This window comes from Flavobacterium sp. IMCC34518, assembly GCF_027111095.2.
Classification (GTDB): Bacteria; Bacteroidota; Bacteroidia; order Flavobacteriales; family Flavobacteriaceae; genus Flavobacterium; species Flavobacterium praedii.
Genome location: NZ_CP114284.2, coordinates 3419817 through 3477487, shown reverse-complemented (window position 1 = coordinate 3477487; position 57671 = coordinate 3419817). Strand labels below are relative to the sequence as shown.

Here is a 57671-nt window from a genome sequence, read left to right as displayed (position 1 = left end):
TAATATGATTCAATTTGAAATCAAAAATGGTTACACCAAAACTTCTGCCCCGAAAGATTTAGGTAAAGTAAATGAAAATGATCAAAAAGAAGATGCAAAATTAGCTTATGCAAATGCTCTTGCTTGGTACTTTACTGACAATGCAGCTTATGCAGAGCAAGCAATTAAAGTTTTCAAGACATGGTCATCTACTTTTGAAGGTTATCGTTATGCTTACCCACTGAATGAAGCAACCAATCAAAGCCAACTAGATTGTGCTTGGATTGGATCTATTTTGGGTCCAGCTGCAGAAATATTGAGAATATATCCAGGATGGTCTTCCGAAGATATTGAGAATGTTAAAACTATGTTCAGGACAAAATTTTATCCTAATTTAAATCTGTTAAATACTTGGAACGGAAATGAAGATTTAACACAGATTTATGCAATGATAAGTATTGCTGTTTTCTTAGAAGATGAAAAAGAATTTAATATCGCACTTGATAGACTAGAGAAAAGAAACCCATCTTACTTTTACCTTACCTCAGATCCCGTTTCCTCAAGAAACTATGCAACTCGAACTTTTCCAAACGATTGGTATAAACCCCAAATTATTAAAGATGGCTTAACTCAAGAAACCTGTCGTGACAACAATCATCACGCACAATTTGCGATGGCTGCTGCATTAGCAACTGCCGAAGTTGCTTGGCATCAAAGGATAGATATTTACAAGAAAAATGAAAAACGTTACATTGCAACTATGGAACTAATGGCGAAACAAGTTCTAACTGGTTCAATGCAAGAAATGTGTACTAATAATGCTACAACTACAGAATTATTTGATACATGGGAGATTGGATATAATCATTATCATAACCGTATGGGTATTGAGTTGCCCTATACCAAGCAATTACTCGAAACCCAAATTCGAAACCCAAATACTAAGTCAGATTGGAATATATTTTATGAGACACTAACCCACGCAAATATTCAAGAAAATTAACAATTGAAACACTAACACGCCTTAATGTATTAAGGATTTCAATGGTAAGCTAAAGATTGTAGAGCGTTTTGGCTTTTTGTGCAACTTTATATGAAAATCATACAAAATTCCATACGAATCAAACTTCAATCCATAAATGTTTAAAGATGGTAATATTTGATTTGTTTTTTTTTTGGGAGTATATCGGTAAGATTAAAAACACATTATTGATTTTAAAAGCAAAAAGAGTCCCTAATAAAGTATTTCGTCAACTTTTATATAAAGTTTTAAACACAAAATACAACAAACTGATTAACTATAACTTAATGATAAAATGAAATCATGGCAAAAAACAGCAATGTGGAGCAATTAAAATTATTGCCACAATTTAAAGATCTTTTTATATCTAGGATGATTTGGCAAATCCAAAAAATTGACTTAAATTAGTACCAAACGTACCCTTTGAAAGGATTATTCAACAGCAATTTACTCTGTCAAAACCAAAAATAGAAAGATTTAATAATTAACTATAGATCTAAAATGCAAACAAAAACAATTATTATTTATTCATCTGTAGATGGTATGACCAAAAGAATTTGTGATTACATAGAGAATATTTTAATTTTAAAAAATCAAATTGTCGAAAAAATTTCGATTAATAATTTTAACCATAAAATCACAGAATTTGACAAAATCATTATTGCATCAAGTATAAGATATGGAAAACATAACCAGCAAATAGTAAATCTTATAAATGAAAATTTTAAACTTTTAAATTCTAAAAAAGCAGCATTTATTTCTGTAAATTTAGTCGCCAGAAAAGTTGAAAAAAGCAAAGCAGACACAAATCCTTATGTAAAAAAATTTTTAAATTCAATAGAATGGAAACCTACAATTGTCGCTGTTTTTCCAGGAAAATTAGATTATAAACTTTATAGTTTTACGGATAGAATTTTAATACAATTAATAATGCTAATTACAAAAGGACCTACCAATTCAAACACAGTTATAGAATATACAAATTGGGACAAAGTAGAGGAATTTGCAAAAGAGTTTGCAGAAATTTAAAATTCGAATAGCAAATAGATAAATTAATCTACCATAAATAACAAAAAGTAAGATCCGATCAATTATATCATATTTCACTTTGCCTTCCTAAATTTTTTAAATATAAAGCAAAAAAAAACGCATCTTGTTATAAAGGACATAGTACACTTTTCATAAATAAGAATACTAAAAAGAATTCGTTTTTTTTGTTCCATTTTAGAAATAAATAAAAAGAACATAAATTATTTAGGCTTTAAAGTTACTCGTTTTTACAAAACTAAACTCTTTTCAAAATACCCAAATAAGGTCTTTAGATATAATTAAATTTCAATGTTTATTGACTTTGTCACACAAAATAAAAACTATAAATTAGCACTTTAATAATTATTATAAAAAAGACAATGAAAAATACTGCTTTAACGCACATACATGAGGGTTTAGGAGCGAAAATGCTACCGTTTGCGGGTTACAATATGCCTATTCTTTATGAAGGTGTAAATGCTGAACATGAAACGGTTCGTAATTCTGTAGGTGTTTTTGATGTGTCTCACATGGGCGAATTTTTACTTTCGGGTCCAAATGCTTTGGCTCTTATACAAAAAGTAACTTCAAATGATGCAAATACATTGACAATTGGAAGAGCGCAATATTCTTGTTTACCAAATAATGAAGGTGGAATTGTAGATGACTTAATTGTTTATAAAATAAAAGAAGAACAATATTTACTAGTCGTAAACGCTTCCAATATTGAAAAAGACTGGAATTGGATTTCATCTCATAATGATTTAGGTGTAGAAATGAGAAACCTTTCAGATGAATATTCATTATTGGCCATTCAAGGACCAAAAGCGGTCGAAGCAATGCAAACATTATCATCTATTGATTTATCTACAATTGCTTATTATCACTTTGAAGTAGCAGATTTTGCAGGTTTTGAAAATGTCATTATTTCAGCAACTGGTTATACAGGTTCAGGCGGATTTGAAATTTATTGCAAAAATTCAGAAGTAGAAACAATTTGGAACAAAGTTTTCGAAGCAGGATCTGCATACGGAATAAAACCAATTGGATTAGCTGCACGTGATACTTTGCGTTTAGAGATGGGATTTTGTTTGTATGGCAATGATATAAATGATTCGACTTCACCACTTGAAGCTGGATTAGGATGGATTACAAAATTCAATAAAGATTTCACCAATTCTGATAATTTAAAAAAACAAAAAGAAAAAGGCATTTCTAAAAAATTAGTAGCTTTCGAAATGCAAGAACGAGCTGTTCCTAGACATGACTATGAAATTGTAAATGCTTCTGGAGAAGTGATTGGTATTGTAACCTCTGGAACAATGTCACCATCAATGAATAAAGGAATTGGATTAGGTTATGTTACAACAGCAAACAGTACTATTGATAGTGACATTTATATCCGAATTAGAAAAAATGATGTTCCTGCAAAAGTAGTAAAACTACCTTTTTATAAAAAATAACCAATCAATGAAGAAATTCACACTAGTATTTCTGTTTTTAACATTTTCTCTATTAGCTCAAAATAGCGATACTGATTGTGAAATTTTATTCAAAATAAATAATTTGCTACAAAAAGAGCATTTTAATCCAAAGCCGGTAGACGACAGTTTATCGGCTTATGTTTTTGATGAACTCTTGCGTAATTTAGATTCTTCCAGAAACATTTTTTTAAAATCTCAAGCGGATTCTCTTTCAAAAAAATACCGCCTACAAATTGACAATCTTTTATTGAATAAAGATTGTTCATTTATAGATGCTATAAAAAAAGAATATAGAAAAGGGCTTTTAAGAAATCAGATTGTATTGGAAAAACTTAAAATCCGAACTATTAATTTTGACACATTAGATACCATTAGATTCAAGCAAAAAAGTTTTAGTTTTTACCTAAAAGAAAAAGATGTAGAAAAAGCTTGGAATAAAAAAATTAGATATGAAATATTCAATGATATTTCAAGTAAAAGTAAAAATTTAGATTCACTTAAACTCAATTTTAATTCGATGAGTTTAAAATCAAAAAAAACAATCATAGACAATAACCTATGCAAAACCAACGCTTTACTATCTAATGATAAATCTTTTGAAGACAATCTTTTTAATATCTTTTGTGAATATTTTGACCCACATACTAATTTCTTTAGTAATGATACCAAATCTAGTTTTGTATCCACTCTTTCCAAAGAAAAACTTTCATTAGGATTAAATGTAACACTAAACGACAAAAATGAAATAATAATTGAGGAAATTGACCCTAATGGTCCTGCTTTTAAAACTGGAAAAATAAAAAAAGGAGATCAAATTATTGCTATTTCCAATCAAAAAGAGACATTGGAAGTATCTTGTTATTCTATTGAAGCTATTGCGGCTTTAATGGCATCAGAATCAAATACTCTTATAACACTAACTATAAAAAGAAATTCAGGTAAGAGTTTTAAAGTGAGTATTCAAAAACAAATTTTAAAAGATGAGGAAAATACCGTTTATAGTTTTATTATCGAAAATGAAAATAAAATAGGATATATAAAAATACCAAGTTTCTATTCTGATTTTGAAGGCGAAAGTTCCAAAGGTTGTGCTCAAGATGTCGCCAAAGAAACCATCAAGTTAATGAAAGACAATATCAAGGGAATGGTACTTGATTTAACAGATAACGGTGGCGGATCGATGGAAGAGGCCGTAAAGTTAGCAGGACTTTTTATAGATTATGGTCCAATATCAATAGTTGTTGATAACAAAAAAAGACTCTCCGTTATTAATGACCCCTACAAAGGTGTTATTTACAAAGGTCCAATTGTGATAATTATCAATGGAAATTCAGCTTCTGCAAGCGAGTTTTTTGCTTCAATAATGCAAGATTACAACAGAGCACTTTTGATTGGAAGTACTTCACTTGGTAAAGCAACAATGCAAACTATTGAACCACTTGAAAAAGGCGATTTCGATCATTATATAAAACTAACAATTAGTAAATTCTATAGAATTACAGGAAAAAGTCATCAAGCAGTTGGAGTTATTCCTGATGTACAAATTCCCACTATTTATCAGGATGTTTTACAGAAAGAAAGTGAATTTCCAACGGCTTTAAAAAATGACAGTTTAAACACACGTGTTCGTTTTACACCTTATGTAAGCGACCAATTAATAGAATCACTCGCTCAAAAAAGTAGGGATAGAATTGCTCAAAACTCGTATTTTAACTCGATTAAAACTTTTAATTCAAAAATTGATTCTGTGTTAAAAAAATCAAAAATTGAAATTCCAATGACCTTGGATGCTATTTTTGATAACCAAAACAATTTATCAAATTTATCAGAAGAAATAAACAACTTTAAAACGGATGAATTGAATTTGAATGTTACCAATTCTGAATACAACAAATCATTATTACTCATTTATCCATCATTAATAGTATACAATAAAATTCAACTCGATAACTTAAGATCCAATCACTATCTTAATGAAGCGATATCCATAATTGCCGATTACAAAACTGTAAAACAAAATAAAACAAAATAATTATACACTATTTCACAAAAGATTATCCATAGCCTTTTGGAAAAATAAGGAATAGCTGTATTTTTGCAATTCAAAATAACAATAAGAAATGGGAAGAGCATTTGAATTCCGAAAAGGTAGAAAAATGAAAAGATGGTCAGCAATGGCCAAAGCCTTTACTAGAATTGGTAAAGATATTGTAATGGCGGTTAAAGAAGGTGGTCCAAATCCTGAGGCAAATTCAAGATTAAGAGCTGTCATTCAAAATGCCAAGGCTGCAAATATGCCGAAAGATAATGTCGAACGTGCCATAAAAAAAGCTACTGATAAAGATACAGCTAATTATAAAGAAGTATTATTTGAAGGCTATGCTCCACACGGAATAGCCCTTTTGATTGAAACTGCTACTGACAACAACAACAGAACAGTTGCCAATGTTAGAAGTTATTTCAACAAATGTAATGGAACTATGGGAACTCAGGGTTCAGTAGAATTTATGTTTGACCATACCTGTAATTTCAGAATACCTAAAGAAGGTATTGATCCAGAAGAATTAGAATTAGAACTCATTGATTTCGGTGCTGAAGAAGTTTTCGAAGACGAAGATGGCATTCTAATCTATGCTCCTTTTGGAAGCTTTGGAACTATTCAAAAAGAACTAGAAAGCAGAAAATTAGAAATATTATCCTCTGGTTTTGAAAGAATCCCACAAATCACTAAAAAATTAACCGAAGCTGAAATGGCTGACGTAGAAAAGTTGATAGAAAAAATGGAAGAAGATGAAGATGTCATGAACGTTTATCATACCATGGAAGAATAAAAACCAAATTTAAAACAAAAAAAGCTCTAGAATTCTAGAGCTTTTTTTGTTTTATATCGAAATACAAAATGACACTTTATAAATATATTTAAAACTTATTTGACTGTTAATTTTTTAGCATTTTCATTCTGGTTCAAATTCGTCACTTTTAGCAAATATGTCCCTTCAGGAAGTGCACTAATATCAATATCATTTTTATTACTTGAAATTACTTTTTGACCTTGAGTAGAAAAAATTTCTGATGATTTTACGACTACTGTTTCTACTGGTGTAGCTAAAATTATTTCTTGTTTTGTTGCTGTAGTCTTTGTAGAACTACCTGTTTTCACATCAGCTATCTTATTAACCGTAGTTATTGAAGCAATCTTTTCTACAACGTCATTTGGAGCTAGAACAGAACTATATTCATAAACATTTAATACTTCTTCTGGCGACAATGCTACATCATAAATTTTCAAATCATCTATATCAGCATTAATACTAACTGATGTACCCATTTTACCAATTGTAAAAACATTCCCTGAAGTTAATTTCCTAGGGGTAATCGAAGATCGAATCAAGGTACCATTTCTATAAATTTTAGAAGTCAAACCATCAAAAGTAACCGTATAATTATACCAAGTATTTATTGCGATAGTAGTAGTAACAATAGCATCATTTGCTGGCCCCCAACTCGCAAGATTCAGATCCGATTTTGCTGTTAAAGTACTTTGCTGAACTAAACCAAAATATTGCGCATTAAAAGAAGATCCATAGCCCCAAATATAATTTGGTATAGAAATATCATTATATTTTACCCAAACAGAAACCGATCTGGCTTTATTTGAAACAGGCAAATTAGGAATAGTAATCTCCATAGGACTATTTACAATTCGAATAGCATTATTAGCATTACCAACCCTATCAGCTACAAATTTAGAAATACCTAGAAATGAATTACTATTTTCCGTATTACTTCGGTTACCATTAAAATTAAATTCTTCAATAGGTTTTGTTTGTGCATTTATCTGAAAAGTTATTATAAATGCAATTAAAAGTATATTTTTTATCATATGAATTGGGATTAAATTTGAAATAAACAATGTGGCTTTATTTACTTTTATCAAATTTAACACTACTTGAATACTAAAACCTAAACTTCTCGATAAACAACACAGATAATCGATTAATTTACAAAAAATATATTTTTTATTCAATATTATATGCAGTTCAACAGATAGCAACATTAAATACACATTGATTTAACAAAATAATCAATAATATTTTAACCTCAATATTTTAATTTAATTCAAACTTTAATAAAAAAATACAATTTTAAATATAAACCTAACAGTCAAAACATTAGATTCATTCTTATTAAAAGTCAATTATAGTAGCCATGGTTAGGTTGCTCTTTATAATAATTATGAAAGCAAAAAAAACTCCAGATTTCTCTGGAGTTTTTTTTATTATATATATAAATTGAGTGTTATCTATTTTATAAACTCAATTTTTTGTTCTTCTTCTTCGTTTATACTATCAAAAAAACCTTGATCATTCATCCATTCATCACTAAACACTTTACTCATATAACGAGATCCATGATCAGGAAAAATGGCAACCACATTACTTTTATCATCAAATTCACCCTCTTCAGCATATTGTTTAATTGCTTGCATTACAGCTCCAGAAGTATACCCCACAAATAACCCTTCTTTTCTAGTCACCTCTCTTGCAGAGTGGGCACTTTCCTCATCAGAAACTTTCATGAATTTATCTATGATATCAAAATCAGTCGCAGATGGAATCAAATTTTTTCCTAAACCTTCAATTCTGTAAGGATAAATTTCATCATTATCAAATTCTCTGGTCTCATGGTATTTTTTCAAAACCGAACCAAAAGCATCAACACCTAATATTCTAATGTTTGGATTTTGTTCTTTTAAATATTTTGCCGTCCCAGAAATTGTTCCTCCAGTTCCGCTACAAGCAACAAGATGAGTGATTTTACCATTGGTTTGTTTCCAAATTTCTGGTCCAGTCGACTTATAATGAGCATCAACATTTAATTGATTAAAATATTGATTGATGTAAATCGAGCCTTTGGTCTCTTCGTGCAAACGTTTTGCAACATTATAATAAGAACGATCATCATCTGCAGACACATGAGCAGGGCAAACATAAACTTTGGCCCCCAAGCTCCTCAGCATATCAATCTTATCTTTTGAAGATTTTGAACTCACTGCAAGAATACAATTGTATCCTTTAATGATGCTAACCATTGCCAAACTAAAACCTGTATTACCAGAAGTTGTTTCGATTATGGTATCACCTGGAGATAAAATTCCACGCTTTTCTGCTTCTTCAATAATGTATAAAGCAATTCTATCTTTGGAAGAATGTCCTGGATTGAAGGATTCTACCTTTGCGTAGAAGTTTCCCTTTAAATTCTCAGTTACACTATTTAGTTTAATAAGTGGAGTATTACCTATTAATTCTAAAATATTATTATAAGCATTTATTTCTTCTTTCATAAAAAAATAGTTTATCTAAGAGCTTTTTTTTAATTAACCCCGATATCATGCAAATCTAACAAAAAAAATCTAATTAGTTTTCAATTTTCTCTAAATCTAATAAAAAACTATACTCTTTTGCCAATTCCTTGATAGCTTCAAAGCGACCAGATGCTCCACCATGTCCTGCATCCATATTGGTATCCAAAAACAAGAGATTATTATCGGTTTTTAAAGCACGTAATTTAGCTACCCATTTAGCTGGTTCCCAGTACTGTACCTGAGAATCATGAAGACCTGTTGACACATACATATTTGGATATTTTTGAGACAAAATATTATCGTAAGGAGAATAGGACAACATATAATCATAGTATTTTCGAATATTAGGATTCCCCCATTCATCATATTCTCCGGTCGTAAGCGGAATACTATCATCAAGCATTGTGGTTATAACATCCACAAAAGCGACTTGTGCAATAATTCCATTATATAATTCAGGCGCCATATTTACAACAACTCCCATTAATAAACCACCGGCAGAACCGCCTTCGGCATATAAATGCTTAGGTGAAGTGTATTTTTCAGCAATTAAAAACTTCGAACAATCTATAAAATCAGTAAATGTATTTATCTTTTTCAACAACTTTCCATCCTCATACCATTGCCTTCCCAAATCTTCACCTCCGCGTATGTGTGCAATGGCAAAAATAAACCCTCTATCCAACAAAGTCAATCGTGTCGATGAAAACGTAGCATCCATAGAATGTCCATAAGAGCCATAAGCATATTGAAGCAAAGGATTAGTACCATCATTCTTCAAACCCTTCTTATACACCATCGAAATAGGTATTTTAACACCATCCGCAGCTGTAGCCCAAACCCTTTCTTCGGTATAATTATTTTTATCAAATTTTCCACCCAAAACTTGTTGTTCCTTCTTTACCTCTTTGACTTTTGTCTTCATATTAAAATCAATAATCGATGAAGGTGTAGTCATAGATTGGTATCCATAACGCAAAATATCGGTGTCAAAATCAACATTTGAACTTGTATATGCCGTATACGTTTCACTTTCAAAAGGAAGGTAATACTCCCCTTCTCCACTCCAAGGCATAATTCGTATTTTATTCAAACCATTTTCTCTTTCTTCTACAACCAAAAAGTCCTTAAAAATCTCAATATCTTCCAATAAAACATCTTTTCTGTGCGCAATAACTTCAACCCAATTGGCTTTTGAAGTTTTGTTTACCGAAGTTTTCATCAATTTAAAATTCTCGGCCTTATCTTTATTGGTCATAATATAAAAACTATCCCCATAATGATTGATGCTGTATTCCAATCCTCGAACGCGTTTTTGGAAAATCTTAAACTCTCCATCAGGATCATCCGCATCCAGAATTTGGTATTCTGTAGTAAGGGTACTCCCCGATTCTATAGCCAAGTATTTTCTAGATTTGGACTTCGCAATTTCCACATTAAACGTTTCGTCTTTTTCAAAATAAACTAACACATCATCTGCTTGTTTTAAACCTAATTTATGTTTAAAAATTTTATCCGAACGCAAAGTCTTTTCATCCTGATCCGAGTAAAAAATAGTTTTATTATCATTTGCCCAAACCGCACTTCCAGTAACATTTTCTATTTTATCCTCTAAAATTTCGTTGGTTTCTATGTTTTTTACTTGAATAGTATAAATGCGTCTCCCAACAATATCATAACTAAACAAAGCCAACTTATTATCTGGACTAATACTCAAAGCTCCTAATTGAAAATAAGGCATACCCTTAGCCATTTCATTGCAATTGAATAGTATTTCTTCATTTGCCGAAAGGCTTTCTTTTTTTCGGGAATAAATAGGGTAATCTTGCCCTTTTTCAAAACGGGTAATGTAATAATACCCATTATACAAATAAGGAACCGACTGGTCATCTTCCTTTATTCGGCTTTTCATCTCTTCAAAAAGGGCAGCTTGAAAATCTTTGGTATGAGCCGTTTGTTCTTGGTAATAAGCATTTTCTTGATTCAAATAATCAATAACCTCAGGGTTTTCTCGGTCGTTTAACCAAAAATAATTATCGATTCTTACTTCACCAAACTTCTTTAATTTCTTAGGGATTATTTTAGCGACTGGAGTTGAACTATTTTCTGGCATTGTTTGCGAGTGGTTTTAATATTTAAAATGCAAAAATAACACAAAGCGATTTTAAAACGAATTCGTTTTTTATCTTATTTAACGTAAATAAGCTTCAAATTCAGTAATTTTGCTTTTCAATAATTTAAAAATCATCAAAATGGATTTAATGGGAATGATGGGTAAACTTAGAGAAACCCAACAGAAAATCGAAGATACTAAAAAACGTTTAGACAACGTACTAATTGACGAACAAAGTACTGACAATTTATTAAAAGTGACTTTGACTGCCAATACCAAAATAAAATCAATCACAATCGATGATTCATTATTGGAAGACAAAGAACAACTGGAAGATTACTTGATTTTAGTTTTGAACAAAGCCATTGAAAAAGCAGCAAAAATCAATCAATCTGAATTGGACGCCGTTACCAAAATGGACATGCCAATGATTCCGGGAATGGAAGATATGTTTAAGTAAAAAGGGGTTTAGTTTGTTTAAAATAGTTTAAAGTTTAAATCCGTTTTATAGCAAAAAATGAATGCTCTTTAAGTAAACAAAGCCCAGATCCTGTATCAGAATCTGGGCTTTGAATTTTATAATAAACAATTATTCGTATTTTATGAAAACGTCTAAAACAACTTTAAACTTTCTAGAAAACAATCTTCTGCAAGGTTTCCAAAACATAAGTGTGCATCACTTCCTTATAATCCAGATGTGTCACTATTCGGAGTTTTCCATGCCCTAATGCGCTAATTAGTATGTTTTTCTCTTTTAATTTTTCTATAAAAACTTTTTCATTCAAGCCTTCGCGAAGTGAAAAAATTAAGATATTCGTTTCTACTGGCTCGATTTTTCCTATCCAAAGTTGGCGCGACAAAACTTCGGCAATTTCTCTCGCCCTTCTGTGATCATCAACCAACTTGGCAATATTATTATCCAAAGCAAAATTTCCTGCCGCAGCAAGATACCCAACCTGACGCATACCGCCACCCAATATTTTTCGGATACGCAAGGCTCTATGAATAGTCTTTTTATCCGACAAAAGAACTGACCCAATAGGCGCTCCCAATCCTTTGGACAAACAAACCGAAATCGTATCAAACAAGGCTCCAAATTCCCTCGGATGTTGTTTTTTGGCCACAATTGCATTCCAAATTCGGGCACCATCCAAATGGTATTTTAAATTATTGGCAACACAAACCGCTTTTATTTTCTTTAATTCTTCCAGATCATAACAAGCTCCACCGCCTTTATTCGTGGTATTTTCTACACACACCAAACTCGTCAAGGGACTGTGATAAAACTCAGGATCATTTATCGCCCCAGCCACTTGCTCGGCTGTAATCATTCCTCGATTTCCGTCTAGCAAACAACATGAAACGCCACTGTTAAACGAAACACCGCCTCCTTCATAATGATACACATGCGCATATTTGTCAGCAATTAACTGCTCTCCTGGCTGCGTATGCAACTTAATCGCCGTTTGATTCGCCATAGTTCCAGATGGAAAAAAAAGCCCCGCTTCCATACCAAACATCGCCGCCAATCGTGCTTCAAGAGCTATTACCGTAGGATCTTGCTTGTACACATCGTCCCCCACTTCGGCATTAAACATGTATTGCAACATTTCAACCGATGGCTTAGTAATCGTATCGCTAATCAAATTTATTTCCATAATCTAAAAACTAAATCCTATTTTTGCATTCAAAACTAATGAAATTATTAGAAGCTAATCCTGCTATTCGTTACAATCTTTTCTATTTTTTAAAGAAAAAAATAGAAAAGGATTTTCACTACTATCAGGGCTAAAAAAGTGCTAACCCAATAATTTTCGAAACAAAATTACTATAAATTTATGACAACTACCGAACAAATTAAAGGTATTGTGGAGCGCCTTGGTGCGTTGAGGAGGTATCTTTGACGTTGATGCCAAACTTATCGAAATAGCCAACGAAGAAGAGAAGACTTTTGCTCCCGACTTTTGGAACAATGCAAAAGAAGCCGAAAACATTGTAAAAAACCTAAGAGGTAAAAAGAAATGGATCGAAGATTACAACAAAGCTGTCGATATGACAGACGAGTTGCAACTTGCTTATGACTTTTACAAAGAAGGAGAGCTAACTACCGAAGAACTAGATAATCAGTACGATTTAACTCAAGCTCATATTGAAGCAATAGAATTCAAAAATATGCTTTCGGAAGAAGGTGATTCTTTGAGTGCTGTCCTTCAAATTACAGCTGGAGCCGGTGGTACCGAAAGTTGCGATTGGGCCGAAATGCTCATGCGCATGTACATGATGTGGGCCGAAAAAGAAGGATACAAAATCAGGGAACTGAATTTTCAAAAAGGAGAAGCAGCCGGAATAAAAACCGTCACCCTAGAAATAGAAGGCGATTATTCTTTTGGATATCTCAAAGGCGAAAATGGAGTTCACCGATTAGTTCGTATTTCCCCTTTTGACAGTAATGCCAAAAGACATACTTCTTTCGCCTCGGTTTATGTATATCCATTGGTTGATGATACCATTGAAATAGAAATCAACCCCGCCGATATCGAAATCATTACGGCTCGTTCCAGTGGTGCTGGTGGTCAAAATGTAAACAAGGTAGAAACCAAAGTACAACTGACACACAAACCAACCGGAATTCAGATTCAGTGCTCCGAAACGCGTTCGCAACACGATAACAGAAATCGAGCGATGCAAATGTTACGTTCGCAATTGTATGAAATTGAGTTAAAAAAGCAGCAAGAGCAACGTTCTGATATCGAAGCTGGAAAGATGAAAATCGAATGGGGTTCACAAATACGCAATTATGTAATGCAACCTTATAAACTAGTCAAAGACGTTCGTACTGGACAAGAAACTAGCGATGTTGATAGCGTAATGAACGGAAACATAGACGGATTCCTAAAAGCATACCTCATGATGATGGGACAGCGCGAAGAGGAATAAATCACTTCTATGTATAACAAAATAACATTAAAAATGCCTTTCAAAACTTCTGAAAGGCATTTTTTTATCAATACAATTTAACAATCGTACTACTAACCAATAATTTTTAAATAAATATTTATGTAATACACTCCTGTAATTATAAAAGTAAATCCAGCAATTAACCGCATAACTTTCTCCACTTTTCGGATAGCATGAAAGTACTTTCCTAATTTCTCCAAACTAAAGGCAATCACAAAAGCAAAAAACAACACTGGCAACCCAGTTCCCAAAGCAAATACAATTGGCAAAGCCAAACCTTCGTTTGCCGAAAGTGTCATCGGAATAAGCATTCCAAAAAACAAAGCACCACTGTAAGGACAAAAAGCCAAAGCAAACAAAGCACCTAAAAGAAAAGAGCCAAAAACACCTTGGTCCCTAAATTTTTCAGATAATTTTTCGGTCAGATTTGTATTAGATAAAAAATTCAATTTAATAACATCCAGCAATACAAGACCAATTACAATCATTATTGGGCCTATGAATTTTTCTCCATTTCCTTGAAGTAATTTGGCAACTTGAAATTTACTTAGCCCAAAATAAACAAGAGCTCCAATTGAAGTATAGGTAAAAACCCTTCCAAAAGTATACAGCAATCCGCTCAAAATCACCTTATATTTACTGTTTACAGTTTTGGCAATGTAGGCTGTAGCAGTAATATTTGTTGCCAATGGGCAAGGACTGGCCGCCGTAAGTAAACCCAATGCAAAAGCAGCCAAGAGCGGTACATCATTGTTTTGCGCCAACTCATTCAGCCATTCCATGTTATTTGAAGGATTCTATTTTTTTCTTCAACTCTTTGACAAATTTATCCTTATCGCCTGCATTCATAAAAGCCAAATCTGAGACATCTTGTTTCTTTAGGGTTTTAGGATTATACAGAAATAGCGCCGTACCTGAAGCTTCAAATTGAGTAGCTATTTTTTCATTCTTCTTATCATCAACATTCACTAATAAAAAAGGAACATTTGGAAAACTTTTTAACGTTTCAAGGGTTAATTCCTCAATTTTAATACAAGTAACGCAACGATGTTCCGAATGAAATTGAATAATTTCAATTGTTGCAGGAGCTTTGCTTTTTGTTGTAACTGCTATTTTACCTTGAGCAACTATATTTACAGTTACAAACAAAAGTATTAAAGTTAAAAAAACAGGCAGTAAGATATTCTTTTTCATTTTTATTAGTTTTTATATGTTGCTGAATTAATTATCGTCATTGTTATTCTCATTGCTCTTAGACTCATCGTTTGACTTCTTTTTCTGAAATTGAAGTTTATAAACAACCCAACCAAAGCCTACTATAATATGGAGCAGTACGATTCCGAAAATTATTTTTTCCATAGTACTATTATAAAATTATATTGAATAAATAACCTGACAAAATCATAAAGAAGGCAATAGTTCCAAAATAAATAGCTATCATTTTTAAATTCATTACTTTTTTAAGCAGCATTGCTTCTGGTAATGATAAGCCAATTACCCCCATCATAAAGGCAATAGCCGTTCCAAGAGGAACTCCCTTTGCAACCAAAACTTGAACAACCGGAATAACACCTGCAGCATTACTATACATCGGAACACCAATGATTACGGCCAAAGGCACAGCATACCATTGTCCTTTATTAATGTATTGCTCAAAAAAACCTGTTGGCAAAAATCCATGCATTAATCCGCCAATGGCAATACCGATAATAATATAAAGAGAAACTCCTTTTACAATAGCAAAAGCTTCTTTTAAAATAGCAGGAAATCGTTGTACTAATGTTAACCTATCTTCTTCTAATTCGTCTTCTGTTTGAGCGTTTGCTATTATATTTTGAACCCAAGGCGATAATTCTTTTTCCAATTTTAATTTACCTAAAGTAAAACCGCCTATTATCCCTAAAACGATACCTGAAATAACATAGATTGCCGTTATCTTAAATCCAAAAGCGCCTAAGAAAATAGCAATTGCCACTTCATTTACTAGTGGAGCAGTAATCAAATAGGTAAAAGTAATCCCAAGTGGAATGCCTCCTTTTACAAAACCAATAAATAATGGAACGGATGAACACGAGCAAAAAGGAGTGATAACCCCAAAAGCAGAAGCAAACAGATATTCTAATCCGTACAATTTATTTCGACTTAAAAAATTCCGAACTTTATCGACTGGAAAATAAGAATTCACAATACCCATTACCGTTGTGATTACATAAAGCAATAAAGCAATTTTTAAGGTATCAAAAACAAAGAAATTTAGAGCATCTCCAAATTTGGTATGTTGTTCAACTGAGAACAGTGAATAAATAAGCCAATCTGCGAAATTTTGTAACCAGTCAAACATAACAAGTTATTTAAATTAACAACCAGAGCACGAACAAGAATGAGAATTACCATTAATCAACACAGAGGAGGCATCACCTATAGTTGGAAATCCTTTTTGTACCCAGCGAATGATACCATGTTTCATATTAACTACTTGGTCATAACCGTTATTTATCAAAAAGGCCGCAGCTCTTAAACTACGCACACCACTTTTACAAACAACCACTACTTCCCTATCCCTTGGAATTTCAGCAAATCGTTCTTCGAATTCGGTTAGTGGGATATTCACAATATTAGGCACATTGTATGCCAATTGAGCAACTTCTTCTCGTTCTCGAACATCTACCAACAATGCTCCGTTTTTAATCCACAACAGTGTTTTGGTTGGGCAAATTTCTTTTATTAAAGTTTGATTTTCCATTGTATTCTTATTTTAAAAATTCTTTAATCTCATCAATCTGCGCAATCCTTCCTTTCACTTTGACAACTTCGTCAATCATTAAAACAGGAGTTGTCAAGATATTATACCGCATCATTTCTTCAATATCTTCAATTTTGATTACTTCAGCTTCAATACCTAATTGTTTAACCGCTTCTTGTGCATTATTAAATGTTATTTTACATTTAGGACAACCAGGCCCTAAAACCTTAATAGTTTTCATTGTTTTTACTTTTACAAATCATTCGTAAAATTACGAACAATTATTTTACTATTCGTTCTTTTGCGAATAATATTTTAGCAATTTATTTTAAGAAAGAGATAAAGAGTTTTTTAGCCAAAAGCCAATTTTCTTTGTTTATACAATATTTAACCGTAGGAGGTGTAATATCTCCCTGAATAAGACCAGCGTCTTTCAATTCATTCAAATGTTGGGACAAAGTAGATTTTGCAATAGGCAATTCTTCGGCCATATCACCATGATAACAGCAAGACTGAGTATCCAATAACTCTAAAATAGCAATACGAACGGGATGTCCCAAAGCTTTGGCAAAACGAGCCATTTGTTTCTGATCTATTGTAAAATAATCTTCTTTTATATTTTTTTCCATCAATTAATTTATCAATTCGCAAATATACGAACAAAATAAAAAAAATCATTTATATCTTACTAGATTATCAATGCTCTTTATTGCCATTCAATTAATGAAACTCCAACACCAACTGTCGTTTGATCGTGATTATAATCAATCAATGAATTTCCATATCCGTGTGAAACCTGCAAATAACCTCTCAGATTTCCTTTTATAGGATAAGCCCAAGAAAAAGTGGAACTTCCTCTCATTTTACCATTAAAACTAAAATTATGACTTCCAATAAATGTATAAACACTTCGGTTTTTAGAATAAATAATATTTACGTCAGCGTTCCCTATGTAGTTTGAAATATCCGGATTATCACCTTTGGATTCAGGAATTACATACCAAGGTCTTACATAAATATTCCAATTTTTCCGTTCAAATCCCGTCATCAATATAACTCGGTTCCAACTTCTTGTATACGGAAAACCTTTACCATTAGATTCATGATCAAACGAGACGCCAATCATTCTGGTTTTAAAACCAAAAACATTAAACTTAACTGGAAAATTTAATATAATTTCCGGCTCATAATTTATTTCACGGAATGGACGAGATAATTTTTCATTATAAATTTGCCAATGTGATATTTGAGTGTAAGCTACCCATAAATCGGCTTTTCCCCATAAAAAACCTTGTAGAATTTTGGTTTTGAAACTCAATTGAAATTTCATTTCTACTACATCATAATCGACTTTTGTTGGCGGAATATATTCTGGCGAGGTATTTCCTGAATGTGGTTGCTCATTTGGATTACTTGTCCACACAAATGGCAAAACATAAATTGCTTTGTATGGTGTTACCAAAAAAGTTCCTCTTGCAGCAGTAGAATCTAATTCCCAACGCGCAACCATCGTTTTTAGTTCAACTTTATCATTAAACAATGCTTGAACTTGAGCATTTGATGCAGAATAGAAAAGTAGAAAAAGGAATATAAACAAATATAGTTTTATAGGTGTTTGCACAGTTTTAAATTTTAAATAAAAATAGTGCCATTACAAACCAAACTGTTATATATTTAGTTTAATATATTGCATAATTCACATATTTTACTCTTCGATCCCCTTTATAAAATAAGAATAATTTATAAATCACAATTACAAAAAACTCTTTTCGTATAAATATCCAATTCTTTTATATATTATGTCATAACTAAAACGATATCGATTAAAAAACTGATAAATAACACATTACAATCTAAATATATATCCTTAAAAAAACGGTATTACATTCAAATTCTTTAAATTTGTTAGGTATCAAATTTTAAACACTACTACTATTATGAGCAAGAATTTACCAGAAAAATACAGACACCCCTATGCATTTGACAAAAAATACAAAAAATCGGCAGTATACTTCTCTATGGAATTTGCTATCGATCAATCCCTTAAAATTTATTCTGGAGGGCTAGGTTTTCTCGCAGGGTCACACATGCGCTCTGCATATGATTTAAAACAAAACTTAATCGGAATTGGGATTTTATGGAAAAAAGGATACTATGACCAATATCGAAAAGAAGATCTCTCAATGGGATCTCTTTTTAGAGATAAAAGTTATAGTTTTCTAGAAGACACCAACATAAAATTCACAATAAAAATAAACAATCACGATGTTTGGATCAAAGCTTTTTTCTTGAAACCAGAAACTTTCGGGACTGTTCCAATGTTTTTTCTTTCCACCGATCTACCGGAAAATGATTATTTGGCAAAATCAACCACTTTTAGATTATACGATTCTGATCCAAGTGCGAAAATTGCACAAACCATGGTTTTGGGATTGGGTGGTGCCAAATTACTCGATGCATTGGATTACGAACCCGATATTTATCATTTAAATGAAGCACATGCCGTTTCCTGTGTTTTTCATCTATACAACAAATTCAAAAGTGTTGAAAAAATTAGAGAGAAAATGGTTTTCACCACGCACACTCCGGAAGAAGCTGGTAACGAAAAACATGATATCAATTTATTGAACAGCTTGAGCTTTTTTGATGGAATTCCACTTGAAAAAGTACGAGAAATAACTGGAATAAAAGACAATACTTTCAATCATACTATGGTTGGATTGAGATTAAGTCACAAAGCAAATGGAGTCTCCAAATTACATGGAGAAGTCTCTCGGGATATGTGGAAAGAAGTACCTGGTGTTTGTTCAATTGACCATATTACCAATGCCCAAAACAAGAAATATTGGGTAGACCCTTGGCTTGACAATGCTCACGCTACCAAAGACAGAGAAGCATTAATCGACAGAAAAAAGAGATTGAAAACCAAACTTTTTGAATTGGTAGCCGATCAAACTGGTAAAATGTTTGATCCTGATATTCTCACCATAGTTTGGGCGAGACGATTTGCAGATTACAAAAGACCTGATTTGATTACTCGAGATTATGAAAAATTCAAAAGGCTAATGAATAACAAAGAAAGACCGGTCCAAATTATTTTTGCAGGAAAACCATACCCAATGGATTATGGTGCTATTCATAATTTTGACAATCTTTCGCACATGAGCAAAGACATCAAAAATATGGCCGTACTTACGGGATACGAATTAAAATTATCCCGTCAATTAAAAAAAGGATCAGATGTTTGGCTGAACAATCCAAGAGTAACAAGAGAAGCTTCTGGAACTTCCGGTATGACAGCAGCAATGAATGGATCCATAAATTTCTCTACCAATGATGGATGGATTCGCGAATTCAAAGAGATGAACAAGACTCAAAATTCTTTTGTATTACCAATTGTCGATCACAATTTACCAATTTACCAACAAGACCAAATGGACTTGGATAATTTATATCAAATGCTAGAAAACGAAATTCTACCCTTATATTATGATACTCCAGAAAAATGGTGGACTTTAGTAGAAACCAGCATGAAACAAATTGTACCCTATTTTGATTCGGCTAGAATGGTTGATGAATATTACACTAAAATGTACAATTAAAATTCAATGCCAAAATTAAATCAAACATTGACTTAATAAAAAAAACAAAACCTCGTTATTTACAAAAATACGAGGTTTTTATTTTTATATAATTTTAAAGAACATTAAATTGCTAAAAATTTAAAAATGACGATTAAAATGCAATAATTTCAATCGTTTTCGTAAATTAGCATTTATTACAAAAAAAAACATCTCTAAATAAGCATGGATTTAAACTTCAACAAAAACGAAGATCATAATAAACTTTTACTATCTGAATTGAAACAAAAATTCGCCAAAGTCAAACTTGGGGGTGGTGAAAAAAGAATCGAAAAACTTCATGCCGAAGGCAAAATGACAGCCAGAGAACGCATTGATTATTTACTGGATGCAAACGCAAAATGTATTGAAATCGGAGCTTTTGTAGGTAAAAAAATGTATGCAGAACATGGGGGATGTCCATCGGGAGGTGTAATTGTAAAAATTGGTTACATCAAAGGAAAGCAATGCATTGTTGTAGCCAATGATGCTACTGTAAAAGCAGGTGCTTGGTTTCCTATCACAGCAAAGAAAAATCTAAGAGCTCAGGAGATTGCAATGGAAAATCGACTGCCTATCATTTATTTAGTCGATAGTGCTGGAGTTTATCTGCCTCTACAAGATGAAATTTTCCCAGACAAAGAACATTTTGGACGTATTTTTAGAAACAATGCCATAATGAGTAGCATGGGAATTACCCAAATCGCCGCTGTTATGGGTAGCTGCGTCGCAGGAGGTGCATACCTTCCAATTATGAGCGATGAAGCATTAATCGTAGACAAAACTGGAAGTATTTTTCTAGCAGGAAGTTATTTAGTCAAAGCAGCCATTGGAGAAAGTATCGACAATGAAACTTTGGGTGGGGCAACAACACATTGTGAAATTTCGGGAGTGACAGACTACAAAGCCAAAGACGATAAAGATGCTTTGGACAAAATAAAAAATATTGTTGATAAAATCGGTGATTTTGACAAAGCAGGATACAATCGCATAAAATCTGAGAAACCAGCTTTGGACGAAAAAGAAATCTACGGAATTTTGCCAAAAGCCAGAAACGAACAATACGACATGATGGAAATCATCAATCGATTGGTCGATAATTCCGAGTTTGAAGCGTACAAAGAAGGATATGGTCAATCATTGATTACCGGTTATGCCAGAATTGACGGTTGGGCAGTAGGAATTGTGGCGAATCAAAGGAAAGTAGTAAAGACTACCAAAGGCGAAATGCAGTTTGGAGGAGTTATCTATTCGGATTCTGCAGACAAAGCAACTCGTTTTATAGCTAATTGTAACCAAAAGAAAATACCATTGGTCTTTGTACAAGATGTCACTGGTTTTATGGTAGGTTCCAAATCCGAACATGGTGGCATAATAAAAGACGGCGCCAAGATGGTAAATGCCGTATCCAATTCGGTTGTACCAAAATTCACAGTAGTTGTTGGTAATTCTTATGGCGCAGGAAACTATGCTATGTGCGGAAAAGCATTTGACCCACGATTGATATTTGCATGGCCAAGTGCTGAATTGGCAGTCATGGGTGGTACGCAAGCCGCAAAAGTATTGGCACAAATTGAAGCTTCATCCTTAAAAGGAAAAGGGGAAATTGTCGATGAAGCCAAAGAAGCCGAATTGTTTGCCAAAATTAAAGCCCGCTATGACGAGCAAGTTTCGCCTTACTATGCAGCAGCTCGCTTGTGGACAGATGCCATAATTGATCCATTAGAAACTAGAACTTGGATTTCTATGGGTATAGAGGCGGCTAACCACTCTCCTATCGAAAAGAAATTTAATTTGGGTGTGATTCAAGTATAAATCACCTTACATTAAACCAAAAAATACATTTTACTTTTTCCTAATTTTTAATGAGTTGAATAGGAATTTTCAATTAAGTAATACTATTGCATTTTGGTTTTAAAAAATGTATTTAAGCCCCATTTTAAACAAAAAAAATCAATTGAATTCAGATACAATAGATTTAAAATATCAATTCTAGTTTAGCAATGAATTCGTAAAATCATATCTATTATCTTTTAGATTTTTTCGCATTAGAAATTAAAATATATTTTCTGTTAAATGCAACAAATTAGACAGTTTAAAAGATCGCTAGGCAGTTTAAAATTAAACCAATAATCCTGTGTTTATATAAAAAAAATGACTAAATTGTAATAGATCCCCAAAGTGCTTTTTTTCGGTTTTTAATGAACAGAACTTCAAAAAGACCCAGTAAAGATGGAAGCAAAAAGAAATCTATTCTATCTTATATATGTAATGTTTTTTATTACTCATTTGATGTTGGCACAAAATGAAGCCAAAAAATATTTTTCATCAAAAGACTACCAAAAAATATATTTTCAGACCGGAATTAATCTATCAATTCCGGCTCATGACGATTTAATGCGTACCCATTTATTTGCTATTGGAATTAATATAAGAATAGCAAAAATAATTTCAGATAAATTAGAAGTTGGTGTTCGAATGGATTACGACTACAGATTTTCTAGAAAAAATATTCCTGATTCAATACCACTATTTAAAGCTGCTCACCGTAATTTTAGTATTGCCAGTTTTAAACCAAACTTACAATTAAATTTGAAAAAAAATTGGTATTGGGGTTTAGAAACAGGAATAGGATTTGTGTTTTCAGATGAAGATAACAAAACAGGTTTTGGATTTGTTGAAGAATACGATGGAAATACCCGAATTGGATCTTGTTCTGCACTATATATTGGTAAACATATTTCATTAGACACAAAAATCAACAAACTTGATTTGTCTCTAAATTGGTCTAATTTTTTTACTGAAAAACATGCTGAAAATTTTGCCTGCATAAAATTAAATTACAGTTTTGATAAAATAAATAATCATTAAAATTCAATTATGCTAAAACAAAAAAAGATAGTAGAAATTTATAAAATCTCATTTATTATTACAAAAAAATAACAATCATTTCATAGGAAAATCTTATTATAAAATATAATTATTACTTGTTTTAAAAACATATATCATTAATTATTAATAACTTAGTACTTAAATTTCAAACTTATATATTATGAACAGCGTAAAACATTTAAATAAATGGGCCAATGCGCACACTTATTTACCAGTTGATTTATTTCGGATGGCTTTGGGTGTTTTCTTATTTATTAAAGGAATTATTTTCATCACAAACATCCAGTATTTAGTTGAATTAATATCGCCAATTGACAATATTAACAAAGGAGTCTTTGGATGGTTTATCATTCATTATATTGCTTCAGCACATTTTCTTGGAGGAATCTTAATTTTCTTTGGATTGCTTACACGATGGGCTATAATAGTACAATTGCCAATTCTTATTGGCGCAGTAGTGATAAATTTTATGGGGGACATGCACCATCAAAACTTACTTTTAGCCATTCTTACTCTTTGTGTATGTATTCTTTTCTTAATTTATGGTAGTGGTAAAAATTCGGCAGATTATTTTTTTAAAATGGAACAGTAGATCCTACTGAAAACTATTAAATAAAAAAACTTCAAATGGTTGAAACCAAAAAAAAAGAGAGGACAAATCCTCTCTTTTTTATATCATAGAACATTAAAATACTATTTTTATGCTACCAATTCTTTGCTTTCGGTTCTCATTATTTTCCCAGTTGCAGTTTCTTTAAACTTAGGAATAAATACAATATCCTTTGGTTTTTCATATCTGTCTAAAACATCAAAAATAGAATTATCAATATTTATAGGTTCTCCCTCTACAAATAGCACAACTTTTTCACCTAAATTTTCATCTTGCAATCCATCAACAAAATAGCGTCTTGGAATCAATGTAGACAATTTACTTTCTACTTGTTCGGGCATGATTTTTATACCTCCACTATTGATTACATTATCATAACGTCCTAACCAAATAAATTGAGTATCAGAAATAAGTTTAACAATATCATTAGTAACGATTTTTTCATTTCCAATATTTTTAGCCAAAATTTCTAAACATTGATTTTCATTTTTAGAGACCGTAACATTAGGCAATGTTGTAAAAGCCTCTTGACCCACTTTTTTTGCAGCAATATGAGTTATTGTTTCTGTCATACCATAAGTTTCATAAATCTCTATTGGTAATTTCACCAATTCTTGTTCTAATGACTTATGAATTTTAACTCCACCAATAATTACTTTTTTGATATTCGTTAATTTATTTATTGAATTTTTTGCTTGAAGTGGCACCATAGCTGCAAAATCATACTTTTCATCATTATTTTCTAATGGATAAGAACTTGGTGCTACAAAATCCATATCCAACCCTAAAATAAAAGAGCGCACAAACATCATTTTTCCAGCTATAAAATTTACAGGTAAGCAATGTAATACCCTGTCTCCTGGCTGTAAACCAAAAAAATCACCTGTAGAAATAGCTGATTGCACCATGGCATTTTTTTCTATTCTTATTGTTTTTGCATCTCCAGTTGTCCCAGAAGTATACATATCGATATATGACTTGTCATCAAACCAATCTAAAAGAAAATCTCCAACAGCTTGTTCAAAATCTTCACCTTCTTTAATAAAACTATAAGCAACTCTGCATAAATCTTCTTTTGTCAAATGATACCCATTTAATTTAAATTGGTTGTGTACATTTTTGTATGTTACTGTATTCATGATAATTATATTAATTGTTTTTAGATTATTATTTTCTTAACTATACTATGGATCCCGTTAATTTTCCTTTCCAATCCGACCATCTGTATTTTAACCCAAATATAATTAAAAGTAAAGGATAAACAACAATTACAGGAAAGATAATATCAAATCCTGCTTCAGGTTTTGACACATCTTTTAGAATAGAATAAGTTTGAAAAGCTGACCAGTCCGATGTAACTAACAATGCGCCGATTAAATTATTAGCTGCATGAAACCCCAATGCTAATTCCATTCCTTCATCCATCAAAGTAAGAATTCCAAGAAAAAAACCAGTACCTATATAGTATATCATAATAACATTTCCCATTTTTAAAACTTCAGGATTGGATAGATGCATTAATCCAAAAATAATGGAAGTCATCAATAAAGGAAACCATTTATTCATGGATAAATTTGCAAAACCCTGCATTAAATATCCTCTAAAAACTAATTCTTCAACACTAGTTTGTATGGGAATTAATAATGTAGCCACAACAACCAAAATCAAAAAGGGAAAGAGTTGAAAATTAATCTTAAAATCTACTGGAAACAAATAATAAGAAACGATTGTAGAAATTAAAGTAATTAATGTCCAAACCCCAAAAGAGAAAAATACTCTTTTCCAATCGATTTTATATCTAGAGGTAACTATCGAAAGGAGTGATTGATGATGTAAAAAACGAACAACAAAATAAATTCCGATTAAAGCAAAAACAAACGAAATAAGCAATAAGAATAAATTCAAATTAGGTTCGAAAAAATGAAATAGTTCTTCATCATTTTTAGGATATACTTTCCCTTTAAACATCGTTTGGTATAATAACGCTAAAAACATGGGGATTTGCCCTATTAAAGAAGCAATAATTATAATAATGGATCCTAATAGATACTTCCCAAATTTGTTGTTTTTATCAATCCCCTGTTCTATAAACATTTAATATTTTTTCAATAATTATTCTTGCTTTCTTTTTGCAAATGGTATTTTTGTTGGCGCTAAAATAGTGTAATATTTCAGTTCAAACTAATTCCAATATTAAAATGATACAAGTTTACCATAATCAACGTTGCGGAAAATCAAGAAATTGCTTGCTTTTTTTAAAAGATTCAAACACTCCATTTGAAATCATCAACTATCTAGGAACCCCACCTAATGCTGAAAAATTAAAAGAAATACTTCAAAAATTGAATTTTTCTGCTATTGAATTAGTCCGTCAAATAGAAAAAATTTGGATCGAAAAGTACAAAGGAAAAATTTTAACTGAAGATGAAATCATTCAAGCCATGATAGAAAACCCAATTCTTATCGAAAGACCTATTTTAATCAAAGAAGACAAAGCAATCATAGGTCGTGATTTGGAAAAAGTTAATTCGTTTTTATAAACATTAACAAAAGATTAAGATTCTAACTTTAAACTATTTTTCTTTTCCATCATCTTATTTGGAAATCTTACTCAATACTAATGAAAAAAATTAAACTTACTGCACTGCTTTTATTTCTATTTATTGGACTTTCAAACTTTGCTCAACAAGGCCCACCAATAAGCAACAAAATTAAAGTAACTGGAAAAATTGTTGACAAAAAAAGCAATCAACCACTTGAATACGCTACCATTACATTAAAAAACATCAAAAATATAAAGGCCTTAACTGGAGGAATAACAAACAGCAAAGGTGAATTTGAAGCTGATGTTATCCCTGGAATTTACGACATTACAATTGAATTCATTTCATTTAAGCATGTCGATATAAAAGGGAAAAATATTACCGAAAAAACTTCATTAGGAACCATAGCACTTGAAGATGATGCTTCACAATTAAACGAAGTTGTTGTTCGTGCCGAAAAATCATCAGTAGAAATTAAGCTGGACAAGAAAGTCTATAACGTTGGTCAAGATATGATGGTAAGAGGCGGAACTGTGAGTGATGTTTTAGACAATGTTCCTTCTGTTTCAGTTGATACCGAAGGAAACGTTAGTTTAAGAGGAAGTGATAATATCCGAATTTTAATTGATGGAAGACCCTCGTATGCAGTCAACATTGCTGAAGCGTTAAAACAACTTCCTGCAGATGCCATTGATAAAGTAGAAGTTATCACCAATCCATCTGCACGATATGATGCAGAAGGTGGTTCAGGAATAATCAATATCATCCTTAAAAAAGGTAAAAATCAAGGCTTCAACGGAACTATCATAGCTTCAACTGGTATTCCAGAAACGTATGGTTTAAGTGCCAATGTGAATTACAAAACAGAAAAATTAAACTACTTCACTACTGCAGGTTATAATCATAGAACAAACGAAGGTGGAGGTAAAACCAATTCAGAATATTTTAATAATGACGGTACCATTAAAAACTTCTTAAATGAAGATCGCAACACAAAGAGAACCAGAGATGGTTTTAATGGAAGAGCTGGTATTGAATGGACAATTGCGCCAAATATGTATTGGACAAATGCCATCAATTATGAAAAAAATACTGGTCAAGACAATGATTTAATTAACTATAACAATTATGATGCGGCTCATAATTTTACAGGTACAACTTACCGTTTAAATAATGGAGATACCGGTAGCGAAAACACCTCATTTACTTCAAACTTAATTAAAAATTTCAACGACAAAGGGCACAAACTTACCATTGATGCTTCTATTTCAAGAAATACGGATGATAGCCAAAGTATTATTACAGATTCTAACAATTATAATAATACTTTAAATAATCAAATTCAAAAACAAGCACAGTTACAGGCAGATTACGTTCTTCCATTAGGTGAAGGAAGTCAGTTTGAGGCTGGATACAAAGGAAGTTTTGGAGATTTAAACAACGAATATTATGTTCTTGACGATCAAGGAATCAGAATCAATAACTTGTCTAATACTTTAGAATACAAAGAAAATATCAATTCACTTTATACCCAATATGGTTTCAAGAAAAATAAATTCTCTTATTTATTTGGTTTACGTTGGGAAGACACCAATGTTCAAGTAAATTTATTGGATACCAACGATTTCAACACTAAAAAATACAACAACTTTTTTCCGAGTGCTTTTATTAGTTATGAAGTTTCAGATCAAAGCAACATTACTACAAGCTACAGTAAACGTTTGACAAGACCAAGAGGTCGTTTCATGAATCCAGCTGTAAACTATTCCAGTAACGTGAATATTTTTCAAGGAAACCCAGACCTAGACCCTTCTCTAACAGACAAATTTGATTTTGGTTTTATCAAGCGTTGGAAAAAAATAACATTCAACACTTCTGCTTATTTTGAAAGCACAAAAGATGTTTTCAGCTTTGTACGATCTCCTACAGGTGACATTGTAACGCCTGATGGTAAAGTAGTAACGCCTATGCCTGGCGAAGTAATTGAAGGTATTCCTGTTATAAAAAGCAAACCAATTAACTTAGGAAAAGAGCAAAAATATGGTTTTGAGTTTACATTAAATTACAACCCTTTTAAAATATGGAGAATAAATAGTAATTTTAATTTGTATAATGTAAAAACAACAGGAGAACACAGTTACACGGATACAAAAGGAAATTTGATAATACAAAATCTTGACAACCAAGCCAATACTTGGTCTGCAAGAGTTAGTTCAAAATTAACATTACCTTACAAAATCGACTGGCAATTGAATGCTAATTACAATGCCGAACAAAAAACGGCACAAGGAAAAAGTTTAGATCAGTTTAGTATGAACACCGCTTTTAGCAAAGATTTACTAAAGGATAAAGCAACATTAGCTTTTAATATCAGTGATATTTTCAATACTAGAAAAATGAGGTCATACACCTATCTTGATAATCAATCTTCGTATGGTGAAATGCAATTTCGTAAACGTCAATTCAATTTATCATTCACTTACCGTTTTAACAAATCGAAAAGTGAAAAAGAAAAGAATGCTCAACCTAAAAATGAAGGTGGTGGAGATGGTGGATCAGATTTCCCAGGATAATCTCAAATTAAGTATAAAAAAAAAGGATTCGTAATTACGAATCCTTTTTTATTTTGACAAAGTAAAAAAAAGACTAAGCTTCTTCTTCTTTTTGTTTTGCTTTCTTTTCTTTATAAGCTTCCCAAGTTGCTCCACCTACCCAATAGGATACGAAACCAACTAAAAAAAACATTAACCAAAATCCCATTGTAAGGATGGTTAAGAAAAGTAAAAAGCCTAAATACTGTTGAAATTCAAACATGTTTTCCGGAATTTTTGAATGAAGCAACAAATATATGTTTTTATATCTTTTTGTACCAATAAAAAATACAAAAAGTATAAAGCTATTTTTATTGGTTAATAGCTTTGTATGTCAAAATCATTTCTCAAAATGCATAATTCTATTTTTTATGAAACAATAGATTTCTAACAATACTTTAAATCGGCTGCCCATTTTTACCCTAAACATTACCAAATTATCATTTTTAACAGAAATTTTCAATTTTTATACATTAATTAATAGCTATATTTGTTCATCAAAAAAATAAATTTTATGGAAGAATGCATCTCTGTTTTTGATATGTTAAAAATTGGTATTGGGCCATCAAGTTCTCATACACTTGGTCCTTGGAGAGCAGCTGAACGTTTTTTAAAAGAACTACGAAATGAATATGACATCCATACAATAATAAGAGTAAAAGTTGATTTATATGGTTCCCTTTCGTTAACGGGCAAAGGACATGCAACCGATTTAGCAATCATGCTTGGCTTAAGCGGTCAAGATCCTGAATACATTCCTGTTCAAAATATTGATGAAATTATTAAATCCATTGAAAATAAAAATGAAATTCATTTAAGCAATCAATTTCACATTCCTTTTAATGTACATCAAGACATCGTTTTCAATAAAAACTTTCTTCCTTTTCATGCCAATGGACTCACCTTTACAGCTTACTTTAATGATGAATCCGAATATAGTTCTACCTTTTATTCTATTGGTGGAGGATTTGTAGTCAAAGAAGAAAGAGAAAATGCCCAAAAGAAAGAAGCAATTAAATGTGCTTTTCCCTATCCGATTGATAAAGCTACTGAGCTTTTAGTTTATTGTGCAAAAGAAAATAAAACCATTTCGGAAATCGTTTATGAAAACGAAAAATCGATGCGAACAGAAGCAGTTATTAATCACGAATTAATACGCATTTGGCACACTATGTTAGAATGTATGTATATTGGTTGTCACTCTGAAGGCATACTTCCGGGTGGATTGAATGTACGCAGACGTGCTTTCGATATGCATCAAAATTTGATTGGTTTGTCTAATTATTCCAATCCACAAGAATGGTTAGAAGAAATAAGAAAAACCGAAGTTAAGTTTCGTCAAATTCTAAAATGGGTAAGTTGTTTTGCCTTGGCCGTAAACGAAGTAAATGCAGCATTAGGACGCGTTGTAACAGCTCCAACTAATGGAAGTTCAGGGGTTATTCCTGCCGTATTAATGTATTATTTGGTTATTGAAAATCATCAAGCAGGTGAAAAAGAGATCAAACAATTTTTGATGGTTGCAGGTGAAATAGGCAGTATTTTCAAAAAAGGATCTACTATATCTGCAGCAATGGGCGGTTGCCAAGCCGAAATTGGTGTTTCTAGCGCAATGGCCGCGGCCGCATTATGCGAATTGATGGGCGGGACACCAGACCAAGTTTTAATGGCTGCCGAAATAGCGATGGAACATCATTTGGGATTGACCTGTGATCCTATTGGTGGCTTGGTTCAAATTCCTTGCATTGAAAGAAATACCATGGGCGCTATAAAAGCCATTAATGCAGCTGAACTAGCCTTAGAAACCAATGCGAAAAATGCAAAAGTATCTTTGGACAAAGTAATAGATACCATGTGGCAAACTGCAAAAGATATGAATTCTAAATACAAAGAAACTTCGGAAGGAGGACTTGCAATTGCTGTAAATATGGCCGATTGTTAAGAAAGTTTTATGTCGCAGTAAGAGTTTCCGAATAGCTGAAATAAAAACAGAATATACATGAATAAAAAAATCAGATTAAGATGCCATAACATCCAATCTGATTTTTTTATTCCTTTCTGAAAACGAAATTATAATTTATCCTTATTTCAGAAAACAAAAATTAAAAAACTAATTAACCACTTTTCGTTCCAAATCTAATTTAGCAATAGGTTGATAAACGATTGGAATTTCTTCAATCACAACATCACTTTTATCTAGACCAAAAGCTCTAGTATCCGAGAGTGACATGTTTTTTAGTATGTAGTAGGAATTCAATAAAAGACCATCTCTTACAGCAAATTCATTTTCTACCGACAAGAATTTTTCAATAATTACAAATTTAAAATCAGGTTCAGGATTGTATTTTGTTGAACCATCAGCACGAATATGTAAATTCAGTTCTTTGTTGTCAACTAGATTTTGAACAATTCTTTTGAAATACAATTCCACTTTTGGTTGAATTCTGAAACCAATATTTAATACAATTTTGATCACTTTATCATCCAATAATTCAATAACTTCATAATTCAAATCAAAAGGAGAATTGGTTCTATTGATATGGAAAAACCAATACACATCGGCTCTTTTTGGCTTTTTAGAAAAGATTGAATTCAATATTTTCTCTTCAATTTCATAATTCCGGTCTGCTTTTGACAGGTAAATTAAATGAGTAGAATACTTCGGAATGGAAACATCATTACTTAATTCCTCAAATCTCGTAGTATATTCCGTTAAATTGGTGAATTTTACAAATTTATTATTGATTTTTCGAGAAAAGAACCAAACATACATGGTCATAAATATGAAAAGCTCAAAAAACAAAAACATCCAACGTTCTTTGATTTTTACAATATTGGCCACAAAAAATGCAATTTCAATAGCTGCAAAAACGGTGATGATCACACCAATAAGAATTCTATTCATCTTTTTGATATAAATCAAATAATAATTTAGAAGAACAGTGGTCATCAACATCGCTATGGTTATCGAAAATCCATAGGCAGCTTCCATGTTTGCAGAAGTTCTAAAATACAAAACCATCAAAATACAACCAACCCACAAAATGGTATTCACCGATGGAATATAGATTTGACCTTTCAAGTTGGTTGGGTTTTTCATTGTAACTCTAGGCCAAAAATTAAGGGAAACTGCTTCGTTAATTAAAGTAAATGATCCACTAATCAATGCTTGAGAGGCAATAATGGCAGCAAAAGTAGCTATTATAACTCCTGGTACCAGAAACCATTGTGGCATAATAGCATAAAAAGGGTTTTTCCCTTCCAAGAAATGATTACTTTGATTCATTAACCAAGACGCTTGCCCTAAATAATTAACAACCAATGCTACTTTTACAAAAGTCCAAGTAACGCGAATATTTTTTTTACCACAATGCCCTAAATCCGAATATAAAGCTTCTGCCCCTGTCGTACAAAGAAAAACAGCTCCTAAAAGCCAAAAACCATGAGGATATTCTACTAATAATTCATAAGCATACATGGGATTCAAAGCGGTTAAGATAGCAGGATGCTGCAAAATCTGAGTAAATCCTAAAACAAAGAGCATAGAAAACCAAACCACCATGGCCGGGCCAAAAAAGAATCCCACTTTTTGAGTACCAAATCGTTGAAAAAAGAACAGACCCGATATAATTACGATGACAATGGGCAAAATTGGAATATTTGGCACAACATCCCCCAATCCTTCAACGGCCGAAGTAACAGAAATTGGAGGTGTAATAATTCCATCTGCCAACAACGTTGTTGCTCCTAAAATGGTCGGTATAATTAATTTTCCTTTACCAAATCTTTTGACCAAAGCATAAAGAGAAAAAACGCCTCCTTCACCATGATTATCTGCCGAAAGTGTTAGCAAAACATATTTAAAAGTGGTTTGAAAAGTTAGTGTCCAAAAAACACAAGAAATTCCACCATAGACTAATAATTTTGATATTTCTCTTTGCCCAATAATGGCTTTCATTACATATAGCGGACTGGTCCCAATATCTCCGTAAATAATACCGAGTGCTACTAAAAGTGACGCTGCAGTTACTTTTTGAACTGTTGATTTATTCATTTTATTCTATTATTTATTCATTTAATTCATTCCTTTTAAGCCAAAGCAAACCCCATACAGGATGCTTTGAACACTCCATATCACAAACTTGTAAAGTCTATTTATTTGATTTTAACTTGTATTAAATCGGTATCCTACCCCCGATTCGGTGATAATAAATTTAGGTCGGTTAGGATCCTCTTCAATTTTCTTTCGAAGTTGCGCTACAAAAACACGTAAGTATTGTGTTTGATCTGCATAACTATTTCCCCAAACCTGTTTCAACAAATATTGATGGGTTAATACACGTCCTTCATTTTTTATAAATATAGAAAGTAAGTTGTATTCGGTGGTAGTAAGTTTTAAAATCTCATTATTCAATCTTACAATTCTAGACGAAAAGTCAATAGAAACAGACCCAAATTCGATTATAGGATCCTTTTCAATACTGACCAAATTTCGTAGAGCTGTTCGAATTCTAGCTAGTAATTCTTGTGTACGAAAGGGTTTAGTCAAATAATCATTTGCACCGTTGTCAAGAGCTTTTACAATTTCATCTTCGGTACTTTTAACCGTTAATATTATTATTGGATTTTTGTACCATTCTCTTAATCTTTTCAAAACATCTTGTCCATCTTCATCAGGCAAACCCAAATCCAGAATGACCAAATCAGGTTGATAATTGGCAACCATAGCCAATCCTTCTTTTGCATTTACAGCAAAAATTGTTTTGTAATCATTAGAATTTAAAGTGATTTCAAGTAGTTTCCTGATTTGAATTTCATCATCAATTACTAATATTTGAGCATTATTATTCATTTGAAATATCTTTGGTATTCATTGTTAATGTCTGAAAACTAAGTGTGAAAATAGAACCCCCTTCTTCTCTATTTTCAAGTTTTACTTTTCCATGTTGGGCTTCAACAAAACCTTTTACGATAGACAAACCTAGTCCTGTACCGCCCGTTTTAGAGTTTTGCAATCGGTAGAATTTATCAAAAACTTTATCAATTTCATTTTCTGGAAACCCAATTCCATCATCGGTAATAGTAATCACACAGGGGCATAATTTATCAGGATTGTAATCAAAATCGACATCCAGATTATAAGAAACCTTGATTTCTATTTTAGCGCCTTTGGGTGTGTATTGAGAAGCATTAAAAACCAAATTAAAAATTATCTGTTGCATCAATCCATAATCCAATTTAAAAAGGGGTAAATTTTCGTCTGTTTTTACAACCACTTTATGAAATTTTAAATCATCTTTTAGGTGATCCAAAACATTATAAATTAATTCTTCAAGATCACACCAATCCATTTTGGGCTGAATAACGCCCGATTCCAAACGAGACATGTTGAGTAAATTCTCTACTTGGTGATTCAATCGCAAGGAAGCTTTTTCTATTTCTGCATATAAATTTTCTTTATTTTCTTCCGAAATAGGTACCGATTTGCTTTGAATGGTATCAATAGCTCCCATAATTGTAGATATCGGAGTTCTCAATTCATGCGATAAAGAATCGAGCAGCGCATTGTAAAGTTTCATCGTATTAACTCTAAGTTCTTTTACCTGTAAAATCTTTTCGGCTCTTCTAATTTTATGGGTTAAAACCGCATTTACAAGAGTAATAATGAAGAATAAAACCAACAACAAAGAGTCTTCTGCATCACTAATATGAAAAGTATAATACGGTTGAATGAAGAAAAAATTTAATATCAATGCACTCAAAATAGCGCTAAGTAATAATGGTTTGATGGCCAAAAACATGGACAACACTGAAACAACCACCAATAAAATATAACCAACAATTTTAAAATCTAAATAATCTCTGGTAAACAAACACAACAAAGCAACAATCCCAACCGACAAAATGCTTATTAAATATTGGTTTTTAATTTTAATTTGATCCAAAATACTACTCATATCCTTGTGTTAATTTGTTAAGGCAAAGTTAAAGGATATGATGTAAGTATTTTATAATATATCAAACTAGGATATAAAGATTTTATAAAGATTTAATTTTTACTCAAAACCAGTTTTTTGTTTTTTAGAAAATTAAATTATAAACTTTTTTTTTAAAAGAATATCTTAAAAATATATTAGTAAAATAGCAATCTCATAATTTCAACAACCTAATTTTTGATATTCCTTATAAAAATTCAATTTAAAAAAATTCAATTTATTACTTTTACAGTCTCAAATTAAAATCAATACCGAGCGTTTCGGAATTAAAATCATAATCACAATGTCTGCAATAAAAAAAGATTACAAAAGAATTACTACTAAGTCCTTAATTGAGATGAAATCTAATGGAGAAAAAATCTCTATGCTAACGGCTTATGATTATACTATGGCCAAAATTGTGGATACTGCCGGAATTGATGTAATTCTAGTGGGAGATTCGGCTTCAAATGTTATGGCGGGTCACGAAACGACTTTACCTATTACATTAGATCAAATGATTTACCATGCTTCATCTGTGGTTAGAGCTGTCGAGAGAGCTTTGGTAGTGGTTGATTTACCTTTTGGAAGTTACCAATCTGATTCTAAAGAAGCTTTACGCTCTTCAATCAGAATTATGAAAGAAAGTGGTGGTCATGCTGTAAAATTAGAAGGTGGTAAAGAAATCAAAGAATCGATCAAAAAAATCTTAAATGCAGGAATTCCAGTTATGGGACATTTAGGATTAACCCCACAGTCAATCTATAAATTTGGAACTTATACGGTACGCGCCAAAGAAGAACAAGAAGCCGAAAAATTAATTGAAGATGCCAAATTATTGGAACATTTAGGATGTTTTGCATTGGTCCTTGAAAAAATACCAGCTCATTTAGCCAAACAAGTTGCAGAAAGCATTTCGATACCAGTAATCGGAATTGGTGCTGGTGGAGGTGTAGACGGACAAGTATTGGTAATTCATGACATGTTGGGAATGAATAACGAATTTAGCCCTCGTTTCTTAAGACGTTATATGAATTTATACGATGGAATGACAACTGCTATCAGTCAGTATGTCGCCGATGTAAAATCAGAAGATTTTCCAAATTCAAATGAACAATATTAAGACTCCTAGCCCCCGAATAGGGAATCTATAATGAAAATAATTTCAAACAAATCCAATCTCCAAATTCTACATGAAGACAATCACTTAATCGTGGTTAATAAGCGTGTAGGTGATATTGTGCAGGGAGACAAAACAGGAGATAAACCTTTGAGTGATGTTGTAAAAGAATACATCAAAGATAAATACAACAAGCCTGGTGAAGTTTTTCTAGGCGTAGTTCATCGTTTAGATCGTCCTACCTCTGGAATTGTTGTTTTTGCAAGAACTAGCAAAGCTTTGACACGTATGAATGAGCTATTTAGCAATAGAGAAACTCAAAAAACCTATTGGGCTGTTGTTAAAAATAAACCCTCCAAGAACGAAGACAAACTGGTACATTATATCAAAAGAAACGAAAAAAAAAACACTTCAAAAGCCCATCTCAAAGAAGTACCTGACAGCAAGTTGGCTAGTTTAGAATATAAAATTATCAAAGAGTTAGACAATTACTTTGGCCTCGAAATTCTTTTACACACAGGAAGACACCACCAAATACGTGCACAACTCGCTGCTATTGGTTCTCCTATAAAAGGGGATTTAAAATACGGTTTTGATCGTAGTAATCCTGATGGAGGAATCCATCTTCATGCCAGAAAACTTGTCTTTATTCACCCAGTTACAAAAGAGAATATAACTATAATAGCTCCTACTCCCGAAGATGTAATTTGGAATGCCATTTAATTTTTGAAGAAAAATACATTTATTTGAATTTTAAAATTTATATTGCATTGTACTTACAAACTTCTTTACAATGAATTACAAATCAGACATTCAGTCCAGAAAAGAATCCCTTATTAAACTTTTGGATGTCATAATCAAACATGAAAATGAAATCATCCAAGCTTTATATGATGATTTCAAGAAGCCTAAATTTGAAGCTATAGCTACTGAAACGAGTTACATTATAACAGAATTAAAAGATACTATAAAAAATATCCATAATTGGTCTAAACCAAAAAGGGTAAGACCATCTCTACTAAATTTTCCTTCCACCGACTATATTATTAAAGAACCTTATGGAAAAGTATTAATAATAGCGCCATGGAATTATCCTTTTCAACTGGCACTTTGCCCAATGATTTCAGCTGTTGCAGCAGGTAATCAAGTGGTTTTAAAACCCTCAGAATTAACCCCAAAGACTTCTGCAATAATTCTTGAAATTATAGAAAAAGTATTCCAACACGAACAGGTAACAGTAATAGAAGGCGGTGTAGAAGAAACACAAAATTTACTAGCCCAAAGATGGGATTATATCTTTTTTACGGGAAGTGTAGCCGTAGGTAAAATTGTAGCCAAAGCAGCAGCAAAACACCTTACTCCTGTAACTCTTGAACTAGGCGGAAAAAACCCATGTATTATTGACGAAACTGCCAATTTAAAACTCGCCGCTAAGCGAATTGTTTGGGGTAAATTTTTAAATGCAGGACAAACATGCATTGCACCCGATTATATTTTGATACAAAAAGACATGAAAAGTCATTTTGTCGATTTTATGAAAAAAGAAATCACAAAAGCATTTGGAATAAATCCAATAGATTCTCCCGATTTTGCCCGAATTATAAATGAAAAAAACTGGCATCGATTGAGTAGTATGATCGAACCTCAAAAAGTAATTTTTGGTGGTGATACTGCCATTAAACAATGTTATATAGCGCCAACTCTAATTGATGAGGATAACCTTGACAGTTTATTGATGAAGGAAGAAATATTTGGTCCAATTTTACCAATCATAAGCTATAAAGAAGAAATAGAAATCTCTAAAATTATTTCAAATTATGAAAAACCTTTAGCGCTGTATGTTTTTTCAGATGATAAAATATTTGCTAAAAAAATGGTTTCCACTTTTTCATTTGGTGGAGGTTGTATAAATGATACTGTCAGTCATTTTTCTAATAAAAGATTGCCTTTTGGAGGTGTTGGTCATAGCGGAATGGGAGCTTATCATGGGCAATTGAGTTTTGACCTTTTTTCCCATCATAAAGGAATAGTAAAAAAAGCAAATTGGTTGGATATCAAACTTAGATATGCACCCTATACAAATAAAATAGAAACACTAAAAAAATTATTGAAATGGCTATAACAAATGAAAAATCAGTAAGCGAAGCCATACAATATCGTCGCTCCGTAAGAATTTTTAAAAAAGAACCATTAGACGAGCAAAAAGTAAAAGAGTGTATCCATTTAGCGACATTAGCAGCTACGAGCAGTAATATGCAACTTTGGGAATTCTACCACATAACTACCAAAGAGATAATTGACCAAATTGCTAGAGCCAGTTTTGACCAAAACGGAGCAAAAACGGCACAACAATTGGTTGTTGTAGTAGCTCGAAAAGATTTATGGCGCAAAAGAGTTCAATCCAACATATCCTTTTTAAAATCACAATACGGCAACAAACCAGAAACCGAATATTCTAAAAGAGAAAAATTTGCTTTAAATTATTATAAAAAAATTGTTCCAACTATTTATTTCGATATTTTTGGTGTTTTAGGCTATATAAAATATTTTGCCTTTCAAATTATCGGGCTTTTCAAACCAATCTACAGACAAGCTAGGGAAAGCGACATGCGCGTTGTTGCTCATAAAAGTGCCGCACTAGCCGCCCAAAATTTTATGATTAGCATGGCAGCCATAAACTACGATACTTGTCCAATGGAAGGATTTGATTCATTAAGAGTCAAAAAAATAATAAATTTACCCAATAGTTCAGAAATCACAATGATTCTGGGTTGTGGCATTCGAGATGAACAAGGCATTTATGGAGAACGTTTCCGAATTCCATTTGAAGATGTCTATCATAAAGTATAATTCAACATAATAAATTAACCCCAAAAAAAATGAACCAAACTTTAGAACAATTAGAAAATATTGAAAAAAATGGATACCAATTGGATTTTGGAAATGTATTCAATCATGCCTTTGAAAATTATAAAAAAATAGCGTTATATGCTGGATTAGTACTCTTTGTTTTCTTTGTATTTCTTACAATTCTTATTGCTGTCTCTTTAATTTCGTTTATGGGAGTTACAGCAATGACTCAAGAATTCAATCCTGAAAAATTGAAAATTGAAAATTTTTCTGAAACCAAATTATTAATTTTCGGTTGTGTTTCTACATTTGTTACTTGCATATTAGCTCCTTTTAATGCGTCTTTTTTAAAAATGGCAGCATGCGGAGAGAACGATCAAGAATTTCATATTTCGGACTTATTCAGTTATTATAAACTTCCTTATTTTACTGGAATCTTTGGTAGCACTTTTATAATTTCTTTTACTGGTTTGGCAATAAGCCTTTTTATGAATTATTTAAATTTAAGCTTTTTAGGTACATTAATTCAATGGTTTATATCATTTATCTGCATCCTTACAATTCCACTAATTATTTTTGGAAAACTAAAATCTTTTGATGCTATTAAATCCAGCATACGTATTGTTTTCAAACAACCCATAGTTTTATTAGGATTAATGATTGTAGCCATTATTGGTTCATTCGTTGGTATTATGGGGTGTTGTATTGGTGTCTTTTTTACTATTCCATTTGTTTTCTCAATGAATTATGCAATATATTCTTCAATTATTGGAATAGATTTACAAAAGGAAAACTAAAATTCGACTCTATATCAAACTGTACTTCTTATTAGTAAACAATCTATTGTAACGGTAAATTTTCAATCCTTAAGACATGTTCTTATATTATAACATATTTTCTTTTTTTAAAACTACTAAACTATGTTTGGCAAGCAAGAGTATGTTTTTAAATAGGATAAAAATCGACATGAAAGAATTATTTCACAGCAATTTATTTTTATTAATACTATTTCTATTTTTAATATATGGAATGTTTTATGCTTATACTAAAACATATACTATTTTAAAAAACAAAGACAACGTTTCTAGTGATGATTCTGAAAAAAGAGAATACCAACTATATTTGTTGTTTTTTGGATTAGTAATCCCATTCATAGAGATAGTTTTTGAAGTATCTCATGTTAGACCAAAAAGCTTATTAATTAATAATTTTGGAATTGGACTTTTCTTTTTATTATTATTTTTATTAAGTGAGAGATCAACGTATTTATACAATAGAATTAAAAGCATTTATATGTTCTTATTCTATGTCTACTTTATTTTAATTGGATATAATATCATCCAATTACCAGAAGATCCAATTCCTTCTTTTGCTTTCATAGTAGCATTCTTCTTTTCGTACATCATCATAAAACCTGTAAAAAAGTATTTAATTTTTTCAGGATTAATTTTATGTTTTTTGATGACAATTTATGTTTTTGATTTAGTCAACATCAAAAAAATTGCTACCCTTTTTAACTACTCCATTTTAGCATTTATTATAAATTATATCAGACATGTTTCGTTAACTAAAATTCAAGAGAAATATAATTTTACAAATGAAATTGTAAACAAAGGAAACTCTCTTACCATTGCTACAAACAAAAAGGGTGAAGTTTCTTTTTGCAGTGAAACCATTACATCCATTTTAGGTTATACACCAATTGAAGTTATGGGAATGGGATTTTGGGAACTTACAGAGGACCCAGAATTTATAGGATTAGATTATCATAATAATTTCATCGACAATCGTCTTTATGTTCGAAAATTAAAATGTAAAAATGGAGAATACAAATTTATTCAATGGATTGATAAAAAGTTCGATGATGATTCTATTATCGGAATTGGGCAAGACGTTACAAATGAAATTAACATTAGAAAACAATATGAAAACTTGGTTCAAGCTGCCAATGATATCATATATGAAGTAGACAATACTGGAACATTTACTTTTGTTAATGATTATACTATAAAATTACTCGGTTACGCAAAGGAAGAATTTCTTACAAAAACTTTTCCATCCATCATCAGTAAAGGCTATGTTTATAATACAATGAGTTTTTACAGAAGGATAAAAGATATTGAAGAAAATTTTACTACTCTAGAGTTTCCAATTATAAAAAAGAATGGCGAAGAAGTATGGATTTCTCAAAACGTATTTATTAGAAAAAACAGTTTTGATGAAATCACGGGTTATTCCGGAATTGCTAGAGATATCACCTTGTTTAAAAATCTTGAATTAGAAAACTATAAAAGACAACAAAAAGTTGAAAAATATAGCAAAACTTTAAAAGAAATTGCAGTATTAAATCACTCTAATCCCGATAATAACGAACTGACTTTTGATAAAATTTTAAAAGAAACATCTAAAACTTTAGATGTGAATAGAGCTAGTTATTGGGAATATGAATCTGAAAATTTTGTTTGCAAAAAATTATATGATTCCAAAACAAATACTTTTGACAAAGGTGTTTTTTTTGGTAAAAATGAAAATTTAAGTTATTTTGAAAAATTAGAAAACAAACTTCAATTTGTAGTTTCAAATATTAGATCTCATACTACAAACAATAAAAAAAATCAAGATTACATCTATAAAAACCACATATACTCAACAATCGATACACCAATTTTTATCGATGGAAAACTAAAAGGTATCTTGTCTTTCGAATCAACTTATCAGATAAGAGAATGGGACAATGAAGATATCAATTTTGCAAAATCCATTTCTGATTTAATTGTAATTGCTTTGGCTTCACAAATGAGAGCAGAAATAGAAAGAAGACTAGCTTATAAAAGTGAGCTCCTTTTAATTATCAATGAAAATACTAATCAATTTTTATTACAAAAAAACAATAAAAAACTCATTAAGAAAATTATAAATGAGGTTGGAAAAATAACAAAGTCAGAACGCATTTCCTTTTTTCAAAAAAACCCAAAAACCAATTTATTTGATCAAAAATGCATGTGGATTAATGCAACTCAAGATTTTCAAAATATACATCCTAATTTAATAAACATCGAATTTTCTGAATTTGAAAATATAATAAAAGATATACCATCACATCAATTTTTTGAAAACATTAAAGATAAAATCCAAAACAAAAACATTAAATCATATTTAAACCAATTGAACCCAAATTCAATGTTGTTTTTTCCTGTTTTTATAAAAAATGAGTTAGATAGCTTTTTTGTTTTTGATGATTCTGCTAAAGAACGTATTTGGAATAACGATGAAATTTCTATTTTACAATTATTAGTAAAAAACATTTCGGCTTCTATGGAGCGAAATATAAATGAATCAATCATTGAAGAAAGTGAAGAACGCTTTCGATTATTGGCAAACAACATACCTGGAACCGTTTATTTATCTAATTATGATGAAAAATATTCAAAAATCTATTTAAATGATGAAATTGAAAAACTAACGGGTTACCCTAAATCTGATTTTCTAGAAAACAAACTATTTTTTGTTGATTTGATTCTCCCTGAAGATTTTGAAAATGTAATTTTAAAAAATAAAGATGCCTTAAAAGAAAAAAAATCTCTACATATAATCTACCGAATTAAACACAAAAACGAATCAATTGTTTGGGTCGAAGAATTTGGAGATTCCATTATCAAAAATGGAAAAATTGCTTTTATGGAAGGAATTCTTATTGATATTACTCAAAAAAAGAAAAATGAATCTATAATTAAAGAAAAAGAATTGGCCGAAGCAGCTAATAAAGCAAAATCAGAGTTTCTAGCAAATATGAGTCACGAGATTCGAACTCCATTAAACGGGATTATTGGTTATACCGATTTATTGATGAATTCAAAGCTTGAAAATACTCAAAAAAAATACATGAATACCATCAATCAATCAGCCAATTTATTGATGGAAGTAATTAATGACATTTTGGATTTTTCAAAAATTGAATCCGGAAAACTTGAACTGAATATAGAAAAATATTCTATAAATGATATTGTTACTCAAATTAAAGAATTAATTAATTATCAAGCCAATTCAAAAAACTTAGAAATAAGTTACACCATAGACGAAAACGTACCAAAATGTGTATGGGTAGATTATATTCGTTTAAAACAAATATTAATAAACTTATTGACGAATGCTGTAAAATTTACAAACGCAGGGAAAATTGAGTTATTGATTTCAACAGTTGAAGCACAAAGAAACTATTCAACACTTCGTTTCTCTGTTATTGACACAGGAATTGGAATTAGAAAAAGCAATCAAAAAATTATTTTCCAAGCTTTTTCTCAAGAAGACAGTTCAACTACCAAAAAATTTGGAGGAACTGGATTGGGATTAACAATTTCCAATCAATTATTAAGTTTGATGAATAGTCATTTACAAATCAAAAGTCAATTCAATGTTGGAAGTACCTTTTATTTTGATATAAAATTAAAAAGTTCAAACAAATTCAAAAACGAAAAATCAATTGAAGTTACTTATCCTGAAATACTAAATCCTATTTTAAAATTCAACACCCTAAAAACTAAAATATTAATCGTAGAAGATAACAAAATAAACATGTTATTAACTAAGACATTATTAAAACAAATTATACCAAATTGTATTATATTTGAATCGGAAAATGGTGAAATAGCTATTGCAAAAACATTTGACATTCGTCCAGACATCATTTTTATGGACATTCAAATGCCTATTGTAAATGGTTATGAGGCCACAACAAAAATAAGAGAATCTAATGATCATAAAAACACATTAATTATAGCGTTAACAGCAGGTACTGTTGTTGGGGAACGAGAAAAATGCATAGCAGCAGGCATGAATGATTATCTTTCTAAACCAATTATAAAAAAAACACTCGAGGATAAATTAGAAAAATGGCTAATAACTAATAATAGTATCTTATGAAATGGATTGGCAGACAACAAAGCGATAATGTAGAAGACCGTAGAGGAATGTCCTCTGGAGGCAAAACAATTGTAGGTGGAGGAATAATAGGTATTATTATTTTACTTCTCAATGTTTTTGGTGGTGAAAATGCAAAAATGATAACACCTGTTTTAGAGCAATTCAACCAACAACAAACCACTCAAACAGAATCAAGACCTTTGACAGAAGAAGAAGAAAAACTAAGTGAATTTCCAAGAGTTGTTTTAAAAGATACTGAAATTATTTGGACCAAAATATTTGAAGAAAACAATATGCAATATACCAAACCAAAAATGGTTTTATTCACTGGTTCTGTTGAAACAGCTTGTGGTGGTGCATCATCAGCCTCTGGTCCTTTTTATTGTCCAGGTGATCAAAAAGTGTACATGGATTTGGGCTTTTTTGATGAATTACAAACCAAATTTGGAGCCTCAGGAGGCGATTTTGCAACAGCGTATGTGATAGCTCATGAAGTAGGTCACCACATTCAAACTTTATTAGGGACATCAGCTAAAATGCGTCAAGCCCAAGAAGGCAAAAGTGAAGCAGAAGCCAATAAATTATCTGTAGCACTAGAATTACAAGCCGATTTTTATGCAGGAGTTTGGGCAAAATACAACCAAGAAAACCTCGATATTGGCGATATTGACGAAGCATTGAGTGCTGCACAAGCTGTTGGAGATGATGCCATCCAAAAAAGAATGCGGGGGCATATAGTTCCTGAATCTTTTACACATGGAACATCAGAGCAACGCAAATTCTGGTTTATGAAAGGATACACAACTGGAGATATCAAACAAGGAAACACTTTTTCTGAGCTAAATTAAAATAGGTTTTCAATGATTATTTTGGAACATTATTTAGTCCACAGCAATGATTTATAATAACATAAAGTATCCCATTGCCTGTCTATAAATAAACAAAGTACTCCAATCAAAGGTACATCGAATAAATTAGCAGTACCTTTGCGCCAACTTAAAAGGAGTAAACTAAAAAATAGGGTCTACTTCATAAACACAATTTATGTCATTTCAATCATTAGGCTTATCTGATGCTCTATTAAAAGCAGTCAGCAAAAAAGGATATACAACTCCTTCTCCAATACAACAAAAAGCAATTCCACCAGTCTTAGAAGGCAAAGATGTATTAGCATCTGCACAAACGGGAACAGGAAAAACAGCTGGTTTTACATTACCCATATTACAATTATTATCCCAAGGAAAACATTTAAGTCACAGACCAATTCGTGCCTTAATTTTGACACCTACAAGAGAATTAGCCGCTCAAATATTAGCGAATATAAAAGAATACAGCGAATTTTTAGACATACGCAGCACAGTCATTTTTGGTGGTGTAAATCAAAACCCGCAAGTGAGTCAATTGCGTCAAGGTGTTGATATTTTAGTAGCAACTCCTGGTCGATTAATTGATTTACAAAATCAAGGTTTAATCACTCTTTCAAAAGTAGAAATCTTAGTTTTAGATGAAGCGGATCGCATGCTAGATATGGGTTTCTTGAGAGATATCGAACGCATTCTAAAAGTTTTGCCTACCAAAAGACAAAACTTGATGTTTTCGGCAACCTTCTCCAAAGACATCAAAAAATTGGCAATGGGCATTTTGCACAATCCAGTTCATGTAGAAGCAACTCCAGAAAACACAACGGTGGAAGCTATTACTCAAAAAGTATATCCTGTTGCAAAAGAGAAAAAAACAGAACTGATCATTAAACTAATTACAGAAGGAAAATGGCAACAAATATTGGTATTTACCCGTACCAAACAAGGTGCCAACAAACTGACTGAAAGCATGATTAGTGCTGGAATTAAAGCAGCAGCAATACACGGTAATAAAGGACAAGGCGCACGAACCAAAGCTCTAGCTGGTTTCAAAAACGGAAGTCTAACCGCTTTGGTCGCTACAGACATTGCAGCTCGAGGTTTGGACATTCCATTATTACCGCATGTTATTAATTTTGAATTGCCTAATATTCCCGAAGATTACGTTCACCGTATTGGTAGAACCGGTCGAGCTGGAGCAAGTGGAGAAGCCATTTCATTATTTAGTCCAGACGAAACTGTTTTTTTACGCGATATAGAAAAATTGGTTGGTCTGAAATTACCTAGAGAAACTATCAAAGGTTTTGAACCAGACCCAAATGCATCTACCGAACCCATTAAACAAGGTCAAGGAAGACAGCAACGCAATTCGACTCCTAAAAAAACTACCACAACTACTTCTAGCAGAACTGGAAATAATAGTTTTGGCCCAAGACGTCCTAGTCAAAATAACGACAGACGCTCTACTAAATAATTACATTTAAAAACTGGATTTATTTTTTATTAGGAGCAGAGAATTTTCGTTTCTTTTGAAGATTCCTCCCGCTATCCACTACAAACGAAGTTCACTGAACACCAATTAAAATAAATACTAAGTGAAGTAATCTTATGGGGGCAAAATGCAAGCCCCCACAAGGATTTTCGTTTCTATCGGGGCTAGAAAATACGTTTTTTACTTCTTTCAAATTTTCTGAAATCGAAAATATTCGACCACAACCATTCAACCCGATCCAACAGATATATCATCGCAACGATAACGTGGATATGCACACGAACGAAGTGAATTGACAAAGTAATCCATGCACATACAGCACATCGACAAAGTGAGAAAAGGGGAAAAGGAATGATTAAAACAAATTGCTATTGATAATTGAAATGGGCACGGATTGCACCCGAGCGAACGGACGAAGTAAATCCGCGCGATCAGGTACTGCAATTGTACATCAAAATAATACTACTTTACAATAACGCAAAGTAATCAGCAGTAGCAATCAAGGGGTCCGATGACCGTAAAAGCCCATCCGAAGCAGAAAATTACTTATCCGTAGCTTGCAAATGGCAAACTGAAGCCTGCAACAGGTATTCCGAAGCCTGTAACAGGCATTCCGAAGACCATATCAGGCATTCCGAAGCTCGTATCAGGGCATTATTTTTTCTACAGTTGCCCTATTTTACTGGGCGGAGCATAAAAAGGGTTGAAATGAATAAAATTTAGGTTTTGTAAGTTTGTGATTATTATTATCTATATTTGAAAGAAAACAATAAAGAGGTATTTGACAGGTCAAGCTACCGAAATTTGGTTAGATTGGAGTGATTTTATCTATCCTGTAAATGAGTTATAGGTGATTTCGACTCCAAAACAAAAATTTCACATTCAATAAGTTTCACTTTAGTACAACTTACGTATATTTGTATTATGGATAAGCAACGAACAATCATTTTTTACAAAGATTACTTTGACGAATTCTTTGAAAAACAACGAGAAAAAGTCAAGGCGAAAATTATCTGGACGTTAGAACTAATTCAAGAATTGGATAGAATTCCTGAAACGCATCTTAAACACATTGAAAATACGGACGGGCTTTTTGAAATTAGAATTCAACAAGGAAGCGATATTTTTAGAATCTTTTGCTTTTTTGATCAAGGACAATTAATAATTCTAACAAACGGATTTCAAAAGAAAACGCAGAAGACTCCAAAAAAAGAAATTGAAAAGGCACTTAAAATCAAACAAGACTATGAAAACGAAAAATAATAATATCAAAACACTAGACCAATTTAAAGATAAACATTACGGAAAAATTGGAACTGTAGAAAGGGACGAACTTGATGCTGGATATAAAAACTTTAAAATTGGCGCAATGATTCAAGAAGCTAGACTTCAAAAAGGTTTAACACAGGAAGAACTTGCTGAAAAAGCTGGAACTACAAAATCCTATATCTCTAAGATTGAAAACAACATTAAAGAAGCTAGATTTTCAACTCTGCAAAAAATTGTTGAACTTGGTTTAGGTGGACATTTGGAACTATCAATTAAACTTTAAGGAATCAAAAGAAACCACCTATAACAGCTACAGCGGATTTGGGCATTGGGCTTAATGGGAAGTTGGCTTTGTATTTGGGATGATTGGGTAAATCCGAAGAATGGGCTTAATTTAGTCCCAAACCCGCTTTAGTAGCGGGACGTTGGGCGACATGCGAAAAACGTAACCATAAAATTTATATCAAAAAAAGATATACCTTTGTGATATCAAATTAAAACATATGAAAACAATATCACTTAAAATAGATGATTCGATATTCGGAGAAACTGAAAAAATTCTTTCAAGAATCAGTATTCCTAGAAATAGGTATATAAACGAAGCAATCGAATATTATAACAAAGTTCAGAAAAGACAAATTTTAGAAAAAAGACTAAAAGCGGAATCTGAATTAGTCAAAAAAGAGTCAATGAAAATTTTAAAAGACTTTGAAAAAATTGACTATGCAGATTAATCAATTTGAAATTTGGATTGCCGACTTAAATCCTCAAATAGGAACTGAAGCAGGAAAATCTAGGCCAGTACTAATTGTTCAGACAAACTTATTAAATAAAATATCACATCCATCTACAATTGTTTGTCCAATAACTACAAATGTCCAGGATGATTCTGATATTTTAAGAGTTCATCTTAAAAAAGGAATGGCGAATTTACATGAGAATTGCGACATAATGATTGATCAAATTCGAGTAATTGACAATAAGAGGTTAATTAAAAAAGTTGGAAAATTACCGACTGAATTAATAGAAAAAATAAAAGAAAACATATCGATAATTATTGATCTAGAATAAGCACGATCGCCCAACACACGCTACAACCGCTCCGCGAAGTCTCATGACTTTGCGTTTCATTAAAAGTTCCTGAAAACCATAAATACGATAAAAGTCTCCCGACTTTTTGCATGAATATCTTTAGAACTGTTTGGATTTCAAAAGCTACAAAAAACCACAAAGTATCAGTCCGGTTCTTTCGTGGTTTTTTATGTTTTTATTTTAAGGCAGAGCGTTTTGAATTATTAGCAAACGTTTTGAATTTATAAGATATTAACGAAAAAAGTCGGGAGACTTTTATTAGATTTATAGCTTTAAAAGAAAATTTAAAAAAAGTTCGAAGTCGGGAGACTTCGAAGAGGTTTTTATTTTGTTTAAGAAATGTATTTTTACAATTAATAGGAGTTTTTATGACTATTTTTGTAAATAAGAGAATAATGAATGGTGTTATGTTTATATATAAATAAGCGGTAATTATAGCCAATAACACTAAAAAACTTAATATAACATTATATGAAAAAAATATTTCTATTTGCTTATTTATTAATTAGTTGTTGTCAATTTACTTTTAGCCAAACAGTAAATAGTTTAGATTTAAAAAATGGTTTTAGACAATTTAAATTTGGCACTAGCCCCCAACAAATAAAAAATATTATTAAAGACGATAAATTAGATAATCATTATGGGAATCCTAATATAAAACATTACATATATATTGAGAATGATATAGAAAAATTAGCTTTTGTAAAAATTGAAGCAATTAATCTGAAATTTTATAAAAATAAATTAGTACATATTGGTGTTGATTTTGGAAATTTAGACAATGAATTTAGATATGATGAATATGAAAAAATTTTAGATGTGCTAGAAACTGCATATGGTACCAATTGGACACAAGGGAAAGATAGAAATGACCAAGTTTTAAATGCAGCTATTTGGGAAGGTAAAAATGTGATTTTAGAATTAATTAGGATTGATTTTACTAAACACACACTAAAGGATAAATATAATAGTATTAAAGGTTATTTACATGTTTATGATAAAAAACTAGATGCTGAAATGTATAAAAGCCAATTATAAAAGCAATATTTTTTTTTGTAAAATATTGGTTTACAATGTTTTTATTTCAAAATATATTACTATCACAAGTTAAGAATAAATCAGATAATCATGAACCCAATTATTTTAAAAGTAAAAGAACTTAGTAATTTATATGATCAAGTTAAGATTATAAATGAAACCCTCACACCGTTTGAGAATGAAAATAAAAACTCAGAAAACATTATTGAACGTGGTTGTAGAGTATTACTTAAAAATAATGATGGTACTTCAATTGAAGGGAGGGTTTGGCGCATTAAATATAACGGAGAAGTCGAAGTAAATCGTGATGGCTATGAAAGTTATATGAACTGTAAACTACAGGACTTGACAAATTTATCAATAGGAACTATCGGGAATTTAGAGAAGCAAAGATGGATTAAGCAACAAAGAATGAAGTCATTAAGCATGGATATAGATCATACAAGTTTAGATTTTATTGAATTTGATTTAGACTTAAATAAGCTTCAAGAATCTTTAAGAATTGAAGTCTTAGATATTAAAGAAATAAGGAATACAAATGCGAAATTTATTACACTACGAAAAGAAAACAACAATACTTTGTTCAAAATAATTAGTAGCCATGCTATTATAGCTAAATTAACACTAGGGACATACACTTTCAATTTTTATAGGAGTGTGCTTATTAGCATAACATAAAAAAACTGCAATTAATAGCTGCTATAAATAATTAATTTTTGATAATTACTTTAATTTTATATAAAAAAAGAGGCTGTCCGAAAAGTAAGGAAAGCCTTTTTTTTGCTTTTTTTAACCCCAATCTCGCGGATATGTCATCACAACGACAGCCCGGATTTGAAATCCGTGCACAAACAGCACATCGACAAAGTGAGAAAATGAGAAAAGGAAAGATTAAAACAAATTGGTCTTGATAATTGAAATGGGCACGGATTGCACCCGAGCGATAGCGAACGGACGAAGTAAAGCCGCACAATCACGCTTCAGTCCTGGCGATTTCATACTTTTTCAAATCTAGATTAAGAATAGTACCTACTCTGCTAAACTCTTCATTAATCTTTGCATTCAAGATTAGTTGCTTATTTGTAATTGGATGATTAAAAATTAACTGATGTGCATGTAGCATCATTCCTTTCAGGTCATAATTCTCCAACCATAATTTATTTTGTTTGTTACAACCATGTGGACGACTTCCTAAAATGGGATGAAAAATATGTTTGAAATGTTTTCGTAATTGATGCATACGTCCAGTTTCAGGAATCGCTTCTACCAAACAATATCGGGACGTTGGTTTATTGTTAAATTCTAACTCAATTTCGGTACTTTGCAAACGATGAAAATATGTTATTGCATTTTGTGTAACGTCATCATCATTGGTTAAATCATAATCTATCGTAAGTTCTTCAGGTGACCAACCACGTAAAATTGCTAAATATTTTTTTTCGACTTCGCGTGTGGCAAAACGATCATTCATAATTTTCAAAATCTCTTTGTCTAATGCAAATAACAAAACACCAGATGTTTTGCGATCTAACCGATGAATAGGAAAAACGTGTTGCCCTCCTATTTGATTTCTCAGTTCTTGAATAGCATAAACTTTTGCATCGCGTGCATAAAATGATTTGTGAACCAACAATCCACTTGGTTTATTAATTGCAATAATATATTCGTCTTGGTAAAGAATTTCTAACATCTGGCAAAAATAAAAGAGATTTCTTTTGAAATCTCTTTTATGACGTATTTATTTCTCTACTTTTCTTTTTTCATTTCAGACTCGATCGAGCGGATATCTCACCGGAACAATAGCACAGATCTCAATACGAACGAGGTTAACTACCGAAATAACCCGATTGCGGATTTACAATCCGTGCACACACAGCACATCGACAAAGTAAGAAAATAAAAAAAGAAATGATTAAAAAAATTGCTCATGATAATTGGAATGGACACGGATTGCACCCGAGCGATAACGAACGGACGAAGTAAATCCGCGATCAGGCATCTGAAATCTGCAAACCGAAATCTAAAATCTTCTACCCCTACGCTCCGCATAGTCTTCGACTTTGCGGATGTGATAAAAGGTCTCCGACCTTCGTTACCAACTATAAATAGTGCTAATCGATTGTAATTTTAAAACGTCTATTACTGGATTATCAACTTTTGTAATTGCTATAATTCCATTATCTTCCACATAATTGGAAGCACTGGAATAAACATAATGAGAAGCTTTGGCAACAATTCCTGCTCGAACAGGATTCAAATGCATATAATCCAATTTCGACCAAAAGAACTTTTCTGAAAAAATTTCTTCTGGATGATTTCCATATTGCCAAAACTGATGTTTTTCATTTCGACTATGACTTTTACAAGCAAATTCAAAACGTTTCAGCATCCAATCAGCCCTGCTTTCTGGCTCAGTTTCTATTTTATTCAAAATGGTCTTTGCCGTAAACTTCTTAAAATCCCTTATCAAATCGGATAACGTACTGTTTTCTGACTGAATGATTAAATGAATGTGATTGGACATAATTACAAATCCATACAAAATCATTCCTTTATTTTTTATACAAAAATCAAGACTTTCGATGATACAATCTTTATAGGTTTTTCTAGAAAAAACATCAACCCAATCCACAACCGTTGCTGTTATAAAATGGGCTTTGGATTGATCTCGAATTATGAATCCTTGTTTATCATCTTTCATATTGTTTTTTTTAAGGTCAGTCAGAGACTGAAAATCACTACCTCAAAGTCGGTCCCGAAAGCTTTCGGGATTGTGGAGCATTACTATAAAAATGAACACTGAATACTAAAAACTAACCCAACCAACCATCACGATCCAAACTTCGATATTGAATGGCTTCGGCAATATGCCCAGAACCAACCACTTCTACTCCCTCCAAATCGGCTATAGTTCTAGCAACTTTCAGGATTCTATCAAAAGCACGGGCCGAAAGGTTCAATCTTTCCATGGCAGTTTTCAACAGTTGTAACGAAGCGTCATCCAATTCGCAATGCACTCGTATTTGTTTCGAATTCATTTGTGCATTGTAATGAATGTGCTCCATTTCTTCGAATCTCTTAGACTGAATCTCACGGGCGGCTGTAACTCGTTTTCTAATTTCTACACTACTTTCCCCATTTCTTTTCTCGGTTAATTTGTCAAAAGGTACTGGTGTAACTTCAATATGAATATCAATTCTGTCCAACAAAGGTCCAGAAATCTTACTCAAATAGCGGGTCATTTCATGAGGAGATGAAGTGTTAGGAGAATCTGGATCATTAAAAAATCCGCTTGGGCTCGGGTTCATACTCGCTACCAACATAAATGAAGAGGGATATGTTATAGTAAATTTCGCCCTCGAAATGGTTACTTCTCTATCTTCCAATGGTTGTCGCATTACTTCCAGCACTTCTCGCTTGAATTCGGGCAATTCATCCAAAAACAAAACTCCATTGTGCGCCAACGAAATTTCGCCAGGTTGGGGATAGCTTCCCCCGCCTACAAGCGCCACACTCGATGCGGTGTGATGCGGACTGCGAAACGGACGCTGATTCATTAATCCCACATCCTTTACTTTTCCGGCAACGCTGTGGATTTTGGTTGTTTCCAAAGCTTCTTTCAAAGTCATTGGAGGCAAAATACTTGGCAATCTTTTGGCAATCATTGTCTTTCCTGAACCTGGCGGACCAATTAATATGATATTATGTCCACCAGCGGCCGCTATTTCCATGCAACGTTTTATGGATTCTTGTCCGCGAACCTCAGAAAAGTCAAATTCTGGAAAATCCAAGGTTTTGTAGAATTCATCCCGTGTATTAATAACCGTAGGTTCAATTGTTCCTTTTCCTTCAAAAAAATTAATGACTTCCAATACATTTTCCACTCCATAAACGTCAAGACCAGCGACAATAGCAGCTTCTTTTACGTTCTGTTTGGGCAGAAAAAAACCTTTAAAACCTTCTTCTTTGGCTTTAATGGCAATTGGAAGTACTCCTTTTATAGGCTGTAAACTTCCATCGAGCGAAAGTTCACCCATGATGATGTATTTATCGACTTCATCGGATTTGATCTGTCCCGATGCGGCAAGAATTCCTATGGCAAGTGTCAAATCATAAGCAGAACCTTCCTTTCGTAAATCGGCAGGAGCCATGTTGATGGTTATTTTTTTTACCGGAAGATTGTAACCATTATTTTTTAAGGCAGCGGCAATGCGGTAACTGCTTTCTTTTATAGCATTATCCGGCAAACCCACCAAGTGGTAGCCTACACCTTTATCAATATTGACTTCAACAGTAATAGTTGTTGCTTCCACTCCAAAAACTGCACTTCCGTAAACTTTGATTAGCATATAAAATAGTTTGGTTTAAATGTAAATACTATTTTACTTTAAACCAAAAAATACCAACAATTTTCTTACTTGATTAAAAAAAAGTAAGAAATCAATCGAATTCTAATCCAATTTGAGTTTTTACCCCGCTCCGAAGTCTCATGGGCTTTGCGTTTTATTAAAAATTCCTAAAAACCATAAATAGGATAAAAGTCTCCCTAAAGTTCTTGTGTACTTGCGTAAGGGATAGGAGCAAGTTACCTTGTAACGCATTCTATGATAAAAAACAAATAATTTTAAAATATTAACAGGCAAATTTATATGTATTTATATATGGTGTTTGTCTGTTAATTACAGAGAAAACACGTCCTATTATTTTGCATTTTACATTGTTTAAGACTAACATAGCATTTTTGCCTTCTCCTTTTTTTCTTTCATAATATTCTTTGAGTTGCGGATCGTGTTTTACCGCTGTTAAAGCACACATTTGTAATATTGATTTCATTTTTTTATCTGCCATATGATTGACTTTGGTTCGTCCTTTTATACTCGAACCCGATGTATGTTCAAAAGGTGCGGTTCCAGCGTAACAAGCCAATTTTCTGGCATTATCAAATGCTGTAAAGCCTCTTGTAACAATTAGCATATAGATAGCCGTTTTATCTCCAATGCCAGGAACACTTTTAATCAACTCAAATTGTTTTTTCAATTCAAAATGATTACATATTATTGCTTTCATTTCCTTCTCAATAGATTTTAATGTTGCTTTTAAAAACTTCACTGTTTTATTATTTATTCCTTTAATTGATTGATAAACTTGTTTTGGTGTAAAATCAGCATTCTCTTTTGTCCCTTCAAAAATTTTAAATGATTTCATTACTTTTTCTCTTTCAGTGAAAAGCAATTTTAATTGTTGAATTACTGTTTCTGGTAAAGTAGACAGTTTTAGTTTGTCAATATTTCGAATACTGTACAAAGCAATGTCTTTGGCATCTGCTTTGTCATTTTTACCTCTCGAGATCCCTTTAGATCGTTTGATTTCAATGGCCGGCACAACCCAGAAATCAAGATTGTTTTCAGATAGACAGCTGCTTAAAGGGAAAGTATAAACCCCAGTGTTTTCACAGCAAAATAAAACAGCACTTAAATCTATCTTCTGTTTTATTAAGTTTTTAAAAATTTCCTTAACGCCTTTTAAATTGTTTTCGACAATGAAATGATTAGTTACATTAGGTTCTTCTTTTTTTAAAAGAACCACATCCAATTTTGATTTTGAAATGTCAACGCCTACATAAAATAAATAGTTTTTCATAACTTTGAATTTAGGATAAACAAAAATGTTGAACTTCTTTAGAGCCTTTATTAGACCTTGATGTCTATCATTCTATTTGAAGCAATTCAACGGGATTCAAGGAGAAGACAGAGGACTAATGCGCTACATAAGTCACAAGCTTGGCGGATAGCATAGTTCACCTCTGTTTTCCTTTGAATAAATTTAGTGTTATATTAAATACAAAGTAAAGGCGGAGAGCCCGACCGCATAAGGGCAAAAGGCCGAATGAGCACAATACAAATGAGGCCTTTTGCGCTTATGGGGTTACGCCCAAATTACTTTTTTAGCAATCTAAATTTGTTATTAAAAAATCAGGTTTATTTGCAAAATCATTATTTAAATGTAACAAAATGGTACTTTTACCTACACATTATAACAGTTATGAGTTAATTATCATAATTTAGCCCAACTAAACAAAACCAAAATGAGAAGAACCCTATTAGTATTATTTCTGTCTGTGTTTTTACCCCAAATACATGCTCAAGATTACTTTCCTAACAGTGAAAGTGTTCAGAATAAAAACAACAATTACACCGCTTTTACCAATGCCAAAATTTACGTTTCTCCAACTCAAATTATTGAAAAAGGAACTTTATTAATTCAGAATGGAAAGGTAGTTGGCACTGGAAACTCAATATCTATTCCAAAAAACTGTACTGTAATTGATTTAAAAGGAAAAAGTATCTATCCTTCGTTTATTGACATTTTTACAAATTTTGGTATCGAGAAACCAAAAAGAAACAACTATTCGGATGATGGACCATTATACAACACCAAAAGAGTGGGTTTTTATTGGAATGAAAGCATTAGAGCTGAAGTTAATGCGTACGAATCATACAAATATGATACCGCAAAGGCAGAGGATTTATTAAAGGCCGGATTTGGTATGGTTCTCACCCATTTTCCTGATGGAATTGCTCAAGGTTCTGGAACTTTACTCGCTTTAAACAACAACGTAAGTACAAATCGTGTGGTTTCAAATAAGATAAGCAATCAACTGTCTTTTTCAAAAAGTGCTTTGACAAACCAAGCGTATCCAACTTCTTTAATGGGAAGTATGGCGCTACTTCGTCAGATGTATTTGGATATGAATTGGTACAAAAATGGAAATTCAACTACCAAAGATTTGTCTCTGGAAGCTTTGATTGAGAATCAAAAACTCATTCAGATTTTTGATGCAGGAGACAAACTTAACAGCCTTCGTGCATCCAAAATCGGAAAAGAATTTGGTATCAACTACATCATAAAAGGAGCTGGTAATGAGTTTGAAAGAATTGATGAAATCAAGAAAACCGATTCAAAATTCATTATTCCTATAAATTACCCAGAAGCGTATGATGTTTCCAATCCGTACTTAGCCAATCAAATGGATTTGAAAGATTTAAGATATTGGAATCAAGCGCCAAGCAACCTAAAAGTTTTATCAGACAACGGTATAATTTTTGCTTTGACCACTGATAAATTAAAAAAGACAGAAGATTTTAGACCTAACTTATTAAAAGCAATTAAATTTGGTTTTGACAAAACAAAAGCATTAGAATCATTAACAACTATTCCAGCTTCATTACTGGGGAAAAGTGATGAAATTGGAAGTTTAAAAAATGGAAGTCAAGCCAATTTCATTATCACTTCGGGAGAATTGTTTGACGAAAAAACTATTGTTCACGAAAATTGGGTTCAGGGAACAAAATTTGTAGTTAACGAAATTGTACCAAATGACATTCGAGGGAGTTATGATTTAGTAATTGCAGATGACACTTACAAATTGAAAATAGAAGGCGAAATATCGGCTCCAAAATCAGAAATCACAACAAAAGAGGACCAAAAAGTAAAGTCGAGTCTTACTCTAGAAAACAACTGGATTACCGCTTTGGTGAAATCAAAAGACACTATTAATCCTAATTTCATTCGACTAAATGGTTTTGTAGAAAACACGAATGTACTTTCTGGAAAAGCCATATTGGCTAATGGAAATGAATCCAAATGGACTGCTACAAAAACTGCCTCATTTGAAATCAAAAAAGATTCTACAAAAGCCGAAAAACTAAATCGAATCATTCCGATTTCTTATCCAAACATCGCTTTTGGAAATCAAAAAAAATTAACCCAACAGACATTATTGTTTAAAAATGCTACGGTTTGGACCAACGAAAAAGAAGGCATACTTGAAGAAACAGATGTGCTTGTCAAAAATGGTAAAATTGCATCAATAGGCAAAAACCTATCGGATGGTTCCGCTACAGTTGTAGATGCCAAAGGCAAACACTTAACATCGGGGATAATTGATGAACACTCGCATATTGCTATTTCTGGTGGTGTGAATGAATCGGGACAAAACAGTTCGGCAGAAGTTACCATTATGGATGTTGTTGATTCTGAAGACATCGACATTTATAGAGATTTAGCAGGAGGAGTTACTACATCACAATTATTACATGGTTCTGCA

At 32.0% G+C, this 57671-nt stretch carries 50 protein-coding genes (2 of these 50 cut by a window edge); 29 read left to right on the top strand and 21 right to left on the bottom strand.

The genetic code is table 11. From position 1 onward, the window contains the following. The 5 genes from OZP06_RS14970 to OZP06_RS14950 all read left to right on the top strand — a co-directional run. Positions 1 to 982 carry the 3' portion of an alginate lyase family protein gene (locus tag OZP06_RS14970; protein ID WP_269222572.1) on the top strand. The gene continues 188 nt to the left of window position 1, outside the view, so only the last 982 of its 1170 coding nucleotides appear in the window; its start codon lies off the left edge, out of view; its stop codon occupies positions 980 to 982. 519 nt (positions 983 to 1501) lie between these two features. Then, on the top strand, positions 1502 to 2029 hold the full coding sequence (hemG, locus tag OZP06_RS14965) for a menaquinone-dependent protoporphyrinogen IX dehydrogenase (RefSeq protein WP_269222571.1): 528 nt from the start codon (positions 1502 to 1504) through the stop codon (positions 2027 to 2029). A 380-nt stretch (positions 2030 to 2409) separates the two neighbouring features. After that, positions 2410 to 3492, top strand: coding sequence for a glycine cleavage system aminomethyltransferase GcvT (gcvT, locus tag OZP06_RS14960; protein WP_281323924.1), 1083 nt, complete (start codon positions 2410 to 2412; stop codon positions 3490 to 3492). A gap of 7 nt (positions 3493 to 3499) precedes the next feature. Further along, complete coding sequence (locus tag OZP06_RS14955) at positions 3500 to 5545, top strand: S41 family peptidase (RefSeq protein ID WP_281323923.1); 2046 nt, start codon at positions 3500 to 3502, stop codon at positions 5543 to 5545. A gap of 88 nt (positions 5546 to 5633) precedes the next feature. Next, positions 5634 to 6344, top strand: a complete 711-nt coding sequence (locus OZP06_RS14950; RefSeq protein ID WP_269222567.1) for a YebC/PmpR family DNA-binding transcriptional regulator — start codon at positions 5634 to 5636, stop codon at positions 6342 to 6344. A 95-nt stretch (positions 6345 to 6439) separates the two neighbouring features. On the opposite strand, the gene OZP06_RS14945 is transcribed toward OZP06_RS14950, so the two are convergent. From OZP06_RS14945 to OZP06_RS14935, 3 genes are all read right to left on the bottom strand, one after another. Continuing rightward, positions 6440 to 7396 carry a LamG domain-containing protein gene (locus OZP06_RS14945; RefSeq protein ID WP_269222566.1) on the bottom strand — a complete coding sequence of 319 codons (957 nt, stop codon included), beginning with the start codon at positions 7394 to 7396 and terminating at the stop codon, positions 6440 to 6442. Positions 7397 to 7816: 420 nt separating this feature from the next. Further along, a complete protein-coding gene (locus tag OZP06_RS14940; RefSeq protein WP_269222565.1) occupies positions 7817 to 8857 on the bottom strand; it encodes a cysteine synthase family protein in 1041 nt (346 codons plus the stop codon). 73 nt (positions 8858 to 8930) lie between these two features. After that, positions 8931 to 10991, bottom strand: coding sequence for a S9 family peptidase (locus tag OZP06_RS14935; RefSeq protein WP_281323922.1), 2061 nt, complete (start codon positions 10989 to 10991; stop codon positions 8931 to 8933). A gap of 139 nt (positions 10992 to 11130) precedes the next feature. Here OZP06_RS14935 and OZP06_RS14930 point away from each other — a divergent pair, with 139 nt between their 5' ends. After that, positions 11131 to 11451 (top strand): YbaB/EbfC family nucleoid-associated protein, encoded by a 321-nt coding sequence (locus OZP06_RS14930; RefSeq protein WP_269224623.1) that lies wholly within the window; start codon positions 11131 to 11133, stop codon positions 11449 to 11451. Between the two features lie 172 nt (positions 11452 to 11623). Here the strand turns inward: OZP06_RS14930 and OZP06_RS14925 are convergent, their stop codons facing one another. After that, positions 11624 to 12649 (bottom strand): GntG family PLP-dependent aldolase, encoded by a 1026-nt coding sequence (locus OZP06_RS14925; protein ID WP_281239988.1) that lies wholly within the window; start codon positions 12647 to 12649, stop codon positions 11624 to 11626. Positions 12650 to 12829: 180 nt separating this feature from the next. Between OZP06_RS14925 and prfB the strand changes: the two genes are divergently transcribed. Then, positions 12830 to 13928 (top strand): peptide chain release factor 2 gene (prfB, locus tag OZP06_RS14920; protein WP_281239989.1). Its coding sequence is split into 2 segments (ribosomal slippage): positions 12830 to 12892 and positions 12894 to 13928, totalling 1098 coding nucleotides; the frame shifts between segments, so codons are not numbered across the junction. 92 nt (positions 13929 to 14020) lie between these two features. Here the strand turns inward: prfB and OZP06_RS14915 are convergent. The 7 genes from OZP06_RS14915 to OZP06_RS14885 all read right to left on the bottom strand — a co-directional run bounded on the left by OZP06_RS14915 (position 14021) and on the right by OZP06_RS14885 (position 18313). Beyond that, positions 14021 to 14731, bottom strand: a complete 711-nt coding sequence (locus tag OZP06_RS14915) for an aromatic aminobenezylarsenical efflux permease ArsG family transporter (protein ID WP_269222564.1) — start codon at positions 14729 to 14731, stop codon at positions 14021 to 14023. A gap of 1 nt (position 14732) precedes the next feature. Beyond that, entirely contained in the window at positions 14733 to 15143 is a 411-nt protein-coding gene (locus OZP06_RS14910) for a nitrophenyl compound nitroreductase subunit ArsF family protein (RefSeq protein ID WP_269222563.1), read from the bottom strand. A 172-nt stretch (positions 15144 to 15315) separates the two neighbouring features. Then, positions 15316 to 16290, bottom strand: a complete 975-nt coding sequence (locus tag OZP06_RS14905) for a permease (protein WP_269222562.1) — start codon at positions 16288 to 16290, stop codon at positions 15316 to 15318. A gap of 15 nt (positions 16291 to 16305) precedes the next feature. Continuing rightward, complete coding sequence (locus OZP06_RS14900; protein WP_269222561.1) at positions 16306 to 16692, bottom strand: rhodanese-like domain-containing protein; 387 nt, start codon at positions 16690 to 16692, stop codon at positions 16306 to 16308. Between the two features lie 7 nt (positions 16693 to 16699). After that, entirely contained in the window at positions 16700 to 16933 is a 234-nt protein-coding gene (locus OZP06_RS14895; RefSeq protein WP_269222560.1) for a thioredoxin family protein, read from the bottom strand. Positions 16934 to 17015: 82 nt separating this feature from the next. Next, positions 17016 to 17321: a metalloregulator ArsR/SmtB family transcription factor gene (locus OZP06_RS14890; protein ID WP_269222559.1), complete on the bottom strand. Its 306-nt coding sequence runs from the start codon at positions 17319 to 17321 to the stop codon at positions 17016 to 17018. Between the two features lie 77 nt (positions 17322 to 17398). After that, positions 17399 to 18313 carry a phospholipase A gene (locus OZP06_RS14885; RefSeq protein WP_269222558.1) on the bottom strand — a complete coding sequence of 305 codons (915 nt, stop codon included), beginning with the start codon at positions 18311 to 18313 and terminating at the stop codon, positions 17399 to 17401. A gap of 316 nt (positions 18314 to 18629) precedes the next feature. Here OZP06_RS14885 and glgP point away from each other — a divergent pair, with 316 nt between their 5' ends. From glgP to OZP06_RS14865, 4 genes are all read left to right on the top strand, one after another. Further along, on the top strand, positions 18630 to 20294 hold the full coding sequence (gene glgP, locus OZP06_RS14880; protein WP_269222557.1) for an alpha-glucan family phosphorylase: 1665 nt from the start codon (positions 18630 to 18632) through the stop codon (positions 20292 to 20294). Positions 20295 to 20498: 204 nt separating this feature from the next. Then, positions 20499 to 22127, top strand: coding sequence for a carboxyl transferase domain-containing protein (locus OZP06_RS14875; RefSeq protein ID WP_281323921.1), 1629 nt, complete (start codon positions 20499 to 20501; stop codon positions 22125 to 22127). 417 nt (positions 22128 to 22544) lie between these two features. Further along, positions 22545 to 23183, top strand: a complete 639-nt coding sequence (locus tag OZP06_RS14870) for a hypothetical protein (RefSeq protein WP_281323920.1) — start codon at positions 22545 to 22547, stop codon at positions 23181 to 23183. A 181-nt stretch (positions 23184 to 23364) separates the two neighbouring features. After that, positions 23365 to 23796 carry a DoxX family protein gene (locus tag OZP06_RS14865; protein WP_281323919.1) on the top strand — a complete coding sequence of 144 codons (432 nt, stop codon included), beginning with the start codon at positions 23365 to 23367 and terminating at the stop codon, positions 23794 to 23796. Between the two features lie 107 nt (positions 23797 to 23903). On the opposite strand, the gene OZP06_RS14860 is transcribed toward OZP06_RS14865, so the two are convergent. Both OZP06_RS14860 and OZP06_RS14855 read right to left on the bottom strand, forming a co-directional pair. Then, entirely contained in the window at positions 23904 to 24953 is a 1050-nt protein-coding gene (locus OZP06_RS14860; protein ID WP_269222553.1) for an AMP-binding protein, read from the bottom strand. A gap of 40 nt (positions 24954 to 24993) precedes the next feature. Next, positions 24994 to 25908, bottom strand: a complete 915-nt coding sequence (locus tag OZP06_RS14855) for a CPBP family intramembrane glutamic endopeptidase (RefSeq protein WP_269222552.1) — start codon at positions 25906 to 25908, stop codon at positions 24994 to 24996. Between the two features lie 104 nt (positions 25909 to 26012). On the opposite strand from OZP06_RS14855, the gene OZP06_RS14850 reads away from it, so the two are divergent. Then, positions 26013 to 26354 carry an ArsC/Spx/MgsR family protein gene (locus OZP06_RS14850; RefSeq protein ID WP_269222551.1) on the top strand — a complete coding sequence of 114 codons (342 nt, stop codon included), beginning with the start codon at positions 26013 to 26015 and terminating at the stop codon, positions 26352 to 26354. A gap of 80 nt (positions 26355 to 26434) precedes the next feature. Beyond that, the gene (locus OZP06_RS14845; RefSeq protein WP_281323918.1) at positions 26435 to 28930 is read left to right on the top strand and encodes a TonB-dependent receptor; all 2496 of its coding nucleotides are present in this window, start codon (positions 26435 to 26437) and stop codon (positions 28928 to 28930) included. Positions 28931 to 29003: 73 nt separating this feature from the next. On the opposite strand, the gene OZP06_RS14840 is transcribed toward OZP06_RS14845, so the two are convergent. Beyond that, the gene (locus tag OZP06_RS14840) at positions 29004 to 29171 is read right to left on the bottom strand and encodes a hypothetical protein (protein ID WP_115810362.1); all 168 of its coding nucleotides are present in this window, start codon (positions 29169 to 29171) and stop codon (positions 29004 to 29006) included. 291 nt (positions 29172 to 29462) lie between these two features. Here OZP06_RS14840 and OZP06_RS14835 point away from each other — a divergent pair, with 291 nt between their 5' ends. Continuing rightward, positions 29463 to 30890 (top strand): L-serine ammonia-lyase, encoded by a 1428-nt coding sequence (locus OZP06_RS14835; RefSeq protein ID WP_269222549.1) that lies wholly within the window; start codon positions 29463 to 29465, stop codon positions 30888 to 30890. A 168-nt stretch (positions 30891 to 31058) separates the two neighbouring features. Here OZP06_RS14835 and OZP06_RS14830 read toward each other — a convergent pair whose 3' ends face one another. The 3 genes from OZP06_RS14830 to OZP06_RS14820 all read right to left on the bottom strand — a co-directional run bounded on the left by OZP06_RS14830 (position 31059) and on the right by OZP06_RS14820 (position 34905). After that, complete coding sequence (locus OZP06_RS14830; protein ID WP_281240003.1) at positions 31059 to 33002, bottom strand: KUP/HAK/KT family potassium transporter; 1944 nt, start codon at positions 33000 to 33002, stop codon at positions 31059 to 31061. Positions 33003 to 33113: 111 nt separating this feature from the next. Next, positions 33114 to 33800 (bottom strand): response regulator transcription factor, encoded by a 687-nt coding sequence (locus tag OZP06_RS14825; RefSeq protein WP_269222548.1) that lies wholly within the window; start codon positions 33798 to 33800, stop codon positions 33114 to 33116. Beyond that, on the bottom strand, positions 33793 to 34905 hold the full coding sequence (locus OZP06_RS14820) for an ATP-binding protein (protein WP_269222547.1): 1113 nt from the start codon (positions 34903 to 34905) through the stop codon (positions 33793 to 33795). The genes OZP06_RS14825 and OZP06_RS14820 overlap by 8 nt, the downstream gene beginning before the upstream one ends. Before the next feature lie 322 nt (positions 34906 to 35227). On the opposite strand from OZP06_RS14820, the gene panB reads away from it, so the two are divergent. The 14 genes from panB (at position 35228) to OZP06_RS14750 (ending at position 50242) form a co-directional block, all read left to right on the top strand. Then, positions 35228 to 36046 (top strand): 3-methyl-2-oxobutanoate hydroxymethyltransferase, encoded by an 819-nt coding sequence (gene panB, locus OZP06_RS14815; RefSeq protein WP_269222546.1) that lies wholly within the window; start codon positions 35228 to 35230, stop codon positions 36044 to 36046. A gap of 30 nt (positions 36047 to 36076) precedes the next feature. Further along, on the top strand, positions 36077 to 36766 hold the full coding sequence (locus tag OZP06_RS14810) for an RluA family pseudouridine synthase (protein WP_281323917.1): 690 nt from the start codon (positions 36077 to 36079) through the stop codon (positions 36764 to 36766). A gap of 70 nt (positions 36767 to 36836) precedes the next feature. After that, positions 36837 to 38165: an aldehyde dehydrogenase gene (locus OZP06_RS14805; protein ID WP_269222545.1), complete on the top strand. Its 1329-nt coding sequence runs from the start codon at positions 36837 to 36839 to the stop codon at positions 38163 to 38165. Next, complete coding sequence (locus tag OZP06_RS14800) at positions 38156 to 38893, top strand: nitroreductase family protein (protein WP_269222544.1); 738 nt, start codon at positions 38156 to 38158, stop codon at positions 38891 to 38893. The genes OZP06_RS14805 and OZP06_RS14800 overlap by 10 nt, the downstream gene beginning before the upstream one ends. 29 nt (positions 38894 to 38922) lie before the next feature. Next, on the top strand, positions 38923 to 39690 hold the full coding sequence (locus OZP06_RS14795; RefSeq protein ID WP_269222543.1) for a hypothetical protein: 768 nt from the start codon (positions 38923 to 38925) through the stop codon (positions 39688 to 39690). 169 nt (positions 39691 to 39859) lie between these two features. Beyond that, positions 39860 to 43813, top strand: coding sequence for a PAS domain S-box protein (locus tag OZP06_RS14790; RefSeq protein ID WP_281323916.1), 3954 nt, complete (start codon positions 39860 to 39862; stop codon positions 43811 to 43813). Further along, entirely contained in the window at positions 43810 to 44661 is an 852-nt protein-coding gene (locus tag OZP06_RS14785) for a neutral zinc metallopeptidase (RefSeq protein WP_269222540.1), read from the top strand. The genes OZP06_RS14790 and OZP06_RS14785 overlap by 4 nt, the downstream gene beginning before the upstream one ends. A gap of 196 nt (positions 44662 to 44857) precedes the next feature. Beyond that, positions 44858 to 46147, top strand: a complete 1290-nt coding sequence (locus OZP06_RS14780) for a DEAD/DEAH box helicase (RefSeq protein WP_269222539.1) — start codon at positions 44858 to 44860, stop codon at positions 46145 to 46147. Positions 46148 to 47089: 942 nt separating this feature from the next. After that, positions 47090 to 47428: a type II toxin-antitoxin system RelE/ParE family toxin gene (locus tag OZP06_RS14775; protein ID WP_281323915.1), complete on the top strand. Its 339-nt coding sequence runs from the start codon at positions 47090 to 47092 to the stop codon at positions 47426 to 47428. After that, positions 47412 to 47717, top strand: coding sequence for a helix-turn-helix transcriptional regulator (locus OZP06_RS14770; RefSeq protein ID WP_281323914.1), 306 nt, complete (start codon positions 47412 to 47414; stop codon positions 47715 to 47717). Before OZP06_RS14775 ends, OZP06_RS14770 begins: the two co-directional genes overlap by 17 nt. A 220-nt stretch (positions 47718 to 47937) precedes the next feature. Continuing rightward, positions 47938 to 48168, top strand: a complete 231-nt coding sequence (locus tag OZP06_RS14765) for a hypothetical protein (RefSeq protein ID WP_269222537.1) — start codon at positions 47938 to 47940, stop codon at positions 48166 to 48168. Further along, complete coding sequence (locus OZP06_RS14760) at positions 48158 to 48505, top strand: type II toxin-antitoxin system PemK/MazF family toxin (protein WP_269222536.1); 348 nt, start codon at positions 48158 to 48160, stop codon at positions 48503 to 48505. The genes OZP06_RS14765 and OZP06_RS14760 overlap by 11 nt, the downstream gene beginning before the upstream one ends. A gap of 492 nt (positions 48506 to 48997) precedes the next feature. Beyond that, positions 48998 to 49564 carry a hypothetical protein gene (locus OZP06_RS14755; protein WP_269222535.1) on the top strand — a complete coding sequence of 189 codons (567 nt, stop codon included), beginning with the start codon at positions 48998 to 49000 and terminating at the stop codon, positions 49562 to 49564. Between the two features lie 90 nt (positions 49565 to 49654). Then, a complete protein-coding gene (locus tag OZP06_RS14750; RefSeq protein ID WP_269222534.1) occupies positions 49655 to 50242 on the top strand; it encodes a hypothetical protein in 588 nt (195 codons plus the stop codon). 295 nt (positions 50243 to 50537) lie between these two features. Here the strand turns inward: OZP06_RS14750 and OZP06_RS14745 are convergent, their stop codons facing one another. The 4 genes from OZP06_RS14745 to OZP06_RS14730 form a co-directional block, all read right to left on the bottom strand. Continuing rightward, on the bottom strand, positions 50538 to 51254 hold the full coding sequence (locus OZP06_RS14745) for a pseudouridine synthase (RefSeq protein WP_269222533.1): 717 nt from the start codon (positions 51252 to 51254) through the stop codon (positions 50538 to 50540). A 402-nt stretch (positions 51255 to 51656) separates the two neighbouring features. After that, the gene (locus OZP06_RS14740) at positions 51657 to 52265 is read right to left on the bottom strand and encodes a transposase (protein ID WP_269222532.1); all 609 of its coding nucleotides are present in this window, start codon (positions 52263 to 52265) and stop codon (positions 51657 to 51659) included. Between the two features lie 112 nt (positions 52266 to 52377). Then, on the bottom strand, positions 52378 to 53913 hold the full coding sequence (locus OZP06_RS14735) for a YifB family Mg chelatase-like AAA ATPase (protein ID WP_281323913.1): 1536 nt from the start codon (positions 53911 to 53913) through the stop codon (positions 52378 to 52380). A gap of 283 nt (positions 53914 to 54196) precedes the next feature. After that, a complete protein-coding gene (locus OZP06_RS14730) occupies positions 54197 to 55204 on the bottom strand; it encodes an IS110 family transposase (protein WP_269221582.1) in 1008 nt (335 codons plus the stop codon). A gap of 445 nt (positions 55205 to 55649) precedes the next feature. Between OZP06_RS14730 and OZP06_RS14725 the strand changes: the two genes are divergently transcribed. Beyond that, positions 55650 to 57671: the 5' portion of an amidohydrolase family protein gene (locus OZP06_RS14725; protein ID WP_281323912.1), read on the top strand. The gene runs 975 nt beyond the window's last position; 2022 of the gene's 2997 nt are visible here — the first part of the coding sequence; the start codon lies at positions 55650 to 55652; its stop codon lies beyond the right edge, outside the window.

Coding starts and splice junctions, on each gene's coding strand:
- OZP06_RS14765 (WP_269222537.1), top strand. CDS start 47,938: ATGAAAACAATATCACTTAAAATAGATGATTCGATATTCGGAGAAACT.
- OZP06_RS14800 (WP_269222544.1), top strand. CDS start 38,156: ATGGCTATAACAAATGAAAAATCAGTAAGCGAAGCCATACAATATCGT.
- OZP06_RS14780 (WP_269222539.1), top strand. CDS start 44,858: ATGTCATTTCAATCATTAGGCTTATCTGATGCTCTATTAAAAGCAGTC.
- OZP06_RS14875 (WP_281323921.1), top strand. CDS start 20,499: ATGGATTTAAACTTCAACAAAAACGAAGATCATAATAAACTTTTACTA.
- OZP06_RS14790 (WP_281323916.1), top strand. CDS start 39,860: ATGAAAGAATTATTTCACAGCAATTTATTTTTATTAATACTATTTCTA.
- OZP06_RS14950 (WP_269222567.1), top strand. CDS start 5,634: ATGGGAAGAGCATTTGAATTCCGAAAAGGTAGAAAAATGAAAAGATGG.
- glgP (WP_269222557.1), top strand. CDS start 18,630: ATGAGCAAGAATTTACCAGAAAAATACAGACACCCCTATGCATTTGAC.
- OZP06_RS14795 (WP_269222543.1), top strand. CDS start 38,923: ATGAACCAAACTTTAGAACAATTAGAAAATATTGAAAAAAATGGATAC.
- OZP06_RS14945 (WP_269222566.1), bottom strand. CDS start 7,396: ATGATAAAAAATATACTTTTAATTGCATTTATAATAACTTTTCAGATA.
- OZP06_RS14810 (WP_281323917.1), top strand. CDS start 36,077: ATGAAAATAATTTCAAACAAATCCAATCTCCAAATTCTACATGAAGAC.
- OZP06_RS14760 (WP_269222536.1), top strand. CDS start 48,158: ATGCAGATTAATCAATTTGAAATTTGGATTGCCGACTTAAATCCTCAA.
- OZP06_RS14825 (WP_269222548.1), bottom strand. CDS start 33,800: ATGAATAATAATGCTCAAATATTAGTAATTGATGATGAAATTCAAATC.
- OZP06_RS14865 (WP_281323919.1), top strand. CDS start 23,365: ATGAACAGCGTAAAACATTTAAATAAATGGGCCAATGCGCACACTTAT.
- OZP06_RS14900 (WP_269222561.1), bottom strand. CDS start 16,692: ATGGAAAATCAAACTTTAATAAAAGAAATTTGCCCAACCAAAACACTG.
- OZP06_RS14910 (WP_269222563.1), bottom strand. CDS start 15,143: ATGAAAAAGAATATCTTACTGCCTGTTTTTTTAACTTTAATACTTTTG.
- OZP06_RS14860 (WP_269222553.1), bottom strand. CDS start 24,953: ATGAATACAGTAACATACAAAAATGTACACAACCAATTTAAATTAAAT.
- OZP06_RS14775 (WP_281323915.1), top strand. CDS start 47,090: ATGGATAAGCAACGAACAATCATTTTTTACAAAGATTACTTTGACGAA.
- OZP06_RS14940 (WP_269222565.1), bottom strand. CDS start 8,857: ATGAAAGAAGAAATAAATGCTTATAATAATATTTTAGAATTAATAGGT.
- OZP06_RS14820 (WP_269222547.1), bottom strand. CDS start 34,905: ATGAGTAGTATTTTGGATCAAATTAAAATTAAAAACCAATATTTAATA.
- OZP06_RS14930 (WP_269224623.1), top strand. CDS start 11,131: ATGGATTTAATGGGAATGATGGGTAAACTTAGAGAAACCCAACAGAAA.
- OZP06_RS14740 (WP_269222532.1), bottom strand. CDS start 52,265: ATGAAAGATGATAAACAAGGATTCATAATTCGAGATCAATCCAAAGCC.
- OZP06_RS14785 (WP_269222540.1), top strand. CDS start 43,810: ATGAAATGGATTGGCAGACAACAAAGCGATAATGTAGAAGACCGTAGA.
- OZP06_RS14755 (WP_269222535.1), top strand. CDS start 48,998: ATGAAAAAAATATTTCTATTTGCTTATTTATTAATTAGTTGTTGTCAA.
- OZP06_RS14730 (WP_269221582.1), bottom strand. CDS start 55,204: ATGAAAAACTATTTATTTTATGTAGGCGTTGACATTTCAAAATCAAAA.
- OZP06_RS14770 (WP_281323914.1), top strand. CDS start 47,412: ATGAAAACGAAAAATAATAATATCAAAACACTAGACCAATTTAAAGAT.
- OZP06_RS14805 (WP_269222545.1), top strand. CDS start 36,837: ATGAATTACAAATCAGACATTCAGTCCAGAAAAGAATCCCTTATTAAA.
- OZP06_RS14895 (WP_269222560.1), bottom strand. CDS start 16,933: ATGAAAACTATTAAGGTTTTAGGGCCTGGTTGTCCTAAATGTAAAATA.
- OZP06_RS14845 (WP_281323918.1), top strand. CDS start 26,435: ATGAAAAAAATTAAACTTACTGCACTGCTTTTATTTCTATTTATTGGA.
- OZP06_RS14840 (WP_115810362.1), bottom strand. CDS start 29,171: ATGTTTGAATTTCAACAGTATTTAGGCTTTTTACTTTTCTTAACCATC.
- OZP06_RS14850 (WP_269222551.1), top strand. CDS start 26,013: ATGATACAAGTTTACCATAATCAACGTTGCGGAAAATCAAGAAATTGC.
- OZP06_RS14925 (WP_281239988.1), bottom strand. CDS start 12,649: ATGGAAATAAATTTGATTAGCGATACGATTACTAAGCCATCGGTTGAA.
- OZP06_RS14750 (WP_269222534.1), top strand. CDS start 49,655: ATGAACCCAATTATTTTAAAAGTAAAAGAACTTAGTAATTTATATGAT.
- OZP06_RS14890 (WP_269222559.1), bottom strand. CDS start 17,321: ATGGAAAAAAATATAAAAGAAGATTATTTTACAATAGATCAGAAACAA.
- panB (WP_269222546.1), top strand. CDS start 35,228: ATGTCTGCAATAAAAAAAGATTACAAAAGAATTACTACTAAGTCCTTA.
- OZP06_RS14835 (WP_269222549.1), top strand. CDS start 29,463: ATGGAAGAATGCATCTCTGTTTTTGATATGTTAAAAATTGGTATTGGG.
- OZP06_RS14935 (WP_281323922.1), bottom strand. CDS start 10,991: ATGCCAGAAAATAGTTCAACTCCAGTCGCTAAAATAATCCCTAAGAAA.
- OZP06_RS14870 (WP_281323920.1), top strand. CDS start 22,545: ATGGAAGCAAAAAGAAATCTATTCTATCTTATATATGTAATGTTTTTT.
- OZP06_RS14830 (WP_281240003.1), bottom strand. CDS start 33,002: ATGAATAAATCAACAGTTCAAAAAGTAACTGCAGCGTCACTTTTAGTA.
- gcvT (WP_281323924.1), top strand. CDS start 2,410: ATGAAAAATACTGCTTTAACGCACATACATGAGGGTTTAGGAGCGAAA.
- OZP06_RS14745 (WP_269222533.1), bottom strand. CDS start 51,254: ATGTTAGAAATTCTTTACCAAGACGAATATATTATTGCAATTAATAAA.
- OZP06_RS14955 (WP_281323923.1), top strand. CDS start 3,500: ATGAAGAAATTCACACTAGTATTTCTGTTTTTAACATTTTCTCTATTA.
- hemG (WP_269222571.1), top strand. CDS start 1,502: ATGCAAACAAAAACAATTATTATTTATTCATCTGTAGATGGTATGACC.
- OZP06_RS14855 (WP_269222552.1), bottom strand. CDS start 25,908: ATGTTTATAGAACAGGGGATTGATAAAAACAACAAATTTGGGAAGTAT.
- OZP06_RS14915 (WP_269222564.1), bottom strand. CDS start 14,731: ATGGAATGGCTGAATGAGTTGGCGCAAAACAATGATGTACCGCTCTTG.
- OZP06_RS14905 (WP_269222562.1), bottom strand. CDS start 16,290: ATGTTTGACTGGTTACAAAATTTCGCAGATTGGCTTATTTATTCACTG.
- OZP06_RS14735 (WP_281323913.1), bottom strand. CDS start 53,913: ATGCTAATCAAAGTTTACGGAAGTGCAGTTTTTGGAGTGGAAGCAACA.